38 protein-coding genes are annotated in these 46,238 nt (G+C 74.8%); 22 read left to right on the forward strand and 16 right to left on the reverse strand.

Annotated elements, in window-relative coordinates:
* Positions 1 to 405: 405 nt before the first annotated feature.
* On the forward strand, positions 406 to 1,218 hold the full coding sequence (locus ACWEFJ_RS35255; RefSeq protein WP_449716409.1) for a hypothetical protein: 813 nt from the start codon (positions 406 to 408) through the stop codon (positions 1,216 to 1,218).
* A complete protein-coding gene (locus ACWEFJ_RS35260; RefSeq protein WP_449716410.1) occupies positions 1,208 to 2,473 on the forward strand; it encodes an MFS transporter in 1,266 nt (421 codons plus the stop codon). Before ACWEFJ_RS35255 ends, ACWEFJ_RS35260 begins: the two co-directional genes overlap by 11 nt.
* A 3-nt stretch (positions 2,474 to 2,476) precedes the next feature.
* On the opposite strand, the gene ACWEFJ_RS35265 is transcribed toward ACWEFJ_RS35260, so the two are convergent.
* From ACWEFJ_RS35265 to ACWEFJ_RS35290, 6 genes are read right to left on the reverse strand one after another with little or no spacing between them, the layout of a single operon-like run.
* The gene (locus ACWEFJ_RS35265) at positions 2,477 to 4,246 is read right to left on the reverse strand and encodes a condensation domain-containing protein (RefSeq protein WP_449716411.1); all 1,770 of its coding nucleotides are present in this window, start codon (positions 4,244 to 4,246) and stop codon (positions 2,477 to 2,479) included.
* 6 nt (positions 4,247 to 4,252) lie between these two features.
* Positions 4,253 to 5,176 (reverse strand): thioesterase domain-containing protein, encoded by a 924-nt coding sequence (locus tag ACWEFJ_RS35270; protein ID WP_378089239.1) that lies wholly within the window; start codon positions 5,174 to 5,176, stop codon positions 4,253 to 4,255.
* The gene (locus ACWEFJ_RS35275; RefSeq protein ID WP_449716412.1) at positions 5,173 to 6,633 is read right to left on the reverse strand and encodes a class I adenylate-forming enzyme family protein; all 1,461 of its coding nucleotides are present in this window, start codon (positions 6,631 to 6,633) and stop codon (positions 5,173 to 5,175) included. The genes ACWEFJ_RS35270 and ACWEFJ_RS35275 overlap by 4 nt, the downstream gene beginning before the upstream one ends.
* Positions 6,630 to 7,139: a phosphopantetheine-binding protein gene (locus tag ACWEFJ_RS35280; protein ID WP_378089243.1), complete on the reverse strand. Its 510-nt coding sequence runs from the start codon at positions 7,137 to 7,139 to the stop codon at positions 6,630 to 6,632. The genes ACWEFJ_RS35275 and ACWEFJ_RS35280 overlap by 4 nt, the downstream gene beginning before the upstream one ends.
* Complete coding sequence (locus tag ACWEFJ_RS35285; RefSeq protein ID WP_449716413.1) at positions 7,133 to 7,909, reverse strand: hypothetical protein; 777 nt, start codon at positions 7,907 to 7,909, stop codon at positions 7,133 to 7,135. The genes ACWEFJ_RS35280 and ACWEFJ_RS35285 overlap by 7 nt, the downstream gene beginning before the upstream one ends.
* Entirely contained in the window at positions 7,900 to 9,324 is a 1,425-nt protein-coding gene (locus ACWEFJ_RS35290; RefSeq protein WP_449716414.1) for an AMP-binding protein, read from the reverse strand. The genes ACWEFJ_RS35285 and ACWEFJ_RS35290 overlap by 10 nt, the downstream gene beginning before the upstream one ends.
* 196 nt (positions 9,325 to 9,520) lie before the next feature.
* Here ACWEFJ_RS35290 and ACWEFJ_RS35295 point away from each other — a divergent pair, with 196 nt between their 5' ends.
* From ACWEFJ_RS35295 to ACWEFJ_RS35305, 3 genes are read left to right on the forward strand one after another with little or no spacing between them, the layout of a single operon-like run.
* On the forward strand, positions 9,521 to 9,736 hold the full coding sequence (locus ACWEFJ_RS35295) for a phosphopantetheine-binding protein (RefSeq protein ID WP_449716415.1): 216 nt from the start codon (positions 9,521 to 9,523) through the stop codon (positions 9,734 to 9,736).
* Entirely contained in the window at positions 9,733 to 10,968 is a 1,236-nt protein-coding gene (locus ACWEFJ_RS35300) for a beta-ketoacyl-[acyl-carrier-protein] synthase family protein (protein ID WP_449716416.1), read from the forward strand. The genes ACWEFJ_RS35295 and ACWEFJ_RS35300 overlap by 4 nt, the downstream gene beginning before the upstream one ends.
* Entirely contained in the window at positions 10,961 to 12,376 is a 1,416-nt protein-coding gene (locus tag ACWEFJ_RS35305; protein ID WP_378089252.1) for a condensation domain-containing protein, read from the forward strand. Before ACWEFJ_RS35300 ends, ACWEFJ_RS35305 begins: the two co-directional genes overlap by 8 nt.
* A 106-nt stretch (positions 12,377 to 12,482) precedes the next feature.
* Here ACWEFJ_RS35305 and ACWEFJ_RS35310 read toward each other — a convergent pair whose 3' ends face one another.
* From ACWEFJ_RS35310 to ACWEFJ_RS35320, 3 genes are read right to left on the reverse strand one after another with little or no spacing between them, the layout of a single operon-like run.
* On the reverse strand, positions 12,483 to 13,265 hold the full coding sequence (locus tag ACWEFJ_RS35310) for a hypothetical protein (RefSeq protein WP_449716417.1): 783 nt from the start codon (positions 13,263 to 13,265) through the stop codon (positions 12,483 to 12,485).
* A gap of 7 nt (positions 13,266 to 13,272) precedes the next feature.
* A complete protein-coding gene (locus ACWEFJ_RS35315; protein WP_378089256.1) occupies positions 13,273 to 13,554 on the reverse strand; it encodes a phosphopantetheine-binding protein in 282 nt (93 codons plus the stop codon).
* A gap of 33 nt (positions 13,555 to 13,587) precedes the next feature.
* Positions 13,588 to 14,517, reverse strand: coding sequence for a 3-oxoacyl-[acyl-carrier-protein] synthase III C-terminal domain-containing protein (locus ACWEFJ_RS35320; RefSeq protein WP_449716418.1), 930 nt, complete (start codon positions 14,515 to 14,517; stop codon positions 13,588 to 13,590).
* Between the two features lie 57 nt (positions 14,518 to 14,574).
* Between ACWEFJ_RS35320 and ACWEFJ_RS35325 the strand changes: the two genes are divergently transcribed.
* The 12 genes from ACWEFJ_RS35325 (at position 14,575) to ACWEFJ_RS35380 (ending at position 28,303) form a co-directional block, all read left to right on the forward strand.
* Positions 14,575 to 15,720, forward strand: a complete 1,146-nt coding sequence (locus tag ACWEFJ_RS35325; protein ID WP_449716419.1) for a glycosyltransferase — start codon at positions 14,575 to 14,577, stop codon at positions 15,718 to 15,720.
* A gap of 67 nt (positions 15,721 to 15,787) precedes the next feature.
* Positions 15,788 to 16,669 (forward strand): alpha/beta fold hydrolase, encoded by an 882-nt coding sequence (locus tag ACWEFJ_RS35330; protein WP_378089262.1) that lies wholly within the window; start codon positions 15,788 to 15,790, stop codon positions 16,667 to 16,669.
* A gap of 262 nt (positions 16,670 to 16,931) precedes the next feature.
* Positions 16,932 to 18,578: a class I adenylate-forming enzyme family protein gene (locus ACWEFJ_RS35335; protein ID WP_378089264.1), complete on the forward strand. Its 1,647-nt coding sequence runs from the start codon at positions 16,932 to 16,934 to the stop codon at positions 18,576 to 18,578.
* Between the two features lie 3 nt (positions 18,579 to 18,581).
* The gene (locus ACWEFJ_RS35340) at positions 18,582 to 20,246 is read left to right on the forward strand and encodes a condensation domain-containing protein (protein ID WP_449716420.1); all 1,665 of its coding nucleotides are present in this window, start codon (positions 18,582 to 18,584) and stop codon (positions 20,244 to 20,246) included.
* A gap of 34 nt (positions 20,247 to 20,280) precedes the next feature.
* Positions 20,281 to 21,639, forward strand: coding sequence for an aminotransferase class I/II-fold pyridoxal phosphate-dependent enzyme (locus tag ACWEFJ_RS35345; RefSeq protein ID WP_449716421.1), 1,359 nt, complete (start codon positions 20,281 to 20,283; stop codon positions 21,637 to 21,639).
* A gap of 78 nt (positions 21,640 to 21,717) precedes the next feature.
* Complete coding sequence (locus tag ACWEFJ_RS35350) at positions 21,718 to 23,121, forward strand: class I adenylate-forming enzyme family protein (RefSeq protein WP_449716422.1); 1,404 nt, start codon at positions 21,718 to 21,720, stop codon at positions 23,119 to 23,121.
* Entirely contained in the window at positions 23,118 to 23,372 is a 255-nt protein-coding gene (locus ACWEFJ_RS35355; RefSeq protein WP_378089272.1) for a hypothetical protein, read from the forward strand. The genes ACWEFJ_RS35350 and ACWEFJ_RS35355 overlap by 4 nt, the downstream gene beginning before the upstream one ends.
* A complete protein-coding gene (gene hppD / locus ACWEFJ_RS35360; RefSeq protein ID WP_449716423.1) occupies positions 23,353 to 24,438 on the forward strand; it encodes a 4-hydroxyphenylpyruvate dioxygenase in 1,086 nt (361 codons plus the stop codon). The genes ACWEFJ_RS35355 and hppD overlap by 20 nt, the downstream gene beginning before the upstream one ends.
* A gap of 7 nt (positions 24,439 to 24,445) precedes the next feature.
* The gene (locus ACWEFJ_RS35365; protein WP_449716424.1) at positions 24,446 to 25,354 is read left to right on the forward strand and encodes a phytanoyl-CoA dioxygenase family protein; all 909 of its coding nucleotides are present in this window, start codon (positions 24,446 to 24,448) and stop codon (positions 25,352 to 25,354) included.
* Between the two features lie 17 nt (positions 25,355 to 25,371).
* Positions 25,372 to 26,349 (forward strand): thiamine pyrophosphate-dependent dehydrogenase E1 component subunit alpha, encoded by a 978-nt coding sequence (locus tag ACWEFJ_RS35370; protein ID WP_449716425.1) that lies wholly within the window; start codon positions 25,372 to 25,374, stop codon positions 26,347 to 26,349.
* Entirely contained in the window at positions 26,349 to 27,317 is a 969-nt protein-coding gene (locus tag ACWEFJ_RS35375) for an alpha-ketoacid dehydrogenase subunit beta (protein ID WP_378089280.1), read from the forward strand. Before ACWEFJ_RS35370 ends, ACWEFJ_RS35375 begins: the two co-directional genes overlap by 1 nt.
* A 32-nt stretch (positions 27,318 to 27,349) precedes the next feature.
* Positions 27,350 to 28,303: an alpha/beta hydrolase gene (locus ACWEFJ_RS35380; RefSeq protein ID WP_449716426.1), complete on the forward strand. Its 954-nt coding sequence runs from the start codon at positions 27,350 to 27,352 to the stop codon at positions 28,301 to 28,303.
* Between the two features lie 42 nt (positions 28,304 to 28,345).
* On the opposite strand, the gene ACWEFJ_RS35385 is transcribed toward ACWEFJ_RS35380, so the two are convergent.
* The 4 genes from ACWEFJ_RS35385 to fxsT form a co-directional block, all read right to left on the reverse strand.
* On the reverse strand, positions 28,346 to 29,434 hold the full coding sequence (locus tag ACWEFJ_RS35385; protein ID WP_449716427.1) for an alpha-hydroxy acid oxidase: 1,089 nt from the start codon (positions 29,432 to 29,434) through the stop codon (positions 28,346 to 28,348).
* Entirely contained in the window at positions 29,427 to 31,214 is a 1,788-nt protein-coding gene (locus ACWEFJ_RS35390) for an ABC transporter ATP-binding protein (RefSeq protein ID WP_449716428.1), read from the reverse strand. The genes ACWEFJ_RS35385 and ACWEFJ_RS35390 overlap by 8 nt, the downstream gene beginning before the upstream one ends.
* Positions 31,211 to 33,268, reverse strand: a complete 2,058-nt coding sequence (locus ACWEFJ_RS35395) for an ABC transporter ATP-binding protein (RefSeq protein WP_449716429.1) — start codon at positions 33,266 to 33,268, stop codon at positions 31,211 to 31,213. The genes ACWEFJ_RS35390 and ACWEFJ_RS35395 overlap by 4 nt, the downstream gene beginning before the upstream one ends.
* 322 nt (positions 33,269 to 33,590) lie before the next feature.
* The gene (gene fxsT / locus ACWEFJ_RS35400) at positions 33,591 to 36,032 is read right to left on the reverse strand and encodes an FxSxx-COOH system tetratricopeptide repeat protein (protein ID WP_449716430.1); all 2,442 of its coding nucleotides are present in this window, start codon (positions 36,030 to 36,032) and stop codon (positions 33,591 to 33,593) included.
* 757 nt (positions 36,033 to 36,789) lie between these two features.
* Between fxsT and ACWEFJ_RS35405 the strand changes: the two genes are divergently transcribed.
* The gene (locus tag ACWEFJ_RS35405) at positions 36,790 to 37,569 is read left to right on the forward strand and encodes a Calx-beta domain-containing protein (protein ID WP_449716431.1); all 780 of its coding nucleotides are present in this window, start codon (positions 36,790 to 36,792) and stop codon (positions 37,567 to 37,569) included.
* Positions 37,570 to 37,702: 133 nt separating this feature from the next.
* On the opposite strand, the gene ACWEFJ_RS35410 is transcribed toward ACWEFJ_RS35405, so the two are convergent.
* The gene (locus tag ACWEFJ_RS35410) at positions 37,703 to 40,720 is read right to left on the reverse strand and encodes a BTAD domain-containing putative transcriptional regulator (RefSeq protein ID WP_449716432.1); all 3,018 of its coding nucleotides are present in this window, start codon (positions 40,718 to 40,720) and stop codon (positions 37,703 to 37,705) included.
* 191 nt (positions 40,721 to 40,911) lie between these two features.
* Here ACWEFJ_RS35410 and ACWEFJ_RS35415 point away from each other — a divergent pair, with 191 nt between their 5' ends.
* Positions 40,912 to 41,853, forward strand: a complete 942-nt coding sequence (locus ACWEFJ_RS35415) for a hypothetical protein (RefSeq protein WP_378089297.1) — start codon at positions 40,912 to 40,914, stop codon at positions 41,851 to 41,853.
* 64 nt (positions 41,854 to 41,917) lie between these two features.
* Here the strand turns inward: ACWEFJ_RS35415 and ACWEFJ_RS35420 are convergent, their stop codons facing one another.
* Positions 41,918 to 42,121 carry a hypothetical protein gene (locus tag ACWEFJ_RS35420; protein WP_378089299.1) on the reverse strand — a complete coding sequence of 68 codons (204 nt, stop codon included), beginning with the start codon at positions 42,119 to 42,121 and terminating at the stop codon, positions 41,918 to 41,920.
* Positions 42,122 to 42,349: 228 nt separating this feature from the next.
* Positions 42,350 to 43,150 carry a GNAT family N-acetyltransferase gene (locus ACWEFJ_RS35425; protein ID WP_449716433.1) on the reverse strand — a complete coding sequence of 267 codons (801 nt, stop codon included), beginning with the start codon at positions 43,148 to 43,150 and terminating at the stop codon, positions 42,350 to 42,352.
* Between the two features lie 240 nt (positions 43,151 to 43,390).
* On the opposite strand from ACWEFJ_RS35425, the gene ACWEFJ_RS35430 reads away from it, so the two are divergent.
* The 3 genes from ACWEFJ_RS35430 to ACWEFJ_RS35440 all read left to right on the forward strand — a co-directional run.
* Positions 43,391 to 44,053: a TetR/AcrR family transcriptional regulator gene (locus tag ACWEFJ_RS35430; protein ID WP_378089303.1), complete on the forward strand. Its 663-nt coding sequence runs from the start codon at positions 43,391 to 43,393 to the stop codon at positions 44,051 to 44,053.
* A 127-nt stretch (positions 44,054 to 44,180) separates the two neighbouring features.
* Positions 44,181 to 44,849, forward strand: a complete 669-nt coding sequence (locus ACWEFJ_RS35435; protein WP_449716434.1) for a LuxR C-terminal-related transcriptional regulator — start codon at positions 44,181 to 44,183, stop codon at positions 44,847 to 44,849.
* Positions 44,850 to 45,150: 301 nt separating this feature from the next.
* Positions 45,151 to 46,238: hypothetical protein (locus ACWEFJ_RS35440; RefSeq protein WP_449716435.1), on the forward strand; the 1,088-nt coding region annotated here is incomplete at its 3' end.

The raw sequence follows: 46,238 nt of genomic DNA on the forward strand, positions 1-46,238 counted from the left end.
AACTCGTCGTTGGAGATCGCGGATCTGCAGGAGACGAAGATGCCGGGCGCGTGGGAGTTCATCGAGGCGATGGTCATCGGCCGCGCCGTGCGCCCGACCACCGCCAAGCCGCTGTCCGTGTCGACCGCGTCGACCAACGGCCACACGCACGCCGACGCCGACTGCGACTGCTGAGGCACCCTCACGTCGGCGGGTCGTCCCCTCGGGGCGGCCCGCCGACCGCGTGGGTCCGCCCCCTCGCCCACCGGCCCGTGCCCGCGCCGGTTCACCGTGGCTGCGGTTCGCGTGCGTCGCGGGAGTTCGCCGGACCGACCGCGCGGTGGGCGCACGCCGGAGCGGGCCGACGACGGTGACCGGTTCCGTGATTTCATTCCACCGCCCACCAGACCCCGTCGGAATCGGACCATGACTGTGAACCACCCCGTACCGGACGCGAAAGGCCGGCGGTCGGCGGCGGCCCTGTTCCTCCCCGAGCCCGAGCGGCACGACGGCGAGGTGGCGCGGTGGCACGTCGAGATCGACCTCGACCGCCACGCCGAGGTGCGCGGGCACCTCGTCAACGGGCAGCCGACCGTGCCGACCGCCACCCTGGTGCAGATCGCGGCCGAGGCCGCGGTGTCCTTCGCGCCCGACCTGGCCCCGCTGCGGTACACCGACCTCCGGCTGCCGCGCCTGCTCCGCGCGCCCGCCGGGCGGTGGCCCCGCCGCGTCGAGGTCACCGCCGCCCGGACCGGGGACGAGGTGCGGGTCCGCATCGAGGGCCCCGCCGCCCACGGCGTGCCGGCGGTCGACCACGCGCGGACCACCGTCCACCTCGGCGTGCCCGAGTGGCCCGAGGCCGAGGCGGACCACCCGCCGGTCGACCACCGGTTCACCGGCTACCTCCTGCCCGGCGACGCGCTGGACTCGTTGCTGCGCAAGGCCGCCACGCCCGAATCGCTCGCCGGCGTCGAGGTGATCGACGTGCCGCTGCCGGCCGACGACCGCGAGCTGGCCCGGCTCCTCGGCCCCTACCTGGACCTGCGCCGATACTCCACAGAGGACGGTGAGCGGTACACGGCCACGGCCGCCGACGGCACGGTGGTCGTCCGGCTGCGGGGCGTGCGCACCGCCAGCCCCGACCTGACCACCCTGCGCCGGCACCGCACCGGGGCCAGGACACCGGGCCGCGCGGGTCGGCGGGCGCGGGCGGTGGGACGTGAGCGCGATGGCGGGTGACCCCGTCCCCGGTCCGGCGCCCGGGGTGGACTCGCGCCGGTGGTCGGTGATCGCCGGGTCCACGGCCACGTTCGCGGTCCTGTTCGACGGCACGGCGGCGATGATGGCGTTACCCGGCCTGGGCGCGGAACTCGGCTTCGGGTTCGGGGGTCGGCAGTGGGTCGTCGTCGCCCACGCCTTGGCGGTCGCCGCGGTGGCGGCGGCCGGTGGCGCGGTGGCGGACCGGCTCGGCACCGGACGGGCGTTCCGCCTGGGCGCGGTGTTGTTCGGCGCGGGCGCGGTGGCGTCCGGCGCGGCGGGATCGCTGCTCGCGCTCGTCCTGGCCCGGTGCGTGCAGGGCGTCGGCTCCGGCCTGCTCCTCGCCGCGGCGGCCAGGCTCGTGGGCCGCGGGCCGGGCACGCGCACCACCTCGGCGAAGCCTGTCGATCGGGGCCCGGTGGAGCTTGTCGATCAGGGGTTCCGGGGCTCGGCGGATCCCGCCGATCGGGACTCCGCGAGCGGGGCGGGGCCTGTCGATCGGGAGTCCCGGAGTGCGGCGACGCCCGTCGATCCGGAGTTCCGGAGTGCGGCGACGCCCGTCCGTCGGGAGTGGCGGGGTGTGGTGGGCACGCTCGCCGGAGCGCTCGGGCTCGTGGGCGGCGGTGCCCTGGCCGAGGTCGACTGGCGGCTGGTCTTCCTGGCCGTGCTGCCCGTCGGCGTGCTGCTGCTGGCGATCGGTCACGTGCACCTGCGCGTCGGCGAACCGCGCACCCGGACCACGGCCGACCGGTCGCGGTCCGGCGACCGGGCCTTCCTCGGGACGGCCGCGGTGACGTGCACGTCCGCCGCGCTCGGGCTGGGCACCGTGTTCCTGGAGGCGCTGCGGCTCCAGGACGAACCGGGTCGCTCGCCGCTGGACGCCCTGGCACACCTGTCCCCGCTGGTCGCCGCCATGATCACGGCAGCCGTCCTGGCCCGCCGGCTCGGGCCGGGACCCGCGACCTCGACCCTGCTCGTCACGCTCGGCGCGGCCCTCGTGGCCGGCGCGGGCCCGCTGCTCCCGCTCGGCCTGGTCGCCCTGGGGGCCGGCCTGGGGCCGGCGGCGGCGAGGCACGTCAACCAGACCCACCACCACGTCGGCGTCGCCGTGGGCGTCCTCACCCTCGGCGCGCTCGTCCACCACCGCGCGCTCGTCTGCGCGGTGGTGGGCACGGCCGTGTCGCTCGTCGCGTTCGCGTGGGTCGGGCGCGACCCGGTGACCGCCACCGACGCGTGACGCTCAGGCGTCGGCGGACCGGCCGGCGCCGGCGGCGAGCGGAGCGGGCCAGGCGGCGGGGTCGGCCGGGTCCGCCGGGGCGGTGGCGCAGACGACGTAGTGGCGCGGGGCCAGGGCGTTGAGCCGGTCCGGCAGCGCGGCCATGCACCGGGCGTGGGCCTGTTCGGGTGTCCGCACGGCGTCGGTCGCGGTCAGGTGGGCGACGAGCGCCCGCCCGTCGACGGCGGGGAAGATGCGGGCCACCGAAGGGGCGAGGGCGTCGTCGAGCAGCCGTTGGACCTCGGCCAGGTCCACCCAGCAGCCGTCGACCAGCACCCAGCCGGGCGGGCGTTCGACCGGGTCCAGGGCGATCAGCCCGCGCACCTGCCCGGCGTCGAGGTCGCCGCCGGCCGCGCCCACCAGCACGGCTTCGACGGCCAACAGCACCGACTCCATCTCCGCCCGCGACACCACGCCGATGTCCGCGCTCCACGCGTCGAGCCGCAGCCGCCCGTCGACCTGGTTCAGGCCGAACCGCACCGGCGTGCCGTTGCGGTGCACCGGGCGCCACGTCAGCCCGGTGTGCCGCAGGGCGGCGGCGATCTGCTCGGGCCGGTGCTTCACGCCCGCGTTGATCCCGGACCACGACTCGGGGACGAGGCTGTTGAACAGCGGGTCGTAGAGGAACTTCAGCCCGCGCTCGTGCTCGATCCGCTCGCTCATCGCGCCGCGGTCCGCGCCGTCGTACCCGGCGTGCCTGCTCGCCTCCAGCACCGCGGTCCAGGTGTGCTTGACCAGCGCGTCGAACCCCCGGTCGCCGACCTCGACGGTGACCAGGGTGCCCTGCGCCAGCGAGCCGACGTAGCCCGCGAGCCGGCGGTCGAAGCGGTTGCTCGACAGCAGCGGGAACACCAGCTCCCGGTAGCCGGTGCGCCGGGACAGCACCGCGCAGAGCGCGGCCAGGACGATGGCGGACCGGCTGGCCCGGGTGCGCGCCGCCACCTCCCGCACGGCCATCGCCGCCGCCGCGGACGACAGCTCGACCGCCACCGGCTCGCCCCCGGCCCGCGTCCCGGGCAGGGCGTACAGGTTGTGCGGCACGCGTTCCGACTGGTCCCGCAGGTAGGCGAGCGCCACCTCGGCGCGCCGCCGTTCGGCGGGGGTCGCCTCCAGCTCGGCCTGGTCCAGCGGCTGGTGGCGCGGCGGCCCCACCTCGCGGCGGGCCGGGTCGGCGAGCATCTCGGCGAACTCGCGCTTGACGACCTCGATCGCGCCCAGGTCGACGGCCATGTGCGAGAACGCGGCGGCGCACGCGACCACCGCGCCGTCCGCGCCGGTCGCCACCACGACCCGCGGCAGGTCGGTCACGGTGCCGCGCCGCTCCCGCAGCCAGGCGACGAGCTGACCGGCCACCGCGGGCCGGTCGCGCGGTCCCCACTCGCCCTCGCCGAGCGAGCACACGTCCAGTTCGAGCACGCCGGAGGCCGCGACGACCTGCCGCCGGTGCTCGCCGCGCGCGTAGTGCGTCCGCAGGCTCTCGTGCCTGGCCAACAGCACCGCGATCGTCGCGGCCACGTCGTCGGTGGTCACGCCGTCGGGCACCGGCAGCTCCACGCACAGCACCGCGTAGGCGTGGTCGGGCATGCCCTCCAGCCACTGCGCGGTGTTGAGCTGGCCCAGGGTGAGCGGCCCCTCGCCCGCCCGCGCGCCGCTGAACGGCACGGGGACGGGGTCGACCGGGGTCAGCAGCACGCGGCGGCGGCGTGGCCGCCCGGTGTCCACGGAGGTCGTCATCGCCGGTCAGCCGATCGACTCGCGCAGCGCGTCGACCACGTCGGCGTGCTCGCGGACCTCGCCGGCCGGCCAGGCCGCGTACGGCGAGGGATCGCCGAAGACGTCGAGCCGACCGCCGTACGGCCGGGGCCGCCAGGCGCGGACGGCGTCCCGGTTCGCCTGCCACACGCGCCGCGCGCGGACGACGAACTCCTCGGTCTCGTCCGGCGGCACCAGGCCGCGCGCCTTCCAGCGGTCCAGCGTCCCCGCCGGGTCCGGCCCGGTGTCGGGTTCGGCGAAGCCCGGCTCGTCCACCCCGGCCGGCAGGGCGGCGTCGAGCAGCGCCACGAGCCGCACCTCGGCCCCGGCCTCGGCCAGCAGGGCGGCCAGCTCGTGGGCGACCGCCGCGCCGGTCGAAGCTCCGCCGAGGAGGTACGGCCCCTCCGGCCACGCCGACCGGATGGCCGCGAGGTAGGCGCGGGCCAGGTCGGGCACCGTGCGGACGGGCTCCTGGTCGGCGTGCAGCCCGGCGGCCTGGAGGCCGAACACGGTGAACTCCTCGCCCAGGTCCTGCGCCAGGAGCGCGTACGGGCCGACCTGCCCGTTCGTCGGGTGGACCAGGAACAGCGGCGGTCGCGTGCCGTCGCCCTGCTGGACCGGGACCAGCGGGTCGAGCAGCCGCGCGGTGAGGTCGCGCAGCCGGGTGGCCAGGCGTTCCACCGTCGGGTGCTCGGTGAGCACGTTCAGCGGGAGCTGGACGCCGAACTCCTCGTGCACGGCGTTGATGACGCGGGCCGCGTCGAGCGAGTTGCCGCCCACCTCGAAGAAGTTCTCCCGGATGCCGACGGCGAAGCCGATGACCTCCTGCCAGCGCCGGGCCAGCCACAGCTCCACCGGCGTGCGCGGGTGCTGGTGTCCGGTGTCGAGCACGTCGTCCACGGTCGGGTTCATCGTGTGGGTGCACCGCCCTCGTGACCGGCGGCGAGCCGCCAGCGCTGGATCTTCCCGGCCGCGGACCGGGGGAGCCGGTCGACGAACGTGAAGTGCTTCGGGATCTTGTAACCGGCCAGCCGCCGGCCGCAGTGCGCGGCGAGGTCGGCCTTGCGGACCTTCGTCTCGGGTCGCAGCACCACGTGCACGCCGACCACCGACCCGAGCGTCTCGTGCGGCACGGCGAGCGCGACGGCGTCGACCACCGCGGGGTGGGCCAGGAGCGCGGCCTCGACCTCGTCGGGGTCCACCTTCTCCCCGCCGACGTTGATCGTGCCGTGGTCGCGGGGCTCCAGGTACAGGTAGCCGTCGCGGTCGACCCGGCCGCGGTCGCCCACGGTGGCGAACCCGTCCGGGGTCGTGCGGACCACCCGGTCGTCGAGGTAGTCCGAGCGGCCGACGCGCTGCGGCGTGCGCATGAACACGGTGCCGACCTCGCCCGGCGCGACCGGCCGGCCGTCGTCGTCCAGCACGCGGAGCTGGGTGAAGAAGCCGCGCCCGACCGTGCCCGGCCGGGCCAGCCACTCGTCGCCGCGCGCCAGCGTCACGCCGATGCCCTCGGTCGCGCCGTACAGCTCGAAGACCCGCTCCGGGCCGAGCAGGTCGATCCAGCCGCGCTTGGTGTCCGGATCGCACCGCGCGGCCGTGTGCAGCACGCCGCGCAGGTGGGCGAAGCCCTCCGGGTCGGGCTTGGCGAGCAGCAGGATCTCGCGCATGTGCGTCGGGGTGAGTTGCAGCCACTCGACGCGGTGCTCCCGCACCAGGTCCACCGTCCACTGCGGCGAGAAGAACGGTTGCAGCACGACGGTGTTCGCGTCGAGCAGCGCGTCCACCAGCACGGTGAACGGCGCGGCGTGGTGCAGCGGCCCGACGATGAGCTGGCGCTGTCCGGTCCGCCAGCCCGTCTGCCGGATCACCAGGGACGGCGTCCGGCCCGGGTCGTGGCGCAGCGGCCCGGGTTTCGCGGAGATCTTCGGGATGCCGGTGCTCGCGCCGGTGGCCAGCAGGTAGGCGACCGGGCGGGCGGGCGCGCCGGCGGACGCCGGGCGGTCCCGGTGGTCGCCGCCGGGCACGTGGACGTGGTCGAACCGGCGGCCGAGCAGGTCGAGCAGCAGGCCGCGCTCGGCCGCCGGGGTGGCCGGGTTGACCGGGAACACGGGCACCTCGGCCGCGAGCGCCGACGCGATGCCGATCACCGCGGCGACCGTGTTGGCGGCCTCCACGACGACGCACGACCGCACGTCCGGGTCGAGCGCCGACCGCAGCGCGGCCACCCCGCCCTCGACCGCGTCGCCCAGCTCGCGCCACGACACGGTGTGCTCGGCCAGGTCCGCGTCGAACCCGACGAGCGCCGCCCGGTCGGGCGCCGTGCGGGCGAGGTCGGCGATCCGCTCGCGCACCGGGAGGGTGGCGGTCACCGCAGGATCTCGGCCAACCGCCGGACGCTGGACGCGCTCATGAACTCGTACACGTCCAACGGCCGGTCGAACTCCGCCTCGATGGCGGCGATGATGCCCAGCGCGGACAGCGAGTCGCCGCCCAGCTCCAGGAAGTCGTCGGTCGCGCCGACCGGCCGGACGTCCATCTGCGCCGACCAGATCTCCGCCACCCGGCGCTCCACGTCGTCGCGCGGGTCCTCGAAGAGGGCGCACCGCCCGTCGGCGACGGCCCGCGCCACCTCGTCGGCGTCCACTTCGCCGTCCGCGAGCGGGATCCGGTCCACCACCAGCACGCCGTGCAGCCCGCAGTCGTCGCCGAGCCGCTGCCGCACGTGGTTGCGCAGGACCGGCCCGCTCAGGTACTCGTCCAGCTCCACGGCCGCGACGGCGACCTCGCGCCCGTCGTGGCGCACGACCGCGACCGCGGCCCTGCCGACACCGGGATGTGCCGACAGCACGTCGGCGATCTCGGCCACGCTCACCATGTGCGCTCTCCCATCAACAGTCCGGCGACGAGGTCGTGCACCTCGGCCGCGCGCAGCAGGTCGGAGTGCTCGACGTCCACGTCCCGGCGCTCGACGCCGTCCACCGGCGGTTCGTGCTCCCTGGACGACACGAACACCGGCTCGCCGAACCGCGTGTGGAACCTGCCCTGCGCGGCCAGCAGCAGGTAGTCCAGGTACGCGGTGAACCCGCCGGTGAGCTGCTGGCGGAAGAAGTCGTTGAGCGACAGCCGGGCCGCGACCTCGCCCATCAACGCGTCGTACCGCTCCACCAGGGCGGCCGCGATGCGGGGCGGGTCGTCCGGGTGCGCCTCGACCAGGCCGTCGGCCAGCGCCCGCGCGTCGTCCAGCTCGGCCTCGGTCAGGTGGTCCGCCGACGTCTCGAGCGTCGAGGTGAACTGGTGCGACAGCGAGCCGGCGGTCGTCGCCACGGCGTCGAAGAGCAGGACCGGGGGCGGTGGTCCGGACTCGGCGACCGCGTCCGCGACGCAGGTCGCCAGCGCGGCGCCGGCGCAGAATCCCAGGACCGCGCGGACCGGCCTGCCGGTCGCCGACACCTCCGCGACCCAGCGTTCGGCGCGCTCGTCCACCGCGCCCGTGCCGGGGTCGGCGAGGTGCAGGAAGGAGGCGTCCGCCGTCACCCCGGCCGCCAGGTCGGGGAACCCCGCGACGGCCCGCCCGCCCGGGAAGTCCAGGCACAGCACCAGGTCCGGGCCCCGGTCCGACAACTCGCGCCAGTGCGTCAGCCCCACCGTCCGACCTCCTGCCCGTCCACGGCCGCCGCCAGCGCCCGGTAGTCGACCTTGCCGCCGGCGGTGCGGGGCAGGTGGTCGACGGGCCGCAGCACGACGTGCCGGCTCGGCACCCCCAGCGCCTCGGCCACCTGCCGCCGCTGAGCCTCGTGCACGGTCTCGTCGCCCGCGCCGAACAGGTACACCACGTCGTCCTCGCCGGACACCACGGCGGTGGGATGACCCGATCGCTCGACCAGTCGCTCCAGGTCGTCCAGGCTCGTGCGGACGCCGAGCACCTTGACGATGCGCTTGGTGCGGCCGGTCAGGTACAGGTAGCCGTCGCGCAGGTAACCCAGGTCGCCGGTGTCCAAGAGGTCCACCTCCGCGCCGCGGCGCAGGTCGTCGCGGCCGGTCGCGTACCCCAGCATGACGCCGGGGCCGCGGTAGCGGACCACGCCCTCGCCGGGCACGGCCCGGTCGTGCGTCTCGGTCTCCTCGACGGTGATCGTGCCGCCGGGCACCGCGACCCCCACCGACCCGAGGCGGTCGGGCAGGTCGGCCGGGTCCAGGCAGGCGATGCGCGAGGTGGCCTCGGTCTGGCCGTACATCGGGAAGAACCGGCCGCCGCGCCGCCGCATCACCTCGGCCATGCGCAGCGTCAGCTCGTCGCCGAGACGCGCGCCGGACTGCGTCATGGTGCGGATCTCCGTGCGCTCCAACAGCTTCAGGTGCGAAGGGCCGAACGCGGCATAGGTCGTCGGCACGGCGGCGAACGACGTCGCGCCCGCCCGGGTCAGGTGGTCCCACGTCGCGAGCGACAGCGGCGACCGGTCGTTGAGCACGACGCTCGCCCCGGCCCACAGGTGGCTGTTCAGGACGGACAGCCCGTAGGCGTGCGTGATCGGCAACGTGGTCGGCGCGCGCTCCGCGGCCGTGATGCCCAGCGCGCGCACGATGGCGTCGGCGTTGCCGGCCAAGCCCTCGTAGGACAGTCGCACCGCCTTCGGGCTCCCCGTCGTGCCCGAAGTGGTCAGCAGCAGGGCCGTGCCCGCGAAGATGTCGCCGGCCGGACCGCCCGCCCGGCGGCGGAACAGCGTCGCCCCGCCGGGCAACGGCTCGTCCGGCCCGTAACCGGTCCCCTTCGGAATTCCGCCGTCGCCCGGCGCGGGCACGACGAACTCCGGTCGGTACGCGGCCAGGATTTCCTCCGACGCGGGCAGGAAGGCGACCGTGTGGCCCAGTCGCAGTGCGGCCAGGTAGGCCACCAGCGTGGGCAGGTCGCGGTCGCCCGCGCACAGCACCAACGCCTTGCCGTCGTGGCGCAGCGCGCGTTCGGCCCCCGCGACGAGGTCGGCCAAGTCGCCGTAGGACAGCGTCCGACCGCCGACGAGGTGCACGGCCGGCGAACCCGGCGGCACCCCTTCGCGCGTCACGAGATCGAGCATCGCCGGCGGCATGGGGCACATTCTGCGGTCTCATCCGAACGCGGTCCATAGCCCGTATGCGGTGCCGCCGTTGCGCTTGACGGGCTCCACCCCGGTGGTGCAGATTTCCGTTGACCTCCCGGGGAAGGGAAGCGCCGCGATGAATTCTGAGATCCGCCAGTTCCTTTTCGAATCGCTGACGGTCATGAAGTACAGCACCGCCGACATGGACGACGACACGGTGCTGGGCCCGGCCGGCGCCGACCTGGAGTCGCTCGCGCTGGCCGAGCTGTCCCTGAGGGTCGAGGACCACTTCGGCGTCCGGTTCAACGAGGACGAGGCGGAGATGTTCGCGGCCATGACGGTCGGCGAGTTCTGCGCCGAGGTCGCGCGTCGCGTGCAGACCGCCTCGGCGACATGAGCCCGGACGTCGCCGTGACGGGGATCGGGCTGGTCAGTCCGGTCGGCACGGTGGTGGACGAGGTGTTCGAGGCGGTCTGCTCCGGCAGGTCCGCCGTCGTGCGACCCCCGGAGGGGCACGCGCTGCACGGCGTCGTGGACGCGGCCGCCATCGGCCCGGACATCGACCCGGAGAGCGTCATCCCCCCGAAGGAGGCGCGCGTGGTCGACCGGTCGATCGTGATGGCCGTGCGGGCCGCCGAGGACGCGCTGGCCGACGCCGGGATCGAGGTCGGGCGGGACGTCGACCCGTACCGGGTCGCGGTCGTGCTGTCCGGCGTCGGCGGCCTGGGAACCCTTGCCGCGCAAGCGGTCGAGCGGTCGCACCGGGGCCGGTTGGGCGTCAGCCCGTTCCTGCTGCCCGGCGTACTGCCGAACATGGCGGCGGCCCGGGTCGCCATCAAGTTCGGCGTGCGCGGCTACACCTCCTCCTCCGGCACGGCGTGCGCGGCCGGCGGGCAGTCCATCGGGGAGGCCGTGCGCATCCTCCGGTCCGGCGAGGCCGACGTGGTGGTGTGCGGGTGCACCGAGGCTCCCCTCTTCCCGACCTTCGCCGACGCCTTCGGCAACGCGCTCGCCCTGGCCCGCGGCTGGCCCGACCCGACCGCCGCGAGCCGGCCGTTCGACCGCCGCCGCAACGGTTTCGTGCTCGGCGAGGGCGCGGGCGTGCTCGTCCTCGAACGGGCCGACTTCGCCCGCGCGCGGGGCGCCGCCGCCCACGCCCGGGTGCTCGGCTGGGGCGCGACCAGCGACGCCCACCACCCGACCACGCCCCGGCCGGACGGCTCCAGCGCGGCCGAGAGCATGCGGATCGCACTTCGGGATGCCGGACTGTCCACAGGCGACATCGACTACCTCAACGCGCACGGCACCGGCACCAAGGCGGGCGACGCGGCCGAGACGGCGGCGATCCGGGCGGTGTACGGCGACGCCATGCCGCCGGTCAGCTCGACCAAGGGCGTCACCGGGCACATGCTCGGCGCCTCGGGCGTGGTCGAGGCCGCGATCGGCATCACCGCCCTGCGCAAGGGACTCCTCCCGCCGACCCACAACCTGGACGACCCGGACCCCGCCTGCGACCTCAACCACGTCCGCGGCGAGCCGTCGCCGGCCGAGGTGCGCGCGGTGATGTCCAACTCCTTCGGGTTCGGCGGCCACAACGTGAGCGTGATCTTCGGGAGCGCCGATGGCTGACGGTTTCGTCCTCGACCGGATCACCGTGCCGTTCGCCGGACCCGGCGCGGGCACCGCGCCGCTGACGTGGGGGCAGAAGGCGCTCCTGCGGGACATGCGGACCAGCGACTGGACCTACAACATCAGCGGGGCGCACCACCTCCCCGAAGGTCTCACCGTCGCCGACGTCGCCGACCTGCTCGCCGCGCTCATGGGCAAGCACCCCGCGCTGCGCACCCGGATCGGCGTCGACGACGACGGCAACCCGTGCCAGGTGGTGTCCGGGTCGGGCGAGATCGACCTGGAGGTGGTGACGTTCGCCGACGAGGCGGACCGCGAGGCCGCCTACCGGTACGGCAACAAGCGGTGGCTCGACTGGATGGCCACCCCGCTGGACCGGCACACGCCGTGGCCCATCCGGATGGGCGTGATGCAGCACCGGGGCGCGGCGGTGTACCTGGTGCTCACCATCGGGCACATGGTCGCCGACGGCGTGGGCGCGCTGCTGCTCATGACCGACCTCGGGCTGGGCGAGCTGGCCGGCACCCCGGTCGACCCGGACGCGGTGAAGCTCGCCGACCTGGCCCGCCGCGAGCAGACGCCGCAGGTGCGGCGGATCAGCGACCGCGCCATGCGGTACTGGGAGGGGCAGCTGCGGCCCCTCGCGCCGATGACCTTCGACGTGCCCGACACCCCGGACTACGAACCCGGCGGCCGGTGCCGCAACGTGCGGTTCCACTCGCCCGCCGCCTACCTGGCCGTGCTCGCCATCGCCCAGCGCACCCGCACGGACACCTCGCGCGTGCTGCTCGTGCTGATCGCGATCGCGCTCGGCCGCACCACCGGCGTCAACCCCCTCACCACGCACCTCGTCGCGAGCAACCGCTACCGGCCGGGCCTGTCCGACGTGATCGGCTCGGTGGTCCAGAACGCCGTGCTCACCCTCGACCTCGACGGGACCGTGGACGACGTGGTGGCCCGTGCCCGCCAGACGACGACGCTCGCGTGGATGCACGCCTACTACGACCCCGACCAGCTGGACGAGCTGGCCGCGCGGCTGGACGCCGAACGCGGCCACCCGGCCCGCATCACGTGCCGCATCAGCGACCGGCGGTTCAGCACCAAGACCGACGCCGAGGAGATGGTGCGCACCGCGACCGTGACGCCCGAGGCGATCCGGGAGAAGCTGCCGGAGACGTTCCTCAGGTGGCACAAGTTCGTGTACCGGTGGACCGACCAGGTGTTCATCAACGTGGAGGACCGGCCGGACACCGTCTACCTCCAGATGGTGTTCGACATCGACGCCTTCCCCAAGGAGCAGGTGGAGGCGCTGCTGCGGGCGGTGGAGGAGGTCGCCGTCGAGGCCGCCTTCGACCCGGCCGCGCCGACCCGCGTCGCCTCGGCCCGTGCGGTGCCGGTCGAGTCCTGACCGCCCTGTCACGCCGTTCCCGCCCGGCGATGGGAATCGTCGCCGGGACAGGGCCTTCGCACCGGTGTCGTGCCGTCCTGTTCGGACAGTCCTGGTGGGACTGTCGTCACCGGGAGACCGCGGCGAGGCAGAGGTAGCGCAGAGCGGGGTCGTAGTCCGCGATCACGACCGGGTCCGCCGAGTCGGCGAACGCGCCGGCCAGGTGCCACCACACGCCCGTGGTCGGCTGCCCGGCCGGCACCCGCTCGTGCCCCGGGTCGTGCCCCGGCCACGCGTCGGCGAGCGCGTCGCCCAGCACGACCCGCGCGCCGTGCCCGGCCGACAGCTCGGCCACCCCGCGCGACGCCAGCTCCGGCACGGCCGCCGGGTCGACGTCGGGGTACTGCCGCACGTCGGTCACCCGCGCGCCCGCGTCGTCGCCGTACAGCAGGGCGACGGCGCGGTGCTCCGCCGGCGGCGTCACCGCCGAGCGGTAGGGGAGTGACGCCTGCTCCGCCACGATCAGCAGCGCGCGCCGCGCACCGTGGTCGCGGATGATCCGCAGCGCGGTGAACGGGGCCGCGCTGCCCTGGTCGCACACGGCGAACGAGCGCGGCGTGCCGGGGCAGAGGTGGCTGAGGTAGGTCGCGGTGGCCCGACCCGGCCACATGTCGTGGATGGCGTACGCCAGCACGAGCAGGTCCACCGGCTCCCCGTCGGGCACCACGTCCGGCAGCAACGCCCCGGCCATCTCGCCGTAGGAGTGGCCGGCGAGGTCGGGCTCCGACCCGTCCCCGAGGGGACGGGCCAGGTCCGTGAAGTAGGTGGTCACGACCTCGCGGTGACCGTCGTCGGCGAGGAACGCGGCGGCGCCGGCGAAGCTCCTGCGCTCGGCCCGGATCAGGCGCATCCGGCTCTCACCAGGGCCGGCTGTGGCCGACGATGAAGGTCGCCAGCTCGCCGACGGTCAGCAGCTCGTCCGGCCGCATCTTCTCGACGTCGATCTGGATGCCGACCTGCTCCTCCACCTCCAGCAGCAGTTCCAGGCCGAGCGAGGAGCTGACGCCCAGCTCGTCGGCCAGGTGCATGTCCTCGGTGATCGGCCCCTCGTGCTCCACCAGCCGCCGGAGCACGGTCGTCATGGCCTCGACCACGCGGTGCCGTAATTCGACGTCGAGCTGTGCGTCGGGTGCGGTCATGTCGGCCTCCCAGCCGTGCCAAAGGGGATCGGGTCAGTGCCGGAACACCATCGCGGAGAACGTGGCGCCGGCGCCGGCGCCCACGGTCGCGACGAGGTAGTGGTCGCCCTCGCGCAGCAGTTCGCGCTCCCGGGCCGTCCGGTAGTTCGCGAACGCGTCGGAGCAGAACAGGTGCCCGTGTTCGGGCACGTTGGACAGCAGCACCCGGTCGACCGGGAAGTCGATCAGGTGGCACAGGCGTTGCCAGGTCACCACGTTCACGTTGTGCGGCAGCACCAGGCGGATGTCGTCCAGCGCCAGCCCGGCGTCGGCCACCGCCCGGCGCATCACGTCCGCCAGCGACGCGCGGTACTCGCGCTGGAACCGCTCCGCCAGGTCGCCGAACTCGCCGTCGAACTCCCCGCGCTGCGCGGACGCGTAGGCGAGCAGCCGGTCCCGGTCGCCGTTCGCGCTCACCAGGCACGCGGACGCGCCCTCGCCGAAGATCGACGTGCCCGGCAGCAGCCGCGCGTCCCGGGTGAACGCCTTCTCCCCGGTCAGCACGAGCGCCAACGCGTCACCGGCCGGGTCGCCCGCGAGCAGCCGGCCGGCCAGCTCGACCGCCAGCAGCCCGCTCGCGCAGCTCTGGTGCGTGACGGTGAAGGTCAGGGCGTGCGCCAGGCCCAGCTCGCGGCACAGGTCGTGCAGGGGGTTGTCCGGGTACGGCACGACGACCGGCATCGCCCGGCCGTGAATCACGTACCGGACCCGGTGTTCGTTGCCCCGCAACGCGGTCAGCCCGTCGACCGCGGCGCGCAGCAGCCCGCCCAGCGACCGGTCCGGGTCGAACCGGATCCGGTCGAGCCCGTGGAACCGCCGGAAGAGCCGGACCTGGATGTCGGTCAGGCCGAGCGGCTCGGCCAGGTCTTCGAGGGGAACGCGGAACGCCGGTGTGTGCACCGACACCGCGTCGAGAGCGGTCACACTTCGGGATCCCACCACGTCGTTCCGGTGAACGTCAATGTGTGCCACCATGTTGCGGTGTCGCGGTTCCTGCTCGTAGTGCTGCCGCTGCAAGGCCACCTCTACCCCATGCTCGCGATCGGGCAGCAGCTCGCCCGCGCGGGTCACGAAGTCGTCTGGTGCGGACCGGAGAACGTGCTGCGCCCGATGGTCGGTCCCGATGCGACGGTGCACCCCACGGGGGCGCGCGCCTACCGCCGCTACGACGAGACCGGCATGGCCGGGGTGCGGGCGATGTGGGACGGGTACCTGATCCCGTTCACGCGCTTCACCCTCGGCCCGGTCGACGAGGCGGTGGCCACCCACCGGCCCGACGTCGTGGTCACCGAGCAGTACGCGCTGGCCGGCGGCCTGGTGGCGCACCGCCGCGGCCTGCCGTGGGCGACGCTGGCGACCGGGACGCTGGAGCTGACGCCGCCCGACGAGCTGGTGGGCTTCGACGCGTACCTGGCCGAGAAGATGGCGCAGGCCGTGGCGATGGCCGGGCTCCCGGAGGACGCGCCGATCGACCCCAGGTTCTCGCCGCACCTCGTGATCGCGCTCATGACCCGGGGCCTGGTGGGCGACGCCGCGCTGCCGGACCGGTGCGTGCTGACCGGCGCGGCGCTCGGACCGCGGCCGAACGCCCCCGACTTCCCCTGGCGCCGCTGGGATCCCGACCGGCGGCACGTGCTGGTCACGGTCGGGACGCTGGTCGGGCACATGATCGGCGACTTCTACGAGCGCGCCGCCAAGGTCCTCGCGCCGATGGCGGACGAGGTGCAGGCCGTGTTCGTCACCTCCGGCGTGGCCGCGGACTCGTTCCCCGGCAACGCGATCGCCGCCGAGCTGGTGCCCATGCTGGACCTGATGCCGAAGCTCGACGCGGTGGTGTGCCACGCCGGCGGCGCGGTCAACGAAGCACTCACCTTCGGGGTGCCGATGGTGGTCGCGCCCGTCCGGGCCGAGCAGGTCGCGCTGGCGCGGCAGGTCGCCCGGTCCGGCGCGGGCATCGAGGTGCCCATCCTGGACGTCACCGTGTCCGAGCTGGACACCGCGCTGCGGGCGGTCCTGGACGAACCGGCCTACCGGGACAACGCGAGGCGGATCGGCGCGGAGTTCGCCGCCGCCGGGGGAGCGGCCGCGGCCGCCGCCCACTTGGTGGAACTGGCGGCCGGCTCGTGACCGGCGGGCGGAGGGGGATCGCGGTGTGGACGAAGCTCCCGATGTGGACGGAACCGGCGGTGGGCGCATGACCGGGAACGCGCTGCGGGCGCTGCCCACGGCCGCGGAGTTCGCCTGGGCCCGGCAGCGGCGCGCCGACATCCGCGCCGCGGGCGGTGTGCTGGACCTCGTGCTGCCGCTGCGCGCGGGCGGCGACCTGCCCGCCCTGTTCTGCACGCCGCCGCTGGTCGGCGCGAGCTGGTGCTACCTGGCGCTGCTGCCGCACCTCCCCGCCGGCCACCCCGTGTACGGCCTCCAGTCGCGGGGACTGCGCAGACCCGAACCGCTGCCGGTCGACATGGCCGAGTTGGCGCGGGACTTCGCCGACCAGATCCGGCTCACCCAGCCGCACGGCCCGTACCACCTGTTCGGGTGGTCCCTCGGCGGGAACACGGCGCACGCCGTCGCCGAGGAGCTGGAGCGGCGCGGGCACGAGGTCGGGTTGCTGGTGATCGGCGACGCGATGCCGGACCTGGCGCACGGCGTCAGCGTGGCCGACGACAACCTCTGGCTGCTGTGCGACTTCGTCCTGCGCGAGTTCGGCTACCAGCCGGTGGTCGAACCGGACGACCCGGACCCCGTGACGCGGATGGTCGAGGTGGTCCGGGGCCGACCCGGCCTGGGGCTGCACGAGTGGCCCGACCGTCAGCTCCGCGCCCTGCCGAGGGTGATCCGGAACAACATCGCGATCGCGCAGCGGCACGAGCCGGGCCGGGTGCGCGGGCCGGTGCTGTTCCTCGCCGCCACCGACAGCGAGCGGACCACCGAAGCCAAGCTGGCGTCCTGGGAGGACCACGTGACCGGACCGGTGGACGTCGTCACGGTGGACTGCCTGCACGAGCACATGCTGCTCCCGGAGCCGGTCGCCCGGATCGGCGCGGGCGTCGCCGCCCGCCTCGCGCCGCGCTGACCCCTCCGGCGACTTCGGACACCGCCGAAGGCGTTATTGCCACAGGGGAATCGCGAACCTACGCTCGGGCCACGAGTCCGCCACCGCCGCCCCCGGTCCACCAGACCGGCGGTCGGCGACAGCCGTCGGGGTGCGCGCACCACCGTCCACCGCGCCGCTGCCGGTGCGGACCCGGCCCGGTCGCACCTCGAACTCCGCCGCACCGACGACCTCCGCGCGACGCCGCCGGCGGTCCGTCCACTTCTTCCCACCTGGAGGACCCATGAGCCGGGCGAACCTGCGCACCGCGTTGGCGCGGGACATGCGGGTCGGCGCGGGCAACGTGCTGCCCATGATGCTGGAGCACGGCGCGGACCTGGACGCGCCCCGGATCACCTTCGACGTCGACGTGGACGGCATCCCCGCGTGGACCCCGCTGTCCCTGCGCGACCTGACCGAACGGGTGGCGGCCCGCGCGGACTGGTTCGCCCGCAAGGGGATCGGCCGCCGCGACCCGGTCGCGGTGTTCGTCACCTCGGCCGCCGACGTCTTCCTCAACTTCTTCGCGCTCAACCACCTCGGCGCGATCCCGGCGCTGATGAACGGCAGCATGCCGATCGAGATCGCCGCGGAGTTCGTCCGCCGGCTGCGCGGCGTCGGCGTGGTGCTGGACGCCGACCACGCGGCGCTGCGGGACCACGAACTCGGCGTGCCGGTGCTCGGCGACGCGACGGAGACCGGCACGGGCGACCCGGCCCAGGCTCCGCCGGCCTACCGCCACCACGCCGACGACCCGGTGGCGATCACGCACTCGTCGGGCACCACGCGGATGCCCACGCCGGTCGTCCACTCGCACCACAGCCTGTTCGCCGCCGTCCGCGCGGTGCGGCTCACCGAAGCCCGGCCGTACGGGCAGGTGCGCGAGATGTCGGTGCTGCCCGCCGCGCACGCCGCCGGGATCATCGTGGTCAACCAGGCTCTGTGCAACGGCTACGAGCTGCTGTGCCTGTCCGCCCAGGGCGGTCCCTTCGAGCGCAGCGGCGAGGTCGTGCTGAACGCCATCGAGCGGTGGCGGCCGACCGGGGTTTTCGGCTTCGCGGTCACCTGGGCCGAGCTGGCGCGGTACGACCTGACGCGGCGGGACCTGTCCTCGGTGCGCAACTGGTCCAGCACCGGCGACTGCGCGCACGAGGCGCACATCCGCAAGCTCGTCGCCGTCGGCACCCACCCGGTGTGGACACCGGACGGCGTGGTCGACGTGCCCGGCTCGAAGTTCATCGACACGCTCGGGTCCACCGAGATGGGGCACAGCGCGTTCGCCATCAGCCACCGGCTCGGCAGCGACCGCTACGACCGCTGCGTCGGCAAGCCGTACCCGTTCGCCGAGGTGGCGCTGTTGGACGTGGAGACCGGCGAGGAGGTGCCGGTGGGCCAGGTCGGGCAGTGCGGGCTGAAGTCGCCGACGCTCGCCCCCGGCTACTGGAACGACTCGACCGCGACCTACCGCAACCGCCTCAACGGCTACTACCTGACCGGCGACCTCATGTACCGGGACGAGGAGGGGTACTACTACCACCTCGACCGGGCCAACGACGCGGTCGACCTCGGCGACGGGAACTGGCTCTACACCGCGTTGTCCGAGGAGCGCATCCTGGCCCGGTGCCCCGACGTGCGCGACTGCACGGTCCTCGCGACCCGGAACGCGGACGGCCCGCCGGTGACCGACGTGCTGCTGGTGCTGCACGACGGCGCGGACCCCGCGATCGACCGGGGCGACGCCGTCCGGGCCGCGCTCGGCGAGGCGGTCGCGCGCACCGTGCGGCGGGTCGAGGTGGTGCCCGACGGGCAGCTCACCGTCGGCCCGACCGGGAAGGTGCGGAAGTTCCTGATGCGCCAACGGGTCCTGGCGGACGCGCCCACCGGGAGGTAGCACGTGCGGTATCCGTTGTCGTTCGCGCAACGGCGCGTCTGGGAGCGCGACCGGCTCGTGGCGGGCGGTCCCTCGTCCGTGCGCTGCCACGCGGCGTGGCTGGACGGCCCCGTCGACCCGGCCGCGCTGCGCCGTGCGGTGGACGCGGTGGTCGCCCGCCACGCGGTGTTGCGGACGGTCGTCGTCACCGTCGAGGGCGTGCCGGAGCAGGTCGTGGCGGAGGCGGGCACCGTGCCGGTCGAGCACGTCGCGCTGCCCGGCGAGCCGGAGGCCGAGGCGTTCGCCGCGGCGCTGGCCGAGCGCCCGTTCGACCTGGCCCGCGGTCCGCTGGCCCGGGTCGCGCTGGTCGAGGTGGGGCCGGACCGGTGGTTGTTCGCGCTGGTGGTCCACGGGATCGCGGCCGACGGCGCCGCGCTGGCGATCCTGCTCGGCGAACTGTCCACCGCGTACCGGGCCGGTGCGGAGGCGCTGCCCGAGCAGTGGATGGACCACGGCGACTTCGTGGTGTGGCAACGGGAACGGCTGCGGGGCGAGGAGCTGGCGCGGCAGCTCGACCACTGGCGCGACGCGCTGGCCGGCGCGGTCGGGCGGTTGGCGCTGCCGATCGCGGCGCGGTCGGCCCGTCCCGGCCGCGTCACGGCGGTGGTCGACCCGGCCGCGACCGGGTCGCTCGGCGACCTGCCCGGGGTGGTGCTCGCCGCGTACGCGGCGGTGTTGTCGCGGTACGCCCGGCAGGACGACGTCCTGATCGGTGTCGGGGTGAGCGGTCGCGTGCGCGCGGAACTGGAACCGGTCGTCGGCCCGCTCGCCGACGCCGTGCCGGTCCGGGTGTCGCTGGCCGGCGACCCGTCGTTCGCCGACCTGGTGGTCCGGGTGCGGGACGCGGCGACGCACGCGCTGGCCCACGACGAAGTCCCGTTCGACCTGCTCGCCGACCGGTTCGGGATCGACGTCCGGGGCCACGCGGCGAGGTTCGCCTTCCCGCCGGCCGCGGCGCCGGCGCTGGACCTGCCCGGCGTGGCGGTGCGGGGCCGGCTCGACCTGCTGCCCGCGCCGGCCGGCGACCTCGACCTGGCGGTGGACGACGACGGGGCCGTGACGTTGGCGCACTTCGCCGACGCGGCGTTCGCCGAAGAGTTCCTGCGGGCGGTCGTGGCGGTGGTGGAACACGTCGGACGCGCGCCGGGCACCCGCCTGTCGGCCCTGCCGGTGACCGCTCCCGACCCGCTGCCCGTGCCGGTCGACGCCGTGCCGGTGGACGAGAGCCACTTGTCGGACCCGGGCGGAGCGTGGCCGACGGAGGAACGCCACGGCCCCGCGCCGACGCCCGAGGGCGTCGAGGAGACCATGGCCCGGATCTGGGCCGAACTCGTCCGCGCGCCGGAACCGGTCGGCGTGCACGACAACCTGTTCGCCCGGGGCGGCGGCTCGCTGACCGCGGTCCGGTTCGCCGCCCGGATCGCCGACACCTACGGCGTCACCCTGCCCCTGGACCGCATCTTCACCTCGCCCACGATCGCCGCGCTCGCCGACGTCGTCTCGGCCGAGCTGGGGTCGGGGGACGACGACGCCCTGGCGGCCCTGTCCGACGACGAGCTGGAAGACCTCCTGCGCGCGGTCACGGCCACCCGCGACCGCCGCCGGGCCGCGAAGGGGGACGCGCGGTGAACCCGACGTCGAGCGCCGCGCGACGGCCCGCCCGATGACCGCCGAACAGTTCGCCGACCTGGCCGCCGACGCGTTGTTCGGCGCGCTGGAAGACCCGGCGCTCAACTCGATGAATTTCCTGAACGAGGTCGCGTCGCATTACCCGGACGCGATAGCGCTGGCCGCCGGCCGGCCCACCGAGGAGTTCTTCGACCTGGCCGACGTCCACCGATATCTGCGCGGGTTCTGCCGATATCTGGAAACCGAACTCGGGCGCACCCCGGAACAGGTGCGGCGCACCGTATTGCAGTACGGCAGGACGAAGGGCATCATCCACGAACTGGTCGCGGAAAACCTGCGGCTGGACGAGGGGATCGAGGTGGACCCGGAATCGGTGGTGGTCACCGCCGGGTGCCAGGAGGCGATGTTCCTCGTGCTGCGCGCGTTGCGCGCCGACGAACGCGACGTGGTGCTCGCGGTCGCGCCGACCTACGTCGGGCTGACCGGCGCGGCCCGGCTGGTGGACCTGCCGGTGCGGCCGGTGCGCACCGGCGACCGGGGCGTCGACCTGGACGACCTGGCCGCCGTGGTCCGGCGGGAGCGCGCCGCCGGGCGCCGGCCGCGCGCCTGCTACGTGATGCCGGACTTCGCCAACCCGTCGGGGCTGAGCATGGACCTCGCCACCCGGCGGCGGCTGCTGGACCTCGCGGCGGCGGAGGACCTCCTGCTGCTGGAGGACAACCCGTACGGGCTGTTCCACGGCGACTCGGACCGGATACCCACGCTCAAGGCGCTGGACGAGCACCGCCGCGTCGTCTACCTGGGCTCTTTCGCCAAGTCCGGGCTGCCGGGCGCCCGCGTCGGCTACGTCGTGGCCGACCAGCGGGTGGCCGCCGGGGACGGCTCCGTCGGCCTGTTCGCCGACCAGCTCTCCAAGGTCAAGAGCATGGTCACGGTGAACACCTCGCCGATCGCGCAGGCCGTCGTCGGCGGCAAGCTGCTCGCGCACGGCGGCCGCCTCACCGACGCCAACGCCCGCGAGCGGGACCTCTACGCCCGCAACCTGCGCCGCGTCGTGGACGGCCTGGCCGCGCGCTTCCCGCACGACCCGGAGGTCACCTGGACCGTGCCCGCCGGCGGGTTCTTCGTCGTCGTCACCGTCCCGTTCCCGGTGGACGACCGGCTCCTGGAAAGCTCCGCCCGCGACTACGGGGTGTTGTGGACCCCGATGGGGCATTTCTACGACGGGGTCGCGGACGTCCGATCGCTGCGCCTTTCCGTGAGCGTCGTTCCCGGCGACCTGATCGACCTCGGGCTGGACCGGCTGACCGCATTGATCAATGACCGGCGCGACCGCTCGCCGGTTCCCGTCGGTCGCGGCCGATTGGCCGATGGTGCGCCGGACGACCGTTGACGTACGATTCTGCTCACTCGATCCGCGAAAACTCTCGCGCCACAGTTCCGAGAAGTGCGCGATCAGGCGGGAGACCTGATGACAAAGGGCCTGGCGTCGACCGAATTCGAACTGGCGACCAGTCCGGAATGGGTTGACGAGATCCTGCTCCGCGGTCCGGACGACGACGTCTGCCTGCACGCGGGCGGCCCCGTCGACCGGGCGGCGCTGCGCCGGTTGGTCGACCGCGGCCGGGACCGCCTGGTCGAGGCGGGGTTGCGCGCGGGCGGGTCGCTCGCGCTGCGCCTGCCGCCGTCCGTGACGTACGTGGCGTACCTGCTCGCCGGGTGGCGCATCGGCGCGCAGGTGAGCCTCCTCGACCACCGCCTCACCGCGTTCGAGGTGGACAACGCGCTGCGCCGGCTCGAACCGCAGGTGCTCGTCGAAGCCGGCCGGATCACGAGCAGCCCGCTGAGCGCGTTCGCCGACGTGGAGGAGACCGTCACGGCCCGCGCCGGCCGTCCCGCCGGGACACCGCACGCCGTGATCCAGTTCAGCTCCGGCTCGACCGGACCGTCCAAGGTGATCGGCCGCACCGCCGCCGACCTGATCGCCGAAGTCGAGCGGTACACCCGCATCGACGGCGTGCCGCTGCCCGGCGAGCGGGTCGTGGTGCTGGCCTCCATGGTGCACGTGCTGGGGCTCGTCGGCGCGCTGCTGTACGGCCTGCACGCGGGCGTGCAGATCAGGCCGCCCGAACGCCTCACCGGCGACAGCGTGCTCGACGCGGTCGCGGCCGAGCCGTCCCCGGCCACCGTGCTGGGCGTGCCGTTCCACATCGGCCTGCTGGCGTCCGTCGTGGACCCTCCCCGGCTGCCGCAGCTCAAGCGGATGACCACCGGCGGCGAGGCCGTGCCCGCCGCGACCGCCACCGCCTTCACCGACAAGTACGGCGTGCCGCTGGGCAACATGTGGGGCATGACCGAGGTCGGGGTGATCGCCACCGACCTGTTCGGCGAGCACCGCCCCGCGCTCGCCCCCGTGCCCGGCCTCGCGGTCGTGGAACGCGACGGCGAGCTGCTGGTGAGCCGGCCGGAGTCGCCGTACGTCGGCCTGTCCGACCCGAGCCGGTGGGCCGACGGCTGGCTGCACACGCGGGACGCGGGCGTGGTGGACCCCGGCACCGGGCTGGTCACCGTCAAGGGGCGGCTCGACTCCCAGGTGTCGGTCGGCGGCCTGAAGGTGGACCTGACCGAGGTCGAGGCGACGCTGGCCGAGCTGCCGGGCGTGGTCGCGGCCGTCGTGCTGCACGACGACGTGATCACCGCCTTCGCGCAGCTCGACGCGCCCGCCACGGCGGCGTCCGTCCAGGCCGGCCTGGCCGAACGGCTCGCCGCCTACAAGAGACCGCGCCGGCTGCACGTGCTCGACGCGCTGCCGCGCACCACCACGGGGAAGCTCGTCCGCGACCTCGCGGTGCTCCGCCGGGCGGTGGCGCGGTGAGCGGGGCCGGGACCCCGGGCCGGGACGACGTCCTGGCGATGCTCGCGAGCCTCGACGGCCGGTCGGCGCAGGACGTCCCCGAGCTGATCGAATCGATGGAGCTGGCCTGGCTGGTGCACCAGGTCGAGCAGCGCTACGGCGTGCGCATGGAACTCGACAGCGGTCAGTACGGCCGCATGACCACCGTCTCGGGAGCCGCTGACGTGCTCCGGGAAGTGATCGGGATGCCTGATGAACATATCCGGGATTGACCACATCGAGCTGTACGTCGGCGACGCGAAGCAGACCGCGTTCTACCTGTGCAACGCCTTCGGCTTCGAGGTCTGCGGGCAGGGCGGTCCCGAGACCGGCCTGGTCGGCCAGCGCTCGCTGCTGCTGCGGCAGGGCGAGATCCAGGTCGTGCTCACCACCGGCCTGGTCGCCGACCACCCGGCGACCGAGTACGTGCGCAAGCACGGCGACGGCGTGGCCGTCGTCGGCATCGGGGTGGACGACGCCGCGGCCGCGTACCGCCTGCTCACCGAGCGCGGCGCGGAACCGGTGTCCGAACCCCGCGAGCACGTCGGCGGCGCCCAGGACGGCGACCAGCGGGTCGTCGTCGCCGAGGTCTCCGGCTTCTCCGACGTCACGCACCGGCTGGTCGAGCGGCACGGCTCGCCGCGCGAGTTCCTGCCCGGCGCGATCGAGGTGACCGACCCGGAACCGCACACCGACGGCAAGCTGCTGCGCACGATCGACCACCTGGCGATCTGCGTCCCGGTCGGCGGCCTGGCCCCGACCGCCCGGTACTACGTGGACGTGTTCGGGTTCGAGCAGATCTTCGAGGAGTACGTGGAGGTCGGCGGGCAGGGCATGGACTCCAGGGTGGTGCAGAGCCCGTCCGGCCACGTCACGTTCACGCTGATCGAACCGGACCCGGAGCGCCAGCCGGGGCAGATCGACAACTTCCTGACCTGGCACGCCGGCGCGGGCGTCCAGCACGTCGCGTTCGGCACCGACGACATCGTGGCCGCGGTCGGCGCGCTGGGCGACAAGGGCGTGCGGTTCCTCGGCACGCCGGGCACCTACTACGACACCCTGGAGGAGCGGGTCGGGCACCTGGACGCCCCGCTGGACGAGCTGCGCCGACTCGGCGTCCTGGTCGACCGCGACCACTGGGGGCAGCTGCTGCAGATCTTCACCGAGTCGATGCACGTGCGCCGGACCCTCTTCCTGGAGATCATCGAGCGCCGGGGCGCGTTGACGTTCGGCAGCGGCAACATCAAGGCGCTGTACGAGGCGAAGCAGGGCGAGCTGTCCGGCTCGACGGCCGGCTGAAGGGGACGTGACCACAGTGGACGAGTTCACGCTGACCGAGCAGGAACGCGCCCTGCTCCCGTCGGACGACGAGGTCCGGTTCTACGCCGAGCACGGCTGGTACCTGTCGAAGAAGCTGTTCACCGACGACGAGGTCGACGAGCTGACCGAGGCGGTCTCCCGGTACTACGCGGGCGAGCGCAGCCGGCGGCTGCCGACCCGGCCGCCGCGGCTGGCCTACTGGACGCCCGAGCAGGGCGACGTGCAGCGCCACAACGACTACGTGCACTACGAGAGCGACCCGATCGCCAAGGCGCTGCTCAAGCCGCTGATCGGCGCGGTGGCCGCGCGCCTGGCGCAGGCCGACGAGATCCGGGTGTTCCAGTCGACCCTGATCTACAAGCCGCCGATCGCCGAGGAGCCCTCGAACGTCGTGCCGTGGCACTTCGACAAGCACTACTGGTCGTCGTCCTCGTCGGACCGGATGCTCACCGCGTTCATCCCGTTCCACGACTGCGACGAGGAGCTGGGCACCATCACGATGGTGGACGGCAGCCACCGCTGGGAGGAGGTCGGCTCGGACGACAGCGCCACCAAGCACTTCGCCGAGCGGGACGCCGACCACCTGGAGAAGCTGCTCGCGGCCAACGCCGCGCACAACGGCACCACCGTCACCAAGGTGCCCATGATCATCCCCAAGGGGCACATGAGCTTCCACCACTGCCGCACCTACCACGGCAGCGGGCCGAACCGCTCCACCCGGCCACGTCAGGCCATCTCCCTGCACCTGCAGGACGGCGACAACGCCTACCGCGAGTTCCCGCTCTCGGACGGCAGCCTCGCGTTCTACAACCACGACTCGCTCGTGCGCCGCACCCCGGGCGGCCGGCCCGACTACGCCGACCCGGAGTTCTGCCCGCCGGTGTGGCGCTCCTGACCGGCGCGGGAGGCGGCGTGAAGGCGTCGGACACCGAGGTCGGCCTGTACCGGGCGGTGCGGCTGATCCGCCGGTTCGAGGAGCGGGCGGTCGAGCTGGTCCGCTCCGGCGACATCGTCGGCGGCATCCACCCGTACACCGGGCAGGAGGCGATCGCGGCCGGGGTGTGCGCGGCGCTGCGCGAGGACGACGTGATCACCAGCACCCACCGCGGGCACGGGCACGTGCTCGCCAAGGGCGCGGACCCGGCCCGGGTGCTGGCCGAGCTGGCGGGCCGCGCCACGGGGCTCAACCGGGGCCGCGGCGGGTCGATGCACGCCGCGGACTTCGGGCTCGGCATCCTGGGCGCGAACGCGATCGTGGGCGCGAACGGCGCGATCACCGCGGGCGCGGCCTGGGCGGCCCGGCAGGCGGGCGCGGACCGGGTGGCGGTGAGCTTCTTCGGCGACGGCGCGGTCAACCAGGGCGTGCTGCTGGAGGCGATGAACCTCGCCGCCCTGTGGCGGCTGCCGGTGCTGTTCGTGTGCGAGAACAACGGGTACGCGACGACCCTGACCGTCGCGGACGCGGTCGCGGGCACGATCACCGGCCGGGGCGAGGCGTTCGGCATCCCGTCGGTGACCGTGGACGGGATGGACCCGCGCGCGGTGCTCGACGCGGCCCGCACGGCGGTGGACAACGCCCGCGCGGGCGGCGGGCCGTCGCTGGTCGAGTGCCTGACCTACCGGTTCGACGCCCACCACACGTGGGAGCACAAGGCGCGGCCCCGGTACCGCGACGACGAGGAAGTCCGCAGTGGGCGCGCGAGGGACCCGGTGGCGATCCAGGGCGCGCGGGTGCCCGCGGCGGAACGGGACGCGGTCGACGCGGAGGTGGAGTCCACACTGGACGACGCCGTGGCGTTCGCGCTCGGCAGCCCGCACCCGGACCCGGTCGGCGCGCTGGACCACCTGTACGCCACGGGCACGTGGGCGCGTCCGGGCGGTGGTGGCTGATGCCGCGGCTGTCGTACCTCAAGGCGCTCAACCGGGCGTTGGCCGACGAGCTGGAGCGCGACCCGGCGGTGTTCGTGCTGGGCGAGGACGTCCGGGTCGCGGTGTCCAACGCGACCGCGGGGCTGCTCAAGCGGTTCGGGCCGGACCGGGTGCTGGACACGCCGCTGTCGGAGCAGGCGTTCACCGGGTTCGCCACCGGCGCCGCGCTGAGCGGCCGGCGGCCCGTGATCGAGTTCCAGATCCCGGCGCTGCTGTACCTGGCGTTCGAGCAGATCGTCAACCAGGCGCACAAGTTCTCGCTGATGACCGGCGGGCAGGCGCGCGTGCCGGTGACCTACCTGGTGCCGGGCTCGGGGTCGAAGACCGGCTGGGCCGGGCAGCACTCCGACCACCCGTACGCCCTGTTCGCCCACGCCGGGGTCAAGACGGTCGTGCCCGCCACGCCCGAGGACGCCTACGGCCTGCTGACCACCGCCATCCGGGACGACGACCCGGTGGTGGTGTTCGCGCCGGCGGCGGCGCTCGGGGTCCGGGTGGACGTCGAGTTCGAGGCGCTGGCCCCGGTGCCGCTCGGCGTGGGCCGGGTGCACCGGGAGGGCCAGGACGTCACCGTGGTCGCGATCGGGCACCTCGTGCACGACGCGCTCGCGGTCGCCGAGGAGCTGGCCGACGAGGTCTCGGTCGAGGTGTTCGACCCGCGCACGGTGTACCCGTTCGACTGGGACGGGCTGGCCGCCTCGGTGGCCCGGACCGGTCGGCTGGTGGTGGTGGACGACTCCAACCGGATGTGCGGCATCGCCGCCGAGGTGCTGGCCACCGCGGCCGAACGGCTCGACCTGCGGGCACCGCCGGTGCGGGTGACGCGGCCGGACGGCGCGGTCGTGCCGTTCGCGCTCGCGCTCGACCACGCCGTGCAGCCCGACCGAGGGCAACTGGCGGCGGCGATCCAGCGGGTGCTCAAGCACTGACGCGGCGCCCGCGCGACGAAGGGGAGCACGGCATGTCACTCGACTCCGGGCCGCGCCCGGCGGCCGGCCCAGCCGAGCACGAACAGCGACCCGGTGACCGGCGGGCCGGGGTCCGGCCGCTCTACACGATGTCGATCGAGGAGGCGCGGGCCGCCGACCTGGCCGCGATCCGGGCGGCGGCGGGCACGGGGGAGGCGGTGCGCCACGTCACCGACCGCCACCTGCCCGGACCGGGCGGCGAGGTGCCCATCCGGGTCTACCGCCCGGTGGACGGGGCCGAGCCCCTGCCGACCGTCGTCTACTTCTTCGGCGGCGGTTGGGCGCTGGGCAGCATCGAGACCTCCGACGAGATCTGCCGCGCGCTGGCCAACGCGGTGCCCTGCCAGGTGATCACCGTCGGCTACCGGCTGGCCCCGGAGCACAAGTTCCCGGCCGCGGTGCACGACTGCCGCGCGGCCGTCGCGTGGATCGCCGGGCACGCGGACGAGCTGGGCGTCGACCCGGCGCGGCTCGCCGTGGCCGGGGACAGCGCGGGCGGGAACCTGGCCGCCGCCGTCACCCTGGACCGCGACCGGCCCGCGCTGGCGGCGCAGGTGCTGGTGTACCCGAACACCGACCACCGGGGCGACACCGACTCCATGCGCGAGAACGACGACCCCGCCGCGTTCAACCGGCACTCGGTCGCCTGGTACTGGGGCCACTACCTGGCGGACCCGGAGGACGGCCGCCACCCCTGGGCGTCCCCGCTGCTGGCCGAGGACCTGGGCGGCCTGCCGCCGGCGCTGGTGATCACGGCCGAGCACGACCCGTTGCGGGACGAGGGGGAGCGGTACGCCGAGCGGCTGCGCGAGGCGGGCGTGCCCGTGGTCGCCTCGCGGTACGACGGGGTGGCGCACGGCTTCTTCGCGATGTCGGGCGTGGTGGCCGCGGCCGGGGAGGCGCGGGCGGAGGTGGCCGGGTTCCTGCGCGACCACCTGCTGCGCTGAGCCGCCCCGGTGTCGTGGTGACCCTCCGCCTGCCGCGCGGCCCTATACCGTGGTCGCGGTGAGCCGGCGGGCCGCCGCCACGTCCGGGCACCCCGCCAGGCGCAACGCCGTCTCGAACTCGTCGCGCAGCACGTCCAGCACGGCCGCCACCCCGCGCTCACCGCCCGCCCCCAGCCCCCACAGCACCGGACGGCCCACCAGCACGGCCGTCGCGCCGAGCGCGAGCGCCCGCAGCACGTCCACCCCGTTGCGCACCCCGCTGTCCAGCAGCACCGGGCACCGCCCGTCCACCGCGGCGACGACCTCGGGCAGCGCGACCACGCTCGGCACCGCGCCGTCGAGCTGCCGGCCGCCGTGGTTGGACACCACCACGCCGTCCACGCCCACGTCCGCGGCCCGCTTGGCGTCCCCCGCGTCGAGGATGCCCTTGACAACCAGCGGCAGGCGCGTGCGCGCCCGGATCCACTCCAGGTCCCGCCAGCTCAACGACGGGTCGAACACCGCGCTGGTGTGCCGCGCGATCACCGAGTCGCCCGGCACGCGCCCGCCCACGTCGCCGTCGGTGTTCACCGGCTTGACCCACGACGGCAGGGCGAAGCCGTTGCGCATGTCGCGCAGCCGGCGGCCGAGCACGGGCACGTCCACGGTCAGCACCACCGCCCGGCACCCCGCGTCCTCCGCGCGGCGCAGCAGGTCCGCGACCACCGCCCGGTCCCGCAGCCAGTAGAGCTGGAACCACGTCGTGCCGCCCGCGCCGGCCACGTCCTCGATCGGCTCGGAGCTGAGCGTGCTCACCACGTAGGGCACCCCGGCCGCCGCGGCGGCGGACGCGGCGGCGCTCTCCCCGCCTTCGTGGATCAGGCGCTGGTAGGCCATGGGCGCGACGGCCAGCGGCAGCGCGGACCGCGCCCCGAACAGCTCCACGCCGGTGTCGCAGGCGGACACGTCCACCAGCCCGCGCGGCACGACCGCGACGCGGTCGAGCGCGGCGCGGTTCGCGGCCAGCGTGACCTCCTCGCCGCTCCCGCCCGCGATGTAGTCCCACACGTCCGGCGTCACCCGCTCGGCCGCCAGCCGCGCCACGTCGGCCGTGGACCACACCGGCGGCATCGAGGCGTCCCCGTCACGCATACGCCGCCGCCTGCATCGCGTACAGCTCGGCGTACAGCCCGTTGGCGGCCATCAGCTCGTCGTGCGAACCGTGCTCCTCAATCCGCCCGTCCGCGACCACCACGATGAGGTCGGCCATCCGGACCGTCGAGAACCGGTGGGAGACCAGCACGGTGATGGCCCCGGTGCGCCGCCCCACCTCCCGCGCCCCGGCCGCGTACCGCTCGAACAACCGGTGCTCCGCCTGGGCGTCCAACGCCGACGTGGGCTCGTCGAGCACCAGCAGCAACGGCTCCTCGCGCATCATGGCCCGACCCAGCGCGAGCTTCTGCCACTGGCCGCCCGACAGCTCCGCGCCGTCGGCGTAGGACTTGCCGAGCTGGGTCTCCAGCCCGTTGTCCAAGCGCGACAGCACGTCGTCGGCACGGGCCCGGCGCAACGCGTCGTGCACCGCGTCCGACGACTCGACGTGCGCCAGCTCGCCGACCCCGACGCTCTCGCGGGCGAGCAACTCGAAGCGGACGAAGTCCTGGAACCCGGCGGCGATCCGGCCACGCCACCGGTCGACCGGGAAGCGGGTCAGGTCCGTGCCGTCGAGCGTGATCACGCCGGTGGTGGCCGGGTAGAACCGGCACAGCAGCTTGACCAGCGTCGTCTTCCCGGCCCCGTTCTCGCCGACGAACGCCACCGTGGCCCCCGCGGGCACGGTGAGGTCGACGTCGGCGATCACCGGCCGGTCGGTGCCGGGGTAGGTGAACGAGACGCCGCGCAGCTCGATGCCCTCCCGGATCCGCTCGGGCACGTCCCGGTCGGGCGGGGGAGGGGCCTGGTCCGCCAGCAGCGCGCGCACCCAGCGCAGGTTCGCCATGACCCGACCGGTGCGCTGCATCTCCTGCAACGCGGTCACGGCCGAGGTCACCTGCTGGTTGACCTGCGACGCCAGGGTGAGCACGAGCAGCACGTCGCCGACGCTGCGGCGGCCCGCCACGGCGTCGCGCAGCACGAGCAGCGTCCCCAGCACGTAGGCCACGGCGAAGAACAGCTGCCCGCAGACCTGCAGCAGCACGGCGTGGCGCTCGCCGCGCCACAGCTCCTCGGACGCGTCGTTCCAGGCGCGGCGCTGACGGGTCCGCATGTGCTCGTCGAGCCCGCCGACCCGCAGCTCCTTGGCCGCGGCCGGGCTCGCGACCAGCCCGAACAGGTGCTTGGCGTGGCGCGACGGCGGCGCGGACCGCTCGCGCGCCCCGTTGAGGATCGCCTCGGCCCGCCGCCCCAGCAGCAACGGCGGCACGGCGGCCAGCGGCAGCAGCAACAGCAGCGGGTTCAGCCGGGCCAGCAGCACCGCGGTGATCGAGATCGCCACCAGCAGGCCCAGGCTGTTCAGCAGGCCCTCCATCGAGCCCCACGCGGCCCGGTGCAGCTCCTGGCGCAGCACCTGGATCTTGTCGGCGTACTCGGGCCGCTCGTGGTGCTCCAACCCGACCGAGCCGTTGGTCATCTCGATCAGCTCGCGCTCCAGCCGCGGCACGGCCCGGTCGCCCAGCTCGAAGTAGAAGATGTGCGCGAAGTGCCCGGCGGTCAGCGCGGCGATCACCGCGACCACCACCAGGACCGCCGCCGTCGTCGCGCCACCGACGTCGCCGGCCAGGGCCGAGTCCGCCAGCATGGCGAGCGCGGGCGCGGCCAGCGGCATCGCCGACGCCTGGGCGATCATCAGCACGACCGACAGCACCAGCCGGTACCGGCTCTCCTGCCACGCGATGACCAACAGCTCCCAGCCGCCGCGCACGACCTCGATCACCGGCCGACCTCCTGTGCCGCGTCCACCACGTCGCCATCCACCACGTCGCTGTCCACCACGTCGTCGCCAGGCCCGTCGTGGTCCGGCGGGCCGTCCATCACGTCGTCGTTCAGCGAGCCGGGGTTCGGCGGGTCGTCGTCCTCGGCGTCCAGGCCGTGCGCGAACCGCTCGGCCTGCAACGCGAACAGCCGCGCGTAGTGGCCGCGCGCGGCGATCAGCTCGTCGTGCGACCCGCGCTCCACCACCCGGCCGCCGTCCACCACCACGATGTGGTCGGCGCGCCGCACGCTGGAGAACCGGTGCGAGATCAGCAGCGACGTGACCCCGCGCGTGAGCTCCACGAACCGGTCGAAGAACGCCACCTCCGCGCGCACGTCCAGGGCCGCGGTCGGCTCGTCCAGCACCAGCACGCGCGCCCCGGCCTCCAGCGCGTAGAGCGCGCGGGCGATGGCGATCCGCTGCCACTGGCCGCCGGACAGGTCCGTCCCGCCCGGGTAGGCGCGCGACAGCGGCGTGTCCAGGCCGTCGGGCAGGGCCAGCAGCGCGTCCGCGATCCCGGCGCGTTCCGCGGCGCGCAGCACCACCGCCCGGTCCACCGGCACGTGCGCCGCGCCCAGCGCGATGTTCTCCGCCGCCGTCAGCTCGTAGCGCACGAAGTCCTGGAAGATCACCCCGACCTGGCGGCGCCACAGCACCGGGTCGAACTCCGCGATGTCCACGCCGTCGGCCCGCACGCGGCCCGACGTCGGCTCGTACAGCCGGGCGAGGAGCTTCACCAGCGTCGTCTTGCCCGCGCCGTTGACCCCGACCACGGCGGTGCACCGCCCGGCGGGCAGCTCCAGCTCGATGCCGTCCAGCACGGTCCGGTCCGAGCCGGGGTAGTGGAAGCCGACGCGGTCGAACGTGAGCGACGCGGTCGGCGTGCCCGCGGGCACCGGCGCGCCGCCGGACGGGCGGGTGTCGCCCGTCAGCTCGTCCAGCCGGTCCCGCAGCCGTTGCAACGCGGCCAACGCCACCATCGCGTACTGCGTGCTGGTGTCCGCCTCCGGGTAGTAGCCGCCCAGCGAGATCGCCAGCACGACCGCCTGCACGCCCAGCGCCAACGCGGTCAGGCCGACCTGACCGGTCGCGGCGAGCCGGGCGGCGTGCACCATCGCGGCCCCCGCCAGCAGCAGGCCCAACGCCGTCAACACCAGGTACGGCCCCAGGTAGACGCGCCGCCGCGCCTGCTCGTAGCGGTCCCGGACGGCCGACCACGCGGCCACGTAGCGGTCCGCGAGCCACCCGGTCAGGCCGTAGACCCGGATCTCCTTGGCGGCCAGGTCGGTCATGGTGACCTCGTGCAGGTAGGTCATCTCCCGCTGCTTGCCCACCACGTGCTTCCACACCCGGGAGTACTTGCGCAGCCCGCCGCGCTGGCCGTAGCGGAACGCCAGCACCGCCGCGCCCACCGCGAGCCCGGCCGGCCAGGCGACGGCCAGCCCGATGACGACCACGAGCGCCAGCAGGCGGGTGTAGCGGGCGATCAGGCCCAGGATGCCGACGCACGCCTGCCCCGGCGTGCCGAAGTCGCGGTCGAAGGCGCGCACGCTCTCGTTCAGCAGGTCGAGGGTGCGCTGGTCCTCCAGCGGCCCGATGCCGACCGGGCGCAGCATCAACGCCATCGCCTCGTCCCGCAGCGCGCCGTCCACCCGCCGGCGCAGGAGTTGGCCGATCGCACCGCTCACGGGGGTGAGGAGCTGGGTGAGCAGGAACGCGGCGGCGGCCAGCAGGAAGACGCCCGTGAGCCGGTCCCAGGCCGCGCTGCCGACCCCGCCGCCGACCGCGGCCGGCACCTCGCCGACCAGGACGCTCGTGGCGAGGACGAACGCCACCGGCAGCACGCCGAGGACGACGTTGAGCACGGCCAGGGAGCCGACGAGGGCCGCACCCCCGGACGGCAGCAACCGGACGATCGCCCACCTCGGCCGCACCGCCTCGTCCACCCAGTTCGACCACGTGGCGCGCAGCCGCGACCGCGTCGGGTCGGCCGCGGGGGAGAGTGGGGTCGTCATGGCGCTCCCGCGATGTCGTCCGGTGCGTGGTGAGGACGAACTGGCCGATCGATGACCCCTCAACAGGCGATCGACGGCATCAAAGCACACCGCCGTCGGGCAAGTCGTTACGTAGGTCCGCACCGGTCTCGCGCAAGTCTTTCGCCGGTCCGCAGTGGTCCACACCGGAGTGGACGGTCTCTGTCCGTCCTTTGTGGATGGACTTGCGGGGTCGGGCGCGGCTGTCGGGACCACCGCGCCGTGCCGGCCGCCGCCACGGTTCCGCGTGCCGCGTGCGCGGGTTCGTCGGCCACCCCGTCCTCGTGCCCGGCCGGGCGGCCCGTCAGAGGCCGCCGGTCAGCGCGTGCCGCAGGTTCCGCCGGGCGGTGACCGTCGTGGGGTGGTCCGCGCCGAGCGCCCGCTCGCAGTCCGCGATCACCGCGTCGAACTCCGCCACGGCGCGCTCGTGCCGCCCGGCGTCCCACAGCGCCGAAGCGAGGTTGCCCCGGCACGTCAGCGTCTCCGGGTGGTCGGGACCGAAGTCGCGTTCCAGGGCGGTCCGACCGGCGGTCAGCACCGCGACGGCCCCGGTGTGGTCGCCGGCGCCGCCGAGGGCCAGGGCGTGGTTGTTCCGCGCGACGAGGGTCAGCGGGTGGTCGTCGCCGAACCGCTGCCGTGCCCGCGCCGCGGTCTCCGCGCCGAGCGCCGCCGCCCGTGCCGCCTCGCCCGCCGCGAGCAAGGTGGTGGCCAGGTCGTTGCGCGCCGTGATCGCGAGCGGGTGGTGCGGTCCCAGCACCCGCTCGACGTGGGCGACCACGTCGCGGTGGCGCACCGCGGCGAGCGCCACCAGCCCGGCCTCCCGGTACGCGCCGGCCAGGTTGACCCGGGAGGTCAGCGTGTCGGGGTGGTCGCCGCCGAGCACCCGTTCCTCGTCCCGCGCCAACGCCTCGAAGAGCCGGACCGCCTGCCGGACCCGGCCCGCGCCCAGCAGCGCCGTGGCGAGGTTGTTGCGAGCCGTGAGCGTGCACGTGTGGTCCTCGCCCAGCACCCGCACGCTTTCGGCCACGGCCTTGCGGCCGGTGCGCACGGCTCCGGCGACGTCGCCCGAGTGCCGCAGCCCGAGCGCCAGGTTGACCCGGGCTTCCACGGTCGACCGGTGGTCGTCGCCGAGCGCGCGCCGGCATTCGGCGACGGCGGTCCGGTACAGCGCAAGCGCGCGCTTGAGGTCCCGCGCGTGGAGGTAGGTGTTGGCGAGGTTCGTGCGGGCGACGAGCGTGTGCGGGTGGTCGGGTCCCAACACGGCCAGGGCGTCGGCGAGCGCGGTTTCGTGGCCGGCGATCGCCGCTTCGTGGTCGCCCGCCGCCAGCCGTGCCCGTGCCAGGTTGTTCCGCAGGGTGACGGCGTCGGCGTCGCTCATCACGGCGGTGCCGCCGAGCGCGCGGGTGAAGTAGGCGGTGGCGGTGGCGAGGTCGCCCTGGTCCTGCAGGAACAGGCCGAGCGAGTTGAGCACGGCGGCGGTCCGCTCGGTGTCGTCCGCGGGATCGCCCCGCTCCAGCAGCGCGCGGGCGTGCGGGCGGACGGCGTCGTACACCCGCCGGTCGCGCGGCGACTCGTGGTCCAGCCCGCTCAGCACCCGGTCCAGCGTCGTGGTGACGGCGTGGCGGGCCGCGGCGATGTCCTCGGCCCGCCGGTGCGGGTCGGCCGGGTCGGGTGTGCGGGTCACGGCCTGGACGAGCCGGTGCACGACGACCGTGCGCGGGCCGAGCCGGATCATGCTGTAGGCGGCGAGCCTGCCCAGCGCGTCCGCCACGTCCAGGTCGTCGCCGAGGAACGCGCGGTGGATGCCCTCGGGCGCGTACCAGGCGAGTTCGCGCAGCACCCGGCCCGCAGCGGGGGTGTCGGCCAACCGGTCCAGGGTGACCCGCCAGATGCGCGCCATCGTCCGCCGGGCGTCGCCGCCCTCGCCGGTCGCGGCGAACATCCGGGCCGGGTACCGCCCCAGCAGCTCCAGGTAGGCGGTCGGGGTGATCCGGTTCTGGGCCAGGTAGGCGCCCGCCTGCCGCACCGCCGGCGGCAACCGGCCGAGTTCGGCGCACAGCCGGTCCGTGCCGTCGAGGTCCGCGTCGGGCCAGTCCTCGCGCGCGGTCGCGGCCAGCAGCTCCTCCGCCTCGGCGGGCCGCGGCACGTCCAGCGCCACGGTCGGGACGCCCCGCCACCCGCCGCCGCGCCTGCTGGTGATCACCACCGTGCCGGTGCGCACCCGGGACAGCAGCGGGTCCGCGTCGGCGGGCGAGGCGAGGTTGTCCAGGACCAGCAACCAGTCCGGGTGCGCCGCCAACCACCGCACCGCCGCCTCGACCCGCTGCTCCAGCGGCGCGCCGGCCGTGTCGGGCTCGACGCCGACGGCCAGCTCGGCGAGCCCGTGGTCGAGCGCGGTCCGCGAGTCCGCGGTGATCCACCACACCAGCGGGTGCCGGTCGCGGCGCAGGTCCGCGAACCGGGCGGCCAGGGTGCTCTTGCCGACGCCGCCCAGGCCGTGCACCACGACCACCGCCGTCCGGTCGGACCCGGTCACCGCCGACCCCAGCTCCGCCAGTTCGTCCTCCCGGCCGACGAAGGTCCCCGTCGGGGCCGGGATCCGGCTCGCCGGGGGCGACGCCGGCGACCCGTCGCGGCCGACCACCAGATCGCCGTCGACGTGGACGAGGTCCCGCCCGGCCTGCCACACCCCCGCCCGCCCCGACGCGACCCCGGACTGGCGCACCCCGCCCGCACCACCACCCACCGACACCACCCCGTTTACCCCGGGAGCAGGCCCCGACCCGGCCAGCTGATCAAGCACACCAGAACCCACCGCCGGCACGACGACAACGCACTAGTGCGGATGGCGGGAGGCGGGTCGCGCCCATCGTGCTCCGGCGCTCGGCGCCCACGACGGTCGGCCGCTGTAGGCCGTGAACACCGCCGTCGCGGCCGGCCGGGTCGGGGGCAGGCACGGGCTCGGGCGCGCAGCGACACCTCGCCGACGACCTTCACCGCGGTCGGTGCCGTCGGCGTCGGCGCGATGGCGGACCAGGCCGGCTCACCGGTGGTGGAGCCGGTCGGGCAGCGGTCGGTGTGCTCGGCCTTGAACGCCACCGCCGACGCCGCGGCTGGGTCCGCGCTCGCGACGCCGGCGAGGGCGAAACCGGCCGCGAGCGTCACGGCGACGGCTCGGCCGAACCGGGGTGACAGGGCTGATGTCGTCGGAGCGGACTCCTTCGTCTTGGCTCCGGGGGAGTGGGAGGGCCACACTGCGCCCACGGCACGGTGACCGCCGGTGCCGGACCGGGGGCAACCCCGCCCGGCGCGCGGGTGCGGCCCGACCGCGACCGCGGTCCGGACCACACGCGCGGCGGCTCACGAGCGGGAACCCGAAGGCGCACAACAGGATCACAACGCGCCCGCGGTAGGCAGCCCCCCGGGAGTGGGCGCACCGGCGCCCTACGGAAGGCATGGGGTGACACATGTTTCGGTGGCGCAGGAGGAAGACGACCGCGCGGTTGATCGCCGTCGCGGTCCTGGCGGGGCTCGCCGTCCCCGGTGGCGCCGCGCCGGCCGCGGCGGCGTGCGCGCCGGCGGCCGTGCGGGTCGGCGACGTGGCGCAGGCCGAGGGCACCGGGGGCACGACCGCGTTCCGGTTCCCCGTCACGGTCACGGTCGCCGCGGGGTGCCGCGCGGAGGGCTCGGTGCGGTTCCGCACGGGCGACGGGTCGCCCGCCGACCGCGACCCCGGCCGCGCCGGGTCGGACTACGCCGCGACGTCCGGCGTGCTGACGTGGCAGGGCGACACGGCGACCAGGTACGTCACCGTCGCCGTGGCGGCCGACGCCCTGCCGGAGCTGAACGAGGTGTTCTGGGTCTCGCTCGACTCGCCCGTGGGCGTGGTGATCGCCGAGCGCTCCGGCGCGGGCTGGATCACCGACGACGACGCACCGCGGTGCGACCCCGACAGCGGCGACTGCGGTTCGGACGTCTCCACCGAGGGCACCGGCGTGTGCTGGCGGGCGGTCTGCACCGCGAGCGGCCACTTCCTCCGGGACTCCGGGGTGCCCCGGTACGTGCACGTGCGCACGCTGGACAACGGCGGCACGGGCCTGGGCTACGTGCCGATCAAGGACCTGCGGCTGACCGTGGCCCCCGGCGCGCGGCGGGCCGTCGTCCCGATCACCGTCACGGCCCAGCCGGGGCAGCAGGTCCGCATCCCGGTCGAGTTCCACTCGCCCTCCTCGGGCACGCCGGGCAACCTGCGCACCGTGCTCACGCTCGTGGCCCAGGGCTGACCACCGGGTCGTCGGGCGGCCTGCCGGCGCTGCGGGTCGGGAGCCGATCACCTCGTCGGGCGGCCCGCGCACGGTGTCGGCACCGGAGGTCAGGAGGTGGTCACCGGGTCGTCGGGCGGCCTGCGCGCCGCGCTCACGCCCGCGGCCCGGAGCTGGTCACGGGGTCGCCCACGGCGTCCGCCTCGGCCGTCGCGTTCTCCTGCCGGAACAGCTCGACCGCGCGGGCCCGGTGGGAGGCCGCGGCGACCTCGTCGCCCCGCCGCCGGGCCAGCTCGGCGAGGTCGCGGTGCACGGTGGCGTGCTCGTAGCCGTCCGGGACGGTGCGGCGCACCGCCAGCGCCAGCTCCAGGTGCTCCCGCGCCGCCGCCAGGTCGCCCCGGCCGAGGAACGCCTGGCCCAACCGGTCCAGCGCCACCGCCTCCACGTGCGGGTGGCGGTGCTCCCGGCTGATCGCCAGGGCCCGCGCGAACGCGCCCGCGGCGGCGTCGAAGTCCCGGCGCAGCAGGTGCGCCGCGCCGGTGTGCAGCAGCACCTCCGCCTCCATCCAGGCGTACCCGGTGCTGCGGGTCAGCGCGAGGGCTTCGGCGAAGGTGCCCAACGCCCGCCCGTGGTCGCCGAGCGCCAGGCGCGCCTCCCCGAGGGTGTCCAGGGTCGCCGCCTCCAGCCGCGGCGCGTCCAGCTCGCGGAACCGGGCCAGGGCGTCCAGCAGCGGCCCCAACGCCTCCTCCGCCCGGCCGGTGCGGACCAGCGTGTTGCCGAGGTTGCGCTGGGACAGCGCGAGCCCCAGGTGGTTGCCCGCCGACCGGCACCGGTCCACCGCCATCCGGTGCGCCGCCACGGCCTCGTCGAAGCGGCGCAGCTCGGCGTAGGTGTTGGCGAGGTTGTTGTAGACGTGGCCCTCGCCGTTGAGGTCGCCCGCCGCCCGGGTCGCCTTCAGCGCCAGGGCGTGCGTGTCGAGCGCTTCGCGCAGCCGCCGCGTCATGTAGTACGCCACGCCCAGCGCCCGCAGCATCTCCGCCTCGGCGAGCGGGTCGGCCAGCTCGCCCGCCGCGGCCGCGCCCTGCCGGCACAGCGCCACCCGCTCCTGCCAGTGGCCCGTGGCGTCGTAGAAGCTGGTCAGCAGGTAGGTGAACTGCCACGCGGCGGTCAGCCGCCCGGTCTCCCGGGCGAAGCGCGCCACCGGCACCAGGTTCGCCCGCTCCGCCTCCAGCAACGCCAGCGCGTCCTGCCGGTCGGCCGGGGTCGGCAGGTCGCCGGGGGAGTGGCGCGGCGTCGGCGTCACCAGGTCGCGCCGGGGGTCCAGCACCCGGTTGGCCCGGTCCGCGACCAGCAGGTACCAGTCCACCAGCCGGTGACCCGCCTCGGTGATCGCCTCCGCGGTCTCGTCCTCGCGCGCCCGCTGCCGGGCGAACTCGCGGATCAGGTCGTGGAACCGGTAGCGGTCCCGGCCCGCCGGCGTGATCAGGTGCGCGGCCCGCAGCTCCCGTGCCGCCGCCCGCGCCTCGGCCACCGGGACGGCGCACAGGGCCGCGCCGAGCGAGGCGCTGAACGTGCTGCCCGGCGCGAGGCCGAACAGCCGGAACAGCCGCGTCTGGGTCAGCTCCAACGGCAGGTAGGCGCTCGTGAGCACGGTCCGCACGGTGCGCGTGTCGCCGTCGACGGCCAGCGCGTCCAGCCGGTTCGCGCCCGCGAGTTCGGCCGCCAGGCCCGCGATCGGCGCGTCCGGCTCGCCCGCCAGCCGCGCGGCCGCGATCCGCAGCGCCAGCGGCATCCCGCCGCACAACCGGGCCAGCCGGGCGGCCGGCCCGCGTTCCCGCTCGACACGCCGCGAGCCCAGCACGCTGCCCAGCAACGCCATCGACGACCGGTGCGCCAGCACGTCCAGCAGCAGCGGCCGCACCGCGCACCGCGCCGCGAGCGCGGCGGGCGACCTCCGGGTGGTGACCAGCAGCAGGCTGCGCCCCGCGCCCGGCACCAGCGGCAGCACCTGCTCGACGGGGCCGGCGTCGTCCACCACGACCAGGCACCGCTTGTCGCGCAGCAGGGACCGGTACAGCGCGGCGCGCTCGGCGGTCGCGCTCGGCAGCCGGTCGTCGGACAGGCCCAGGCTGCGCAGCAGGTGCGCCAACGCGTCGCCCGCGGACACCGCGCGCCGCGGGTCGTGGCCGCGCAGGTCGAGGAACACCTGGCCGTCGCCGAACCGGTGCGCCACCCGGTGCGCCCACTCCACCGCCAGCGCCGACTTGCCCATGCCCGCCGCGCCCGACACGACCACCACGGGCTGGTCGTCGCCCGGCTCGTCCAGCACCCGGTCCAGCTCGGCCAGTTCCTCGTCGCGGCCGGTGAAGTAGCCGGCGCGGGCGGGCAGCTGCGCCGGACCGGCGACCGCGGGCGGACCGCTCAACGCGGGGTCGCGGCGCAGCACCGCGCTGTGCAGGGCCAGCAGTCGCGGTCCGGGCTCCGCGCCCAGCTCCTCGGCGATCCGCTCGCGCGCCCGCAGCACCGCCGCCAACGCCTCGGTGTGCCGACCGCAGCGGTACAGCGCCAGTACGTGCAGCGCGACCAGGCCCTCCCGCGTCGGGTGCTCCGCCACCAGCCGCGGCAGGTGCTCGGCGGCCTCGGCGTGGCGCCCCAGCCGCAGCTCCGCGTCCCACCGGCCCTCCAGCGCGGACAGGCGCAGCTCGCGCAGCCGCTCCACCTCGTGCAGCCCCCACCCCGACAGCGGCGCGTCGGCGAACGGCTCGCCCCGCCACAACCGCGCCGCGTCCCGGAACACCGCCAGCGCCTCGGCCACCGCGCCGCGCTCGGCGGCGCGCGTCGCGTCCCGGACCCGCTGCTCGAACCGCAGCGCGTCCACCTCCTCGGGCGGCACGTCGAGGGCGTAGCCGGGATTGCTGGTGCGCAGGACCGGACCGAGGCCACAGGTCTCCAGCGCCTGCCGGAGGCGGGCCACGTGGCTGTGCAGCGTCCGCACGGCGGTCCGCGGCGGGTCCTCGCCCCACACGGCGTCGACCAGCCGGGCCACCGGCAGCACCTGTCCGGCGTGCAGGGCCAGCACGCCGAGCACGGCCCGCTGCCGCCCGCCCCGCAGTTCGGCCGGACCACGCGGGCCGACGGCGTGCACGCGGCCGAGCACGCCCAGCTCGCCCACGTCGGCCCCTTCCTCCCCCGGGAGACAACCGAGCGTAATCAGTCATGTCGGCTCCGCGATACGGCTGACCAGACCAAGGTCGCGGCGGCGCACAACCGGTTCACAACAGGCGTGCCGCACCTTCGCCGGGCCATTGCCCAACCGGAGGTGAGGACACCATGCACACCACGTCGTCCCGACGAAGAGGCGGCTTGTTCGCACTCGTCGTCCTGGCCCTGATGGCCACCTTCCTGACCGCCGTGCCGGGCGCGCAGGGAGCCGCCGCGCCGCACGGCGGGATCTCCATGCGCGACAACTTCGGCGACACCGGGGCGGAACCGGGGTCGGGGAGCATCTGGTCGAGCCCCGACATCGTCGTCTGCCCCACCGTCCCGGGGACGCAGTGCGGCGTGGACGTGCCGGTCACGCCGACGCAGACCTACAACGTCTGGGTCACGCTCACCAACACCGACCAGGTCGCCCACACCGGCAACCTGCGCCTGTACTACACGAAGGCGGGCGGCAACCAGACCTGGCCGAGCGGTTGGCAGGAGTTCAGCGTCCTCAGCGTCACCATCCCGCCCGGCACCCACTCGGTGGTGGCCCCCTGGACCGTGCCGAACGAGTGGCGGCACTACTGCCTGCTGGCGCGGTGGGACAACGACCCCGCCGACCCGATGACCTTCGCCGAGGGCATCAGCACGGAGGCCAACACCCGGAACAACAACAACATCGTCTGGCACAACGTCGTGACGGCCACGAACCCGGCCGACACCGACGTCAGGTACGAGTGGATGATCGGCAACCCGTTCCCGCGCGACGCGCGCGCCGGGCTGGCCGTCGCGCCCGTCCGCGAGGCGTTCGTCGGTCCCGGTCGGATCATCGTCGACCTCGGCCCGACGCTGTTCGAGCGGTGGCGCGCCGGCGGCGGTCAGCTCGCCGGGCTGCGGCAGGTCGGGCAGACCCAGTTCCAGGTGGTCGACCCGAAGCTGGCCCGGTTCACCGGCATCCTGCTCAAGCCCGGTGAGCGGCTGCCCGTGGTGCTCGTCTTCAACGGCAGCCGGGAGGCCGGCGGCAAGCCGGTCAACGTGTTCCAGCTCGACGAGCAGGGTGTGGACCGGGGCGGCGTGGAGTACCGCCTGACGTTCCGGTAGCGGCTCGTCCCACTGGGGGTGTGCCCCCGTGGCGCCGGCAGGGGGCGTCGCGGGGGCACCGCCGTCACCGCCGGAGGTAGTAGGCCCACACGCCCTCGCCGTCCTTGACCCGCTTCGGCGGGTCGTGGACCTCGCGGACGACCGGTGCGGGTCCCGTGCCCGCCACCGCGGCCGCGGTCGGCCCCGCGCTGCCCGCGGTGGCGCACAGGACCGCCACCACGGCGGTCGGAATGGTGAGCAGGCGTCTGAAGGCGTGCGACAGTCCCATGACGAAGTCCCCCCGGATGTTCGCGGTCCGCGGCGCGCGGTGTCGACCCGGCCCCCCAGCCCGGTCCCGCGCGCTGCTCCATTCGACGTAGCCCACTATGCCCGAAAGCGCAACCGTCGGTGTGGTGTTTTCCGGATCGCGCCCGGCCCGGACCGGGACTCCTCCCGGGGTGACGGCGGGGATTCCTTGCCCGCGTTCGTGGATCGTCGCCGTCGGTACGGGGCCGGCTCAGGCGTCGAGGCCGTAGAACCGCACCGGCGAGTACGCCCGGAAGCCGATCCGCCGGTACACGGGCTCCCCGGCGACGGTCGCGTGCAGCGTGGCCCGGGTCAGGCCGGTGGCGCGGCCGCCCTCGTACAGGGCCTTCCGCGTCACCGCCTCGCCGTAACCCCGCCGCTGCCACCGCGGGTCGGTCGCCACGAGCGCGACGAAGAGCCGGCCCTCCGCCTCCAGCGTCGCGGCGCACGCCACCGGGACGCCGTCGCGCAGCGCCAGGTAGGCGTGCACCCCGTCCTTCCACAGCGCGGAGCCCGCGATCCCGTCGCGGCCGTCCTCCGGCGCGAACCCGTAGGCGCGCGAGTTGAGGTCCGCGTAGGCCAGCAGTTGCTCGTCGGTGGTCACGCGCTCGAACGTCAGGTCCGGGTGGCTCGGCTCGGGGAGGGGCAGCAGGTCACCGGCCATGCCCCGGCCCGGGAACGCGTGCCGGAGCCCGGCCCGCTCGGCCGCCGCGTCCAACCCGGCCCGCGCCTCGTCGGCGAGGAGGTCCTCGAAGAGCCACAGGAAGCCGGGGTGGCGCTTCTCGCGCATGATCGCGGCCACCTCGGCCAGCCGCCGCCCGACCAGGTCGGCGTCCGCGCCCACCTCGGTCAGCGTGACGCAGTTCCAGAACGCGAACCGGCAGTCGGCCCACCGGACCGCGATGCCGGGCAGGTCGCGCACGTCGGCGTCCGGGTCCCGGTCCAGGACCAGGCCGCGCCAGGCTGCGGCGAGCTGCTCCACCGACTCGATCGAACCCGCCAGATCCGTCATCGGCCCTCTCCTCGTGGACGCCGGGGACGGCCGAGCGTACCGATCCCGATCACGGCGGGATGCGCGCGTTGTGGTGGACAGCCGAGCGTGCCGGTTCCCGATCACGGCGGAACGACCGCCCTCCGGGTCGTGGCGGGCGGCCGGGCGTGCCGGTCATCAGGGCGGGTGGGCGTCCTGCGGGAGGTGGGGGGCGGTGAGCGCGTCGATCCCGATCACGGCGGGATGGCTACGCTGCGGGTCGTGGCGGACGGCAGGGCGTCGAGGTGGGCCGGTCAGCGGGAGAAGCGGCGCGCGGAGGTGGTCGCGGCCGCCCTGGCGGCCATCGCGGAGCACGGCCCTTGGGTGTCGACCGAGCAGGTCGCCGAGCGCGCGGGCATCTCGCGGCCGCAGCTGTACCGGCACTTCGCCGACGCCGACGACCTGCACGACGCGGTCGCGCACCGGGTCGCGGAGATGTTCGCCGCGGCGATGCTGCCCTTCCTGACCGCGCCGAGCGGCAGCCCGCGCGAGATCATCACGCGGGTCGTGGACGCCTTCGTGGCGTGGCTGGTCGCCCACTCGCCGCTGTACGACTACCTGGTCGTCCGCGCCGTGGGCGTCGTCCCCGGCCGTCGCGGGCCCGCGGCCGACGTGCGCCTGGGCATCGCGGGAGCGCTGCGCGAGCTGTTCGTCGCGCACGCGCCGGCCGGGGTGGACCTGCGCTACGCCGATTCCCTCGCCTTCGCGGTCGCGGGCATGGTCGAGTCGGCGACGGCCCGGTGGCTGGCCGCGCCCCACGGGCTCGACCGGGCGGAGCTGGTGGCGCGGCTGTCGTCCTGGGTGTGGGCGCTGATCGAGGACTTCGTGCGGCACGGCGGGGCGGAACTCGACCCGGACCTCCCGTTGTCGAACCCGCCCGCCTAGCGCTGCGTCACCCGATCGTGTGTGTCTTGTCGAACCGTCCGGGGGTCACGCTCAGTTAGTGATACGTTCCTGTACCTGTTACATCACTGTCCCCGTCGACCTGTCCGCCGTGCCGGAGGGGGTGCCCGTGAGCGTGGACCTGCCGGTGCGGCGCCTCCCCCCGACCGTCGCGGCGGTCGCGGCCACGCCGCTGGTGCGCGAAGGGCTGGGGTCGGTGATCCGGCAGGCCGGCCTGCGCTGGCTCGGCGCCGCCGCCACACCGCGCCAGGCCCTCGCGGGGCTGCGGCGCGTGTGCCCGGACGTGGTGCTGGTGGACAGCGCCGTGGACCCGCGCGGCGTCCTGATCGGCGAGTTGGCCCGGCCGGGCCGGGTGCGGACCGTGCTGGGCCTGGTGAGCGACGACCGCCCCGCGACCGACTTCCGCCGCGTCGGCCGGACCGCGGGCGCACGCGCGCTCGTGCCGCTGGACGCCGACCCGGCCGAGCTGGTGAACCTGATCCTGCGGGTGCACCGCGGGGGCCACGTGCCCGTGCGCGCCGTTTCGGCCGCCGAGGACGAGCCGGCGACCGCCGACGTGGACCACGGCGAGCCGCTGTCCCCGCGGCAGACCGAGGTGCTGGAGCTGATCGCGGCCGGCCTGGCCTCCGCCGACATCGCCGAATCGCTGGAGCTGTCCGTGGAGACGGTCCGGACCCACGTGAAGGCGATCCTGCGCCGGCTCGGGGCCCGTGACCGCGCCCACGCCGTCTCGATCGCCTTCCGGAGCGGGCTGCTCGCGCGCCACCCGGTCCCTTAGTCGTCCACTGTGGACTGACCGGCTGCGCGCGTCGTCGAACGGCCGCCGGAACCACCCGTCACCGGGGCAGCGGGTCGCCGCCGGGGGTGCGGTGATCCCCACGCGGTGCTTCGGGCGTCCGCAAGTGCCGTGAAAACAATCCGGCGCTGGACCCAGCCGGGGCCGCCGGTCGCCCTATAGCCGTGATCACGAGCGCGCGGCAGGCTGGAATCACCGCGACGTCCTGGGGGGACAAGGCATGTGTCGTTCGCGTCCTTCTTCGTCCGCGGTGCGCCATTCCCATCGCCGAGAGGAAACGGCTGTGCCGTTCACGTCTTCACCACGCCGATCGCCGCTGCGCCGGGCGGCCGTCGCGCTGCTGGCCACCGGCGCGCTGCTCGCGCCCGCCCTGCCGGCCGCGGCCGCCCCGGCATTACCCTCCACAGTGGACACGACCGCCGCGGTCACCGGGCCGACGCCCGACTCGCCGGTCAGCGGCAAGGCCGTGCCCGCGCTGCGCGGCGACGCGGCCAGGGCCGCGGCCGGCGGCAAGGTCAGCGAGCAGGTCCGCGCGCGGGGCGAGGCGTTCCAGGCCGCCCACGAGCAGCGGCGACGTGCCGACGCGTCGCTGGTCCTCCCGCCGTGGAGCGGAGCGCTGCACTCGGTCTGGGGCGCGTTCCCGACCGTCGTCTCCGACGGCGCGCAGGCCACCCACACCATCAACCCCGGCATCAGCATCCCGGCGGGCAACCCCGACGTGGTGTACGCGCCGACCCTCGTCCCGAGCGGGAAGACCTGCATCGAGGTCACCACGTTCTACTGGCAGGGCGGCAACGGCGTGGGCGCGTGGGACTGGTGCGCGGCCTCGCCCGGCTTCGCCGCCGTGGCCTGGATCGACGCCTCCTTCGTGAGCACCTACACCACGTCGTTCCAGGGCCTGCCCGCCTACACCGTGCTGGACGTGCAGACCAACGCGGTGACCAACTCGTGGACCGCCTACCTCTACAACTACACGACGTCGAGCTGGGACGCGCTGTTCACCAGCGCCGACACCAGCAAGCTGGTCGACCCGCACGGCGGCTGGAGCATGTTCGAGGTCTACACCGAGTACAACCCGGCCACCGGCGAGGGCTACTACTGCACGGAGACCTACGGCACCCAGTACCACGCGGCCAACCTCCAGATCAAGGTCGGCGGCAGCTGGACGTCGTTGACCACGGCCAACTCCTCGGTGACCCCGCCGGGCAGCGTGTCGAGCACCGACTTCGGCTGCTACGGCCTGTCGTTCACGCTCCAGACGGCGAACAGCCACTGGCACCGAGGGCGGCGAGCCGGTCGCGCAGGTACGACCGGTCCACCAGCGCGGCGTACACGTCCCGCGCGGGCCAGCGGGACGTGGTTCGGTGCTCG

The sequence above is a fragment of the Actinosynnema sp. NPDC004786 genome, from assembly GCF_053601135.1.

What these genes read in the sequence shown, in the direction of transcription:
- ACWEFJ_RS35255 (WP_449716409.1), top strand. Translation starts at nt 406, where the DNA reads ATGACTGTGAACCACCCCGTACCGGACGCGAAAGGCCGGCGGTCGGCG.
- ACWEFJ_RS35260 (WP_449716410.1), top strand. Translation starts at nt 1,208, where the DNA reads ATGGCGGGTGACCCCGTCCCCGGTCCGGCGCCCGGGGTGGACTCGCGC.
- ACWEFJ_RS35265 (WP_449716411.1), bottom strand. Translation starts at nt 4,246, where the DNA reads ATGACGACCTCCGTGGACACCGGGCGGCCACGCCGCCGCCGCGTGCTG.
- ACWEFJ_RS35270 (WP_378089239.1), bottom strand. Translation starts at nt 5,176, where the DNA reads ATGAACCCGACCGTGGACGACGTGCTCGACACCGGACACCAGCACCCG.
- ACWEFJ_RS35280 (WP_378089243.1), bottom strand. Translation starts at nt 7,139, where the DNA reads ATGGTGAGCGTGGCCGAGATCGCCGACGTGCTGTCGGCACATCCCGGT.
- ACWEFJ_RS35295 (WP_449716415.1), top strand. Translation starts at nt 9,521, where the DNA reads ATGAAGTACAGCACCGCCGACATGGACGACGACACGGTGCTGGGCCCG.
- ACWEFJ_RS35300 (WP_449716416.1), top strand. Translation starts at nt 9,733, where the DNA reads ATGAGCCCGGACGTCGCCGTGACGGGGATCGGGCTGGTCAGTCCGGTC.
- ACWEFJ_RS35305 (WP_378089252.1), top strand. Translation starts at nt 10,961, where the DNA reads ATGGCTGACGGTTTCGTCCTCGACCGGATCACCGTGCCGTTCGCCGGA.
- ACWEFJ_RS35310 (WP_449716417.1), bottom strand. Translation starts at nt 13,265, where the DNA reads ATGCGCCTGATCCGGGCCGAGCGCAGGAGCTTCGCCGGCGCCGCCGCG.
- ACWEFJ_RS35315 (WP_378089256.1), bottom strand. Translation starts at nt 13,554, where the DNA reads ATGACCGCACCCGACGCACAGCTCGACGTCGAATTACGGCACCGCGTG.
- ACWEFJ_RS35330 (WP_378089262.1), top strand. Translation starts at nt 15,788, where the DNA reads ATGACCGGGAACGCGCTGCGGGCGCTGCCCACGGCCGCGGAGTTCGCC.
- ACWEFJ_RS35335 (WP_378089264.1), top strand. Translation starts at nt 16,932, where the DNA reads ATGAGCCGGGCGAACCTGCGCACCGCGTTGGCGCGGGACATGCGGGTC.
- ACWEFJ_RS35345 (WP_449716421.1), top strand. Translation starts at nt 20,281, where the DNA reads ATGACCGCCGAACAGTTCGCCGACCTGGCCGCCGACGCGTTGTTCGGC.
- ACWEFJ_RS35350 (WP_449716422.1), top strand. Translation starts at nt 21,718, where the DNA reads ATGACAAAGGGCCTGGCGTCGACCGAATTCGAACTGGCGACCAGTCCG.
- hppD (WP_449716423.1), top strand. Translation starts at nt 23,353, where the DNA reads ATGAACATATCCGGGATTGACCACATCGAGCTGTACGTCGGCGACGCG.
- ACWEFJ_RS35375 (WP_378089280.1), top strand. Translation starts at nt 26,349, where the DNA reads ATGCCGCGGCTGTCGTACCTCAAGGCGCTCAACCGGGCGTTGGCCGAC.
- ACWEFJ_RS35380 (WP_449716426.1), top strand. Translation starts at nt 27,350, where the DNA reads ATGTCACTCGACTCCGGGCCGCGCCCGGCGGCCGGCCCAGCCGAGCAC.
- ACWEFJ_RS35385 (WP_449716427.1), bottom strand. Translation starts at nt 29,434, where the DNA reads ATGCGTGACGGGGACGCCTCGATGCCGCCGGTGTGGTCCACGGCCGAC.
- ACWEFJ_RS35395 (WP_449716429.1), bottom strand. Translation starts at nt 33,268, where the DNA reads ATGACGACCCCACTCTCCCCCGCGGCCGACCCGACGCGGTCGCGGCTG.
- ACWEFJ_RS35420 (WP_378089299.1), bottom strand. Translation starts at nt 42,121, where the DNA reads ATGGGACTGTCGCACGCCTTCAGACGCCTGCTCACCATTCCGACCGCC.
- ACWEFJ_RS35425 (WP_449716433.1), bottom strand. Translation starts at nt 43,150, where the DNA reads ATGACGGATCTGGCGGGTTCGATCGAGTCGGTGGAGCAGCTCGCCGCA.